Here is a 44,954-nt window from a genome sequence, read left to right on the forward strand (position 1 = left end):
CCTTCTCTCCTTCCTCTTGAAACCTGTACCCTATTTTAAATTAACAGGCTGTAGTTGTTTGCTTTTTTAAGAAAGGTGTGGGTTGGTGTTGTATCGAGACCAAAATGCAGCGCTTAACATTCTGCGGGGGGCACTGGAGCTGTTGGGGATGGAGTGGAACTGCCCCGCAAGAGGGAACGACTGGGGAGACCAACACCTCTGCTGTGGAGGGGGAACCCAAAACAGTAAGTGGGGTCGTTGAACCAGTAATCCCAAAGGGCGACCTTGGGAGAATCCCCTAGCTTTAGCTATGGGGAGTATGTCAAAAAATCCCCAGTTGTTGTGCCTTGAGGAGGGCGGTGACGCGGTCGGTGGCGTCTAGCTTGCGGTAGGCGGCGCTGGCGTACTCTTTCACGGTCTCGACACTGATGCCGAGGCGGCGGGCGATCTGCTTGTTGGCCAAGCCTTGGCTCATCAGTTGCAGCACGCACAACTCGCGGGGGGTGAGCTTGGGCAACTCCTGCCGGGCAGGCAACCAGTCTCGGTCGGGGTTGGCCAAGATCTGCCGAATAACGCGGGCCAGCTCCGCCGGATCGGTTTCTTTGGAGAGGTAGCCTTTGGCCCCAGCCCGCCGCGCTGACTCGATCAAGGCCGGCTCCTGAAAAGTAGTCATCATCACCACCACCACCGGCAGGCCCAGCTCGGCAATCTGTTGGCAGGCGGCGATCCCGTCCCCATTGGGCATACGCACATCCAAAATGGCCACCTCGACGGGGCAACGGCGACAGTACTCAACGGCCTGGGATCCCGTCTCGGCTTCCGCCACCACCTCGAATCCTTGCGCTTGCAGGGCAAACTTCAGCCCCAGCCGAAACAGAGGATGGTCATCGGCGATGAGGACGCGGACAGGAGAACTCATGGCAGGGGATCCCAGCCTATGAGAGGGCTGAGTCCATTCTGCCCACAAGAGGGATCCCGGATAACGTGCCCTCACCCCCAACCCCTCTCCCAAAGGGAGAGGGGAGTTAGTTTTTCACAAAGACCATGCCCCAGGCACTGGGGTTGAAGGCGGGATCCAGCCGGGTTTGGGCATTGTACAGAGCGCCCGTCAGATCGGCTTCTTCCAAAAAAGCGCCGCGTAGATCGGCCCCACGCAGATCGGCCTGGCGCAAGGTGGCTCCTGTCAGGTCGGCGCCGGCGAGAATGGCCCCTCGCAAATCAGCGCCGCTGAGGTTGGCCACCTGAAGATTGGCTCCTGTGAAATTGGCCTGCTGCAGGTTGGCCTGGCTGAGATCGGCTTCCCACAAAAAAGCTCCGCCCTGCTCCGCACTGCTCAGGTTGGCGCCGCGCAAATCGGCCAAGTTGAGGATTGCCTGGGAGAGGTCGGCAGCTTGTAGGTTGGCCTGCCTGAGGATGGCTTCTTTCAGGTTGGCCCCCTGCAAATCAACTCCCGGCAGCTCGGCTCCTGTCAGGTCGCAGGCGGGGCAATCTTTGCCGGGAAAAACGACTTGAGAGCGGCCCAGTTGGGCGTCCAACTCCAGTTGGGCAAAAACAGGAACCGCCGGCATCCCGACCACCCCGCCGAGGAGACCGACCCAGAACTGGGGCCATGCCATTTTTTTCACTGGGATCCCTCCCTCACCCCCAGCCCCTCTCCCAGAGGTGCCCAAGCGCTCCGCGCCGCTCACGCGACCACCCCCAGCCCCTCTCCCTCTGGGAGAGGGGAGCTGGGGATCAACCTAGAACTATAGCTGCTTACGGGGGATACGCCATCAAGTCTCAACCTGGCCTGGAAGTGGCTGGCAGTGGGGGCAAAAGTGGGCTGAGCGGCCCGCCAGCTTGATCCGCTGAATGGGGGTGCCACAGAGGCGACAGGGATCCCCTTCTCGACCGTACACCCATGCCTGCCCTTGGTAGTTGCCGTTAAGCCCACGCAGATCCCGGTAATCCCGCAAGGTGGTGCCCCGCTGCTCCAGCCCGACCCGCAACACCTGGATCAAAGCTTCCCGCAGGCGTGCCTTGGCAGAGTCGGAGAGCTGCAAGGCGGGCGTCAAGGGGTGAATGCCGCTCAGAAACAGGGCCTCGTCGGCGTAGATGTTGCCCACCCCCGCCACCAGCGACTGATCCAGCAGGGCGGTTTTGATGGGGCGCCGGCTCTTCCGCAAGGACGCCTGGAAATAGGCTTCTGAAAAGGCCGGCGACAGCGGCTCCGGCCCCAAGCTCTGCAGAGCGGCGATCACCGTCTCCGGCTCCACCCCGGCGGGCACCAGCCACATCTGGCCAAAGGTACGCAGATCTACAAAGCGCAGCTCCCACCCCCGCTCCAGGCGCAGCCGGACGCGGGTATGGGCCGGCGAAGGCTCGGATCCCTGAACCCAGAGCAATTGCCCGGTCATGCGCAAATGCACACCCAGAACCGCTCCGGAATCTAGGGATCCCAAAAGATATTTGCCTCGCCGCTGCCACTGGGTAAAACAGGCGCCGATCAAGCTTTGCCCAAAAATCTCCTTTGCCGGATAGGCAATGGTGCGCGTCAGGAGCACCTCCACTGCCAGTATCCGCGGCCCCAGGGTGAGGCGCTGCAAATCTTGCCGAACCGTCTCAACTTCTGGCAGTTCCGGCACAGAACGCCTCACTCAAGCAACACAGCTCCCGGCGATGCCCTGGTTTAGCTAGCCGGGGTGGCTTTGGCCTTGGCTTTGGGAGCTTCCAGCACCTCCAGCTCATCTTCGCGGAAGTTGTTGGTGTTGATGTTGTAGTAGTTGATCTTGTCGAAGCGGACGATCACCGGATAAAGAATGCCGCTGGTATCCACCGCCGCAACCGTTCCTACATCCCGATACCAGTAGGATTCTTTCCGCAACACACGGACTTTGGCACCACGCTGAATCGCCATGAGGGTTCTCTCCATTGACCTGCACTTCAGATTACCCTAGTCCGTGAGAAGGCTGCGATTTCCGAATTTTTGTAACAGGGATCCCTGTTGTTCTTGGCTGGGGAGGGGGAGCCGATGAAACGCCGCACCTGTGGGGCCTGGCTCTTGGGTTCTGCTGTGGCCTGGGGTTTGCAAGGGCTGCCCCATCCGCGCGATTTTGCTATTGTCCTCAACCTGAACACCGGTCGTCTGACGAGGGTTTGGCAGCCGGAGCAGGCTGCGCAGATCAGGGCCAGCCCTGGCTCAACGGTCAAGTGCGCCGTGGCCGCCGCTGCCTTGCAGACCGGGATCAGCTCCGGCGAGCGGGCCATCCACTGCCCCGGCTGGTGGGATCCGCCACCGCAATTGGGGTTGGGCCGGCTCACTTGCTGGGATCCGCGCGGACATGGGGAGCTCAACTTGCGCCAAGCTTTGGCTCGGTCTTGCAACGTGCATTTTTACCAGTTGGGCTGGGAGCTGGGGGCCAAGACCCTGGTGGAGTGGCTGCGCCGCTTTGGTTTGACCCAGACAGAAAACACGGCCCCGGCACCGCTGTTGGCGACCGGTCTGGCCGGCTCGGCGGATCCCTGGGAGCTGTTGGTGTATGCGGGGGTGATCGCCCGCCGCGGCGTTCCCCTTTCTGGGGAGATATCCCTGCCTGCTCTCTCTTTGCCGGATCGCATCTGGGATGCTCTCCATGCCGGCATGCGTTTGGCAGCAACGGCGGGCACCTGCCGCGGCATCGCCCCAGACGGGATCCCGGTGGCCGCTAAGTCTGGAACCATCCTTAATCCTCACCGACGCGGACAACCCGTTCTCTGGGCCGAAGATTTCCAAGCCTGGTTGCTGGCTTTTTGGCCTCTGCCGGATCCCCGCTGGGCGCTGGTGCTGCACCTGCATCAGGGCAAAGCCTACGAGGCGGCCATTCCCCTGGCGCGGCAGATCATCGCCGCCATCGGAACCAGATGATCACCTTCCTTGCAATCATGAAGAAATGCAAACTATACTGAAGGTTAGCTGCTGTTCCTGTAATCGTTCTTTGCGGATCCCTGCTCACCCTCGTTCCAATTCCATTGGAGGTTCTTATGTCCAACCCCAACCTGTCTGAGCCCAAGTTTGGATTTAACGAATATGCCGAGCGTCTCAACGGTCGCGCGGCCATGATCGGCTTTGTATTAGCCATTGTCATTGAAGCGGTGACGGGCCAAGGCGTCGCCTCCTGGCTGGGCCTGATCTAGAAAACTCGGCTTGCTGCGCTGCGGGCCCTAGAGTTAGTCTTGAAGCGACAAACGGGAGACTCTTGGATCCTGGTGAGTGGAGAGGCAAGCTTAGAGGCCCTGCTTGCCTTACTCTTTGTTGAGTCGAAGAAAAGTTTTGCTCTGGGGTCTGCCGGCTGGCAGGCCCTTATTGACAGAAAAAACGTCCGCGCCCCCACCCGAATCCTTGTAGGAAAAGCGAAACCGGTTGTGCTCTTCCAACCCCCCTCTCCCCCTGGGAGAGGGGCTGGGGGTGGTCGCGTGAGCGGCGCGGAGCGCTTGGGCATCTCCGGGAGAGGGGCTGGGGGTGGTCCCGTGAGCGGCGCGGAGCGCTTGGGCATCTCCGGGAGAGGGGCTGGGGGTGGTCCCGTGAGCGGCGCGGAGCGCTTGGGCACCTCTGGGAGAGGGCAAAATCTCAACTGATCCCTTCCTGGCATTTGGCGATGGGCATGCGCCAGCCGGTGCCAAAGGCGCGATCGGTAACCCGCAGGCCGGGGGGAGCCTGGCGGCGCTTGAACTCGGCCTTTTGAACCAGGCGCAGCACCTGTTGTACGGTGTCGGGATCAAACCCTTGGGCCACCAGCTCGGCAGCCGACTGGTGCTGTTCGATGTGCCGCTGCAGGATGGTGTCCAGCAGGTCATAGGGGGGCAGGCTGTCGCTATCTTGTTGGCCGGGCCGCAGCTCCGCCGAGGGAGGCTTGGTAAGGATGGGGAGTGGGATCCGCTCCCCCTGGCGGTTGATCCAGCGGGCCAGGCGGTAGACCCAAGTTTTGGGCACATCGGAGATCACCGCCAGGCCGCCGGACATATCCCCGTAAAGGGTGCAGTAGCCCACCGCCAGCTCCGACTTGTTGCCTGTGGTCAAGAGCAGCCGGCCAAACTTATTGGAAAGGGCCATGAGCAGGGTGCCGCGAATGCGCGATTGCAGGTTTTCTTCCGTCGTGTCGGGGGGCAGGCCGGCGAAAGCTTCTGCCAGCAGGTGCTGGTAGCTCTCCATAATCGAGTGAATGGGCAGCTTCAGGGTAGGGATCCCCAGGTTTTGCGCCAGTTGGTAGGCATCGGTCAGGCTGCCCGGGCTGGAATAGGGAGAGGGCATGAGCACCCCCAGCACTCGCTCCGGGCCCAGGGCATCGGCGGCAATGACAGCAGTAACAGCCGAGTCGATCCCCCCCGAGAGGCCCAGCAAGACTTCGCGAAAGCCACATTTGCTGACGTAGTCGCGGGCGCCCAGAACCAGCGCCTCGTAGAGCTCTGCTTCCGGCTCCGTTGGCCAGCGGGATCCCGGCGGGCTCTGTTCCTCGTCGGGGGGATGGGTCAGCGCCTCCACATCCACAATCAGCCGATCCGGCGCGAAGGCAGCGGCTTGGGCCACCAGCCGGCCCCGGCCATCTAGGGCGCAACTGGCCCCGTCGAAAATGAGGTCGTCATTGCCCCCCACCTGGTTGACGTAGAGGATGGGCAGGGCATGCTTGCGGGCCAGGGATCCCAGCATCTCCACCCGCAATTTTTGCTTGCCCAGGCTAAAAGGAGAAGCCGACAGATTGATGAGTAAATCGGCGCCACAGCGGGCCATCTCTTCCACCGGATCGCGGTGGTAGCGGCGGTGGCGCCAAAAGTCGCGGTCGTTCCAGATATCTTCGCAGATGGTGAAGCCCAGCCGGCGACCACGGTACTCGATGGGCCGGGGCGGGGATCCCGGCTCGAAGTAGCGATCCTCGTCGAAGACATCGTAGGTGGGCAGGAGCGACTTTTGAAACCAGTGGCGGATCTGACCCCCTTCCAGCCAGGCCGCGGCGTTGTAGAGGGGCCGCCCCTCCGGCAGAGGGTTGGGCTGCACGGATCCCACCACCACCGGAATGCTATCCCGCAGCCGGGCGGCCAACTGCTGCAAAACTTGGCCTGCCCTCTCGACCAGGGCCGGGTAGAGCAACAGGTCGCGAGGCGGGTACCCCAACAGGGCCAGCTCAGAGGCGATGGCCAGCTCCGCTCCTGCCGCTGACGCTGCTTCCACCGCCAGACGGATGCGCTCGGCATTGCCGCTGAGATCGCCAACGGTGTAGTTCAGTTGCAGCAGCGCTATCTTCACCCTGGCCCCCTTGGCCGAGAACGGCTGTCCTAGCAAGTGGTGGATTTCACGATAATAGGCCAGCTCCAAGGGGAGATTTGGCTCCCCGTCAGCGTCTCTCCGGCTCCGCCAACGCAGTTGCCGGCAAATCGGCCTCCGGGTGGAAGTAGCGGTAGATCTGGCGCGCCAGCTTGGGGCCAATGCCGGGCACCCGGGCCAGCTGGTCTTCTGAGGCCACCTGGATGCGAGCAATCGACCGAAACTCTTCCATCAGCAGCTTTTGCCGGTACTTGCCCAGGCCGGGGATCTCGTCAAGCGTAGAGGCCTGTTGGCGCAGCTTCCGTTGCTGGCGATGGTAGGCAAGGGCAAAGCGGTGGGCCTCATCTCGCAGGCGTTGCAACAGCAGGCGAGCCGGATCTTGCGCAGCCAACCGCAGCGGCACGGGATCCCCCGGCAGGAAGATCTCTTCTTCTCGCTTGGCCAGGGCAATCACCGGCAGGTGATCCAAACCCAAATCCGCCAAGACGGCCATGACTGCCGACAGTTGCCCCTTGCCCCCGTCGATGAGCACCAAATCCGGCTGATCCTCGGGAGTCATCTTGCTGAAGCGACGCCGTGCCACCTCGGTATGGCTGGCAAAATCATCAGAATGGCCGGGGCGTACCTCAGGGTTGCGAATCTTATAGCGGCGGTAGTGTTGCTTGGCCGGCAAGCCATCGATAAACACCACCTGACTGCCCACAGCATCGGATCCCTGAATGTGGGAAATATCGTAAGCTTCCAGACGGCGGGGCGGCTCCGGCAGATCCAAGACTTCCGCCAAGCGCTCCAAGGCAGCAGTGTTCTGATCGGCCAGGCGCTGGCTGCGGGCTAGCTCCAGCTCGGCGTTTCGCTCCACCAACTCGATCAGCTCTGCTTTGCTCTGCCGTTGGGGGGTGATAAGGCTTACCTTGCGGCCCTTTTTCTGGCTCAGCCAAGACTCCAGAAAATCGCGATCGGGCAATTCATACTGGGTCAAGATTTCCGAGGGAATTTCCACCGGATCACAGTATTGGTAATGTTCTTGTAAAACTCGCTGCAAAATCAACGCCGGATCATCGCCCCGATTTTCGGCAACAAACCCCAGCCGTCCCACCAACTTGCCGGCCCGCACCTGAAACAATTGAATGCAGGCTCGCGAATCGTTCATGGCCAGGGCCAGAGCATCACGGCTGGCGGTAGAGTTGGGCAAAGAGACCTTCTGGGATTCGCCCAGTTGCTCTAGGCCGCGGATTTGATCCCGATATCGCGCAGCTGCCTCGTAATTTTCTTGTTCGGCAGCCTGGATCATTTTCTCTTGCAGTTGTCTGATCAGCTCATCCGTCTGGCCTTGGAAGATCATGGCTACTTGAGCTAGCGTTTTGCGGTAGTCTTCTGGGCTGATCAAGCCTTGACATACTCCGGGACAACGTCCAATGTCATAGTTCAAACAGGTGCGATCTTTGTACAGAGGCTTAGATCGTTGACGCAAGGGGAAAATTCGCTTGACCAATCCAAGGGTGTAGCGCAACAAACCGACATCAGTATAAGGGCCGTAGTATTTGTCTTGATTCTGATTGAGACGACGGTGACGAGTGATATAAAGCTGTGGATAAAGCTCTGACCAGGTGATACACAAGTAAGGATACTTTTTATCATCCTTAAGGAGGACGTTATAGGAGGGTTGGTGAGTCTTAATTAGATTGTCTTCTAGAGCCAAAGCTTCACTTTCATTATCGGTAACGATAAACTCAATTTCACAAACCTGAGCTACCATGCGCTGAATGCGAGGAGACAGATCATCAGCAAAACGGAAATAAGAACGCACGCGAGAGCGCAATTTCTTAGATTTGCCTACATAGAGAATTTGATCTGTGGCATCTCGCATTAGATATACGCCAGGCTCGGTGGGAATCTCTCTAAGACGGCTTTCCAAAGCGTCACGATTTTGAATCAGGGGAACAGTCATAGAGTTTGGTTCTACCAGGCAGAGTCAGGGATCCCATGGCTTCAATCTAGCAATGATACGACTTTTTCCGGCAACGCCGACTTCAACCGATGCAAAGGTACAGGTAGGTATGCGCTGAGAAGGGAACTTCAGGCTCCTCTACCCCAAGGTCGGGGTTATCCCAGGTGCTTATGGATCTGCCGAAACTTTAACCTACAGAAAAGGCTCAGCCACAAGGGCCGAGCTAGAGGGGTTCAAAACAGGCTGCTAGGGCTAGAGCCGCACCTGCGCGCCCTCAAAGAAGCCACGGATGATTAGGATAGCTCCTTGCTGGGTAGCAGGGCTTCCCGGTTCGTTTGCTGTCTCAGTCTCAACGTTGCCGGTAGGAAACTCCTGTTCCAGGAACCACTGGCCGGAGATCCGGTCGGCAGAAGTCGTTGATTCGAAAACCAAATTCAAGTTGCCTCGCAGCAGAGAACCGCCAATATCTGCCCTGTTGAATGGGCCAGCCAATTGTGCCCCGGCCAGGGTGCGGAAGACAAAATCGCCAGTGGCGGGCACAATGCCCTGAAGAATAACCGGCTCAGGGGTATTTCCTTCCACAGGTGAGCCAGGTAAGGTACCCGTAGAGCGCTCGGTGCGCAAGGAGAAGAAGTAATCGAAGACTGTGGGAGCACCCGGACGCTCAGGGACGGGCAACTGCGGGATCGGAGTGGGGAAAGGTCGTGGCGGCGGGCTGACCTGGACAAAGTTGAGGACTGTGCTGACATTGGCCGGGTCAAACTCCGCTTGTACCCGGCCGTTCAGCAGACGCCGGATGCGCACCAACTGGTTGGGCAAGATGTTCGGACGAGTGGGATCCGGAGCAAATAGCACCGACTGCGTACCCACCTGGGTGGGACGATAGACGATTTCCGCCTGGTTGGGCCGGAAGTTCAGGCGGGCAAAGAGAGCCAGGGCATCTTCAGGAGTGCCATCGCCGGCCACGCCCCGCTGCCGCACCACAAAGCTGGCGGAGAAGCTGCCGGTTTGCAGAATGGCAGTGACAGGCCCTTGAGGTGGGGGAGGATTGACAAAGGATCCTGCCGGTGGGTTGCCATTAGGGCCGGGATCTTCATAGAGTACTCCCACGGTAGGGACAATAAGAGAAGAATCTCCCTCTAAGACGACTTGGTTGCCATTGCGGCTAACCAAGATGCGGCGCACGGTTAAAGTTAAAACAGTTTCCGTATCCGGATCGGCAGCTCTAAAGGTTGTGTTGACTCGAATGCGCTGGTCGTTGGGGTTTGTCGAAAGGGCAACCAACCCGGCGATGCTGAATTGCGTAGATAGCCTGCCGTCGTTGGGGCCGAAGGCGATGAGATTTACCAGCGGCGTGGATCGGGCAATCTGGATGGCCAGTGTGCTGGAGCGAAGGGTTGAGTCAATTGTCAGTTCATTGGCTGGGATCTCATTGACCGGCAGAATGCGGGCCTCTACGTTGGTAATGCGGGCTTCTCCACTGCCTTGAAAGCCGCTGTTCCGCACAGGGATCCCGTTGTCAAATTTTGGGTTGACGAAATCTAACCGCAGGCTAGTGGTCTCCAGCACTGAGCCGGGGGTAAAGCGGTACTCCTGCGCCGAGACAAACGCCGTGGGATCCACCTGGACAGGCCCCGGCAAGGCGGGGGATTCGTCAATTTGACCGCAGCCGCCTAGAAGTAAGACTCCACACAAAACTGCCAATGAGCGACCTTTGAAGTTCATACGGCACTGCCTCACACACCCTAATCTGGGGAAATCCACACACAAAATGGAGGAAAAGGCACCCAACCCCCAACGCTACAGGTAAGCTGGCCGCCCCTGTTCGAGGCTATGATACCCCATATCTAGGGGATGGGCCATTTCCAAAAAAATTTCTTGGATTTGCTCTGCCGCTTGCTTGACAACGCCCCAAGATGCAGTAGAACTAACAGCAGGCATCCGCCTTTGAAACGGGATCCCTCATAATCTTGCCCATGCACAGGGGCAAATTCAGTGGATCCCGGCTGGACATTGGCGGAAGGATTTGCTGTGGTGTGAGTGAGTGGAGAATTCCCCGATGAAACGACGTTCTGGCTCAGGCCCTGGCCGTGGCGGCCTTTCTCTTCTGGCAACTTGGGCTTCGCTGGCGCTAGCCACTGCCTGCAGCAGCGAGACTACGGGCGGCTTGCCACCCCTCTTGACCGCCAATGGATCCACGCCTCCTCCCGTAGCCGTGGCTCCCACCATCTCGCCCAACCTCACGCCCATCACCTTCCGCCCTGGGCCGGACTTCGCCCCCATCACGCCGCCGCCCATTCAGCCCGACCTGCCGGATCCGCCGCAATTTGGGACAGGGGGCGGCTTCGATGTCGACCAGCCGTTTGCCTCGCTCTCTTACAGGGTGGAATTGACCAACCTGATTGTCCGAGGGGTGATTGCGAGTGTAGACATTCAGGTCTTGAATATCACTTGCGGAACGGATGTTACTGGCGTAATCCGGCCCGAGGCCCTGAGCCAGTTTAGGAACCTGCTGATTGGAAGAGGCAACACGTTCACCGATGCTAACGGATTCAACTTTAGCTATACATTTCCAACAGACCCTAGGTTTTTCGAGGACTTGAGGATTTTTTCAAAGGGAATTAGGAGTATCGGAGGCCGAGACATACTGACAGGGGACGACATTGTTTTTGTTCTAACTATCCGAGATAGCTTTGGTCAAGTTTTACGGGTTGACGACTCGATTTTCAGTCCAGAGGAAACTCGAAACGAAGTTCGTGGCTTTGCAATTCCAGCCTGTAGCAATCTCCCTCAGCCAACGCCTACCCCGACGCCGACACCCCTGCCGCCTGTACCTACGCCGACTTCAGGCCCTACCCCTGTTCCGACGCCGGTTCCTGTAGGGCCGTCGCCTTTGTTTACCCGCTTCTTACTGCCCAATCCAGCGCCGGTCAACACGCCTGTTACTCTCACTTTTGTGGTCGATAACCGAGTGGCTGGGGCCATTCCCTTGAGTGGTCTGAACTTCCAGGCGATCTTGCCTGAGGGAGTGGCTGTTGCTAATCCTTCCACACCTGCCGGCCTTGCTAATCCAAATACCTGCGGAGGAGTTCTTGGTGCCATACCTGGGACGAGGATCATCAGTCTTTCGGGCGGAGTCTTAGCCGCAGGTGCCACTTGCGCGGTCAATGTTTCTATTCAGGCAACAGCTGCTGGGATCTACACCTTGCCACTGCTATTTGTGTCGAACAATCAGACTCTACCCAGTGCAGCTCCTCCCATCAATCTGGTGGCTAATCCCTGATGACGACTTTGGCCCGGTCTGTGATATCCATTTTGGTACGTGAGGGTAGCACGAAATGAGCGCAAAGAAGATCAAGTTCAGAAGAAATTGGTTGCGGGCTTTAGGAAGTGTTGGGACTGTTTTCTTCACCACAGCCAGCTTGGTTGGCTGCCAGCAAGCCAAGGACAAGAACGCCACCAGCTTTGTCCCTGGGCCGATCATTCCCCCTCAGACTCCTAGCGTGCCCACTGGTGGTACCGAGGTGGGCCTACCTCCCATAGCACCACCAGGGATCCCTTTGCCGGCTCCTACGATTGTCATCCAAACTCCCGTTGCAGCCCCAACCATTCCTCCAATCCCCTCTCCTGCTCCTCTCCCGACCATCAAAGCAGAAACTCCTGCTCCTTTTACCCCTTTCCCTCCTCCCCCTACTCCCTTTCCTGTTGAAACAGTTAGCGTTGATCCAGCAGAAGTTACGTTTGACTCAAAGACGACTGTTGGCTCTATAAAAACTCTCACGCTTAAGCCGTCTGCTCCTCCGGCCAACGGCAGCTTGGTGTTGAAGGTAGAAAGCAGCAACCCGCAGGTGGTGGGCGTTTCCACAACAGCCGCCTCGTTCGTAACAGTTGTCGTTCCACCGGGATCCACAGATACACCTAAGGTTGTGCTGACGCGTTTGATCCCGGCTACACAGCAGGGCAATGCCACCATCACAGTTACCCGCGACCCGGCCACAACCGCTGCCAATTATCCGGTGGGCAGCGTGAATGTTGCCGTGCCGGTGACCTTAAAGCAGCAAGAGCCGCCTAGCATTACCGTTGATCCCAAGTCCATCACCTTTGATGATAAGCAGCCAGTTGGCACTTCTGCTAAAGTAGCGGTCAGCCTTAATCCAGTTGCTCCGATTGGTGGGCAGGTTGTGTTGGATGTGAGTGGAACTCCCAATCCTTTTGTTCCAGGGGCGTCGTTTGCTATTTCGACCAGCACGCTGGTCTTCAAGGAAGGCAACAAGGGACCTCAGGAATTCGAGGTTGTTCGCCTGACGCCTGGCGAAGCTGCCGGATCGGTGACCATCAAGCTCAATCCCGCGCTGACGACGGCTACCAACTTCTTGACTGCCGACCTCAGTGCCGTGATCCCTGTTTCAATCAAAGCTCTTCTTGCAATTGAGTATAAGGATACTTCCTTGAAGTGTAGCACTAACCTTAACTTGAAGCTCACTGCGCCTCCAACTGTTACCATTACCGGCGCTGTTAAAAGCCCACTCACTTTCAAAGCCGAGCCAGCACCTAATCCTCCCTTCTTTTTTGACACATCCACAGGGGTCATTTCCGTTCAATGTCCAGCGGCAGCAAACCAGCCTCCGATTGGCCTTTCTTTCTCTGCATTGATAACGGTTACGGATTCTTCGATTCCGCCAATTTCGGCTCAGAAGTTTGTATCGATTAAAGTCGAGTAGTCAGCACTGCAGCAACCCTAAGGCATAGGGGGTTCCAAAAGTTATCTGGGGTGGGAAGCTGCTGTGTTGACCAAGCCGGCTGCCCAATCCAGCAGATGATTGACTGCTTCTAAGGTTTTGGCTTCGGAGTAAAGCCGCAGCAGAGGTTCAGTGCCGCTGCCGCGGATCATCACCCAACTGCCGTCGGCAAGGGTAAACTTGTGGCCGTCTTTGTCGAAATGCTTAATCACCTTCTGCCCCAAAATCTCAGAGGGGGGATCCGCCTGCAACTGTTGAAATAGCCTGACTTGTTGGTTTTGATCCGCCAGGTGCAGGTCGCGGCGCAGGTAAACCGAGCTAAATCCTTCCCGTTCCTGCAAAGCCCGGTAAAGGGCGCTCAGATCTTGCCCGGTTTCGGTGACGGCCTCAATCAAGTACAGAGCAGAAAGCAGGGCATCCCGTTCGGGGATGTGGCCCAGGTAGCCGATGCCGCCGGATTCTTCTCCCCCCAGCAACACCTGGGTGGTCAGCATGCGCTCGGCGATGTATTTGAAGCCCACGGGCATTTCGGTAACCGGCAGGCCATAGCGCTCCGCCACCTTGACAAACAGCTCCGAGCCGCTGATGGTTTTGACGATTTCGCCCCGCAGGCCGCGTCGCCCCGCCAAGTGGTCGATCAGGATGGGAATGAGGATCTGGGGGCTGAGAAAGCGGCCTTGTCCGTCGAGGGCGGCAATGCGGTCGGCGTCGCCATCGAAGACCAGACCCACTTTTAACGGGGCGGGATCCGCCGCGATGATCTGGGCAGAGGTCTGCAGGTTTTGCGGCAGCGGCTCCGGTGAGACGCCGCCAAATAGGGGATCCCGATGCGCCTGCAATTCAATTACCTTCTCTCCCAAGAGGCGCTTGAGGCCCCCAGCCCCGGAGCCAAACATGACATCCACCCAGATCTTGGCCGGGGAGCCTTTGAGCTTTTCCAGATCCACAAAGCGGCTGAGCTGAGCCAGGTAGCCAGGCCAGGGATCCCAGGTGTGGATGGGTGCGGAGTTGGATCCCAGCGGTTGCAGGTGGTGCAGCTCCTGCTCGATGGCAGCGGTGACCTCCGGGGGCACGGAGCCGCCAAAGCCGCCTTTGACTTTGAGGCCGGAATAGTGGGGCGGGTTGTGGCTGGCGGTGATCACCAAGGCTCCATGGCAGCCGCGCTCCTTGGCTGCCCAACTGAAGGCCGGCGTCGGGGCAGCACAGGCAGAGAGATAAACCGGGATCCCCAACCGCGCCACCACCTCGGCAGCGTGGGCAGCAAATTTTTCTGAGAGAAAGCGGTTGTCGTAGCCGATCAGGATCCCTGCGCCGGGATAGGTGCGGGCCAACACCTGGGCGCTGGCCTGGGCGGCAATAGCCAAGTTCTGAAAGGTAAAGCCGTCGGCGATCACGGCTCGCCAGCCGTCGGTACCAAAGCGAATAGAGTTGCCGGCCATAGTTCACCAAAATCGACCTCGACTACACATAGCACGGCAGAGCCAGATCCAGACCGCCCAGCCCTCACCCCCAGCCCCTCTCCCTGAGGGATGGCCCAAGCGCTCCGCGCCGCTCACGCGACCACCCCCAGCCCCTCTCCCTGAGGCCCTCACCCCCAGCCCCTCTCCCTGAGGGAGAGGGGGGTTAGAGCAGCGCGTTCACGACAGCGTTGCATAGCCATGAGGATGCAGAGAAACGTTTCATTGCTGCTTGAAATGACTGTGCCTCACCTTTGCAAGCCTACTTTTATGCACAAACCGCAATTGGAAAATGACAAAACGGCATAACTTGTTACAAAATGTAACGTCAAATACCAAAGTTAACGGTTGGCCATCGCTAAGGTAGCCGGTGTTACCCTACGGCAGCGACGATGGCGAACCAATTTGAGCGCCTCAAAAGCGAAAAGGACGGGCTGGCGGTCAAAGCCGAGCTGGAAGCGTTTGCCCGCATGGGCTGGGAGAACATCCCTGAAGACGACCGGGATCACCGCCTCAAGTGGCTGGGGATCTTCTTTCGCAAGCGCACGCCCGGCCAGTTTATGCTGCGGCTGCGCCTGCCCAATGGGATCCTGACCAGCGGCCAGATGCGGATGTTGGCGGCGATCATCCATCCCTATGGAAAAGATGGCGTAGCCGACATCACCACCCGGCAGAACTTGCAACTGCGCGGCATCCCCATCGAGGAGATGCCCCAGATCTTGGGCTACTTGAAGGAGGTGGGCCTAACCAGCATCCAGTCGGGCATGGACAATGTGCGCAACATTACGGGATCCCCCCTCGCGGGCATTGACCCAGATGAGCTGATCGACGTGCGCGGCCTCACCCGCAAGGTGCAGGACATGGTAACCAACAACGGCGAGGGCAACCCTTCCTTCACCAATCTGCCGCGTAAGTTTAACATCGCCATCTGCGGTTGTCGCGACAACTCCGTTCATGCGGAGATCAACGACCTGGCCTTTGTGCCGGCCTTCAAAGCGGGCAAGCTGGGCTTCAACGTCTTGGTGGGGGGCTTTTTTTCGGCCCGCCGCTGTGCCGAGGCCATCGGGCTGGATGTCTGGGTGGATCCGCGCGATGTGGTTCCTCTGTGCGAGGCGGTGCTGCTGGTCTACCGGGATCACGGCCTGCGGGCCAACCGGCAGAAGGCGCGGCTGATGTGGCTCATTGACGAGTGGGGCCTGGAGAAGTTTCGGGCGGCTGTGGAGCGGCAGATTGGCCATCCGCTCTCCAGAGCGGCGGAAAAAGATGAGGTGGTCTGGCAGAAGCGGGATCTCCTGGGGGTGCATGCCCAGAAGCAGCCGGGCTTGAACTTCGTTGGCCTGCACGTGCCGGTGGGACGGCTGAATGCCCTGGAGATGATGGAGCTGGCCCGCCTAGCGGAGGTATACGGCTCCGGGGAGCTGCGGCTGACGGTGGAGCAGAACGTGCTCATCCCCAATGTGCCCGATTCGCGGGTGGCGCCGCTGCTTAAAGAGCCGCTCTTGAAAAAGTTCTCCCCCAACCCAGGGCCCTTGCAGCGGGGGCTGGTGTCCTGCACGGGCAACCAGTTCTGCAACTTTGCCCTCATCGAGACCAAAAACCGCGCTGTGGCTCTAATGGAAGAGCTGGAAGCCGAGCTGGAGATCCCGCAGACGGTGCGCATCCACTGGACGGGCTGCCCCAACTCCTGCGGCCAGCCCCAGGTGGCCGATATCGGCCTCATGGGCACCACCGCCCGCAAGGACGGCAAGCCGGTGGAAGCGGTGGACATCTACATGGGGGGAGAAGTGGGCAAAGACGCCAAGCTGGGCGAATGTGTGCGTCGAGGGATCCCTTGCGAAGACCTCAAGCCCGTCTTGGTGGAGCTGCTGATTGAGCACTTCGGGGCCAGGCCGCGCCAGCGTCCATCGGCTGCTCAAACTGCTTCTTCCCCCGTGATGGCTTGCTAAGTAGGGGCCAAGTCTGGGGAAGGTTTTCTCTCTGCGTCGTTCAAAATCTTGGAGGTTCCGATGTCTAAACTGTTCTCCCGTCGCCAATTTTTGGCCGGGGCAGCCGCCCTGGCAGCAGGAGCAGCCGCGGCTGGGATCCCACGCGCCCAATCGCAATCTTTGGGTCAGGGCTACTGGGTGGCCCAGGCCGATACTCCCGAGACCCCGCGGGCCAAGCTGGGGTTCATTGCTCTCACCGACGCCGCCCCCCTGATCATCGCCAAAGAGAAGGGGTTTTTTGACAAGTACGGCATGAAGGACGTGGAGGTGGTCAAGCAGGCCTCTTGGGGCACCACCCGCGACAACTTGGTGCTGGGATCCGCTGCTGGCGGCATCGATGGGGCGCACATTCTCACCCCCATGCCCTATCTCATCACCACCGGCAAAGTTACCGATGGCAAGCCGGTACCGATGTACATTCTGGCCCGCCTGAACTTGGACGGTCAGTGCATCAGCATTGCCAACGAGTACCGGGATTTGCAAATTGGCCTGGATAGTTCCCCCCTCAAAGCCAAGTTTGCGGAAGCGCGAGCTGCCGGCAGGGATCCCAAATGCGCGGTAACCTTCCCCGGCGGCACCCACGACCTGTGGATGCGCTACTGGCTGGCCGCCGGCGGGATCGATCCCAATGGCGATGTCTCTGTCATTGTGGTGCCGCCGCCCCAGATGGTGGCCAACATGAAATCCAAAACGATGGAAGCCTTCTGTGTGGGCGAGCCTTGGAATGCTCAACTGGTGAACCAAAAAGAGGGCTATACCGCCCTCACCACCGGCGAGCTGTGGAATCGCCATCCTGAGAAAGCCTTTGCTCTGCGGGCTGACTGGGTGGATGCCCACCCGAAAGCCACCTTGGCGCTGTTGAAGGCGGTGCAAGAAGCCCAGATCTGGTGCGACCAAATGGAGAACAAAGAGGAAATGTGCCGGATCATCGGCGACCGCCGCTGGCTGGGGGTTCCTGTGGCCGATATCTTGGGTCGCGCCAAAGGCACCTTTGACTACGGCACCGGCAAAGTGGTGCAAAACAGCCCCCACCTGATGAAGTTCTGGCAAGACAATGCTTCCTACCCCTTCAAGAGCCACGACCTTTGGTTCCTGACCGAAGACATCCGCTGGGGCTATCTGCCCGCCGACACGGATACCAAAGCCCTGGTGGACAAGGTCAACCGAGAAGATCTCTGGCGCGAGGCCGCCAAAGCCATTGGCCAAGAGGCCGCCATTCCCCCCAGCACCTCTCGCGGCGTGGAAACCTTCTTCGATGGGGTGAAGTTCGACCCCGAAAATCCGGCTGCCTATCTGGAGAAATTGGCCATCAAGAAGCTGGCCTAGCCTGCTCCTTCCAGGGCTTGCAGAACACCTGCAAGCCCCCTGTCCGAGAGATTTCCCTAAGAGCCCCCAGACAGGTTCAAATTAAACCTCTTCTCTCTTGCACTTTCCCTACGCTGACTTTGACCATAGCCCTACTCTCAGCAAACTATGCATCTTCTCCACTTTGCCTTGAAGGTGGGCTGCCACCTCTTCCCTTTGCTCATCCGCTTAGGCCGTTGGCTGCTGAGCCAAGGTGCCTCTCTTCAGGCCCATGCCGGGATCCCTTCTGCCACGAGCTCTGGATCCGCTTGGAGGCAACGAGTCCGGATCCATCAAGCGCTGCGCCGCATTCTCTTGCCCGCTACGGCAATTTTCATCGTGCTCCTGCTCTGGCAAATCCTCTACAGCCGGCCCGGCGCCAACCTGCCCACCCCGCTCCAAGTTTGGCAGGACACCTGGGATCCCCTCATTAAAGATCCCTTTTTTGACTACGGCGGCAACGCCAAAGGACTGTTCTGGCAAATCTGGGCCAGCCTGCAGCGGGTGTTCATTGGGTTTTTCTTGGCCAGTCTGGTGGGGGTTTTGGGCGGCATGGTGATCGGGGTCAACCGCTGGCTGCATGAGGCTTTGGATCCCATTGTTCAGGTGTTGCGCACGGTGCCACCTCTGGCTTGGCTGCCGATTTCTTTGGCCGCCTTTCGCGATGCCAACCCCTCCGCCATTTTTGTTATCTTCATCACGGCCCTCTGGCCCATTTTGATCAACACCATTGCCGGTGTACAGCGGATCCCACAGGACTACCGCAATGTGGCCAGAATTGTACGCATGTCCGGCTGGAAGTATTTCTTTAAGATTGTCTTTCCGGCCACGGTGCCCTACATCTTTACCGGCCTGCGCATCGGGGTAGGCCTCTCTTGGCTGGCGATTGTGGCTGCAGAAATGTTGGTTGGCGGGGTGGGCATCGGCTTCTTCATTTGGGATGCCTGGAATAGCTCCCGCATCAGCGAAATTATTGTGGCTTTGATCTATGTCGGCCTGGTTGGCCTTTTGTTGGATCGGGTTACGGCTTGGATTGGCTCGCTGGTGGTTGCCGAGGATCACTAGGTTGGACTGAGCCCGGAGTTGGCTGCTGACAGTTTGCTCACTTTTCAAAAATGAATCTCAAGGGATCCCTTAGGTAGCATCATGAAGACTCAGCCCTACATCGAAGTTGACCATGTAGACAAAGACTTTTTCCTGGACAATGGGGAGGTTTATCCCGCTCTAAGAGACATCCATCTGGAGATCCAAAAAGGGGAATTTGTCTCGCTAATTGGCCACTCCGGCTGCGGCAAGTCCACCCTCCTCAACATCATCGCCGGCCTGGAAAAACCCTCCCGCGGCGGCGTGCTGCTGGAAGGCCGGCAGATGACGGAGCCCGGCCCGGAGCGCATGGTGGTGTTCCAGAACTATTCCCTGCTGCCCTGGCTGACGGTGCGGGAAAACATCGCCCTAGCCGTGGACGAGGTGCTGGGATCCCTTCCCCAAGCAGAGCGAGCCCGCATCGTGGAAGAGCACATCCGCCGCGTGGGTTTGCAGGGGGCAGCCGACAAGCGGCCCGCCCATCTGTCGGGGGGGATGAAACAGCGGGTGGCCATTGCCCGGGCTTTGGCCATTCGCCCGCGGGTGCTGCTGCTGGATGAGCCGTTTGGGGCGTTGGACGCCCTCACCCGCGGCAGCCTGCAGGAGCAACTGATGGAGATTGCCCAAGCGGAGCAGCTCACCTGTATTTTGGTTACCCACGATGTGGATGAGGCGCTTCTGCTTTCGGATCGGGTGGTGCTGCTGACCAATGGCCCGGAGGCCCGCATCGGCCAGATCTTGCGGATCCCGTTTCCGCGGCCGCGCCACCGGTTGGAAGTGGTGAATCACCCCGAGTACTACAGCCTGCGGGGGGAGATGATCTACTTTCTCAACCAGCAAAAGCGGGCCCGCCAGAAAACTCCTACCCGTGTGGCCATCGCCAAGGGGGGGCTGGAAAAAGTCAACTTGGCAATTGGCTTTGTGCCCCTCAACGACTGCGCCCCTCTGGTGGTGGCCCAAGAAAAGGGCCTGTTTCAGAAGTACGGCCTGGAACAGGTCACGCTGGTCAGGGAGCCGGGCTGGAAAACCATCTGGGAAGGGAGCCGCTCCGGTCGGCTGGATGCGGCCCTGGTGGTGGCCGGGATCCCTTTGGCCTCTACCCTGGGGGTGGGCGGGGTACCGGTGCCTTTGGTAACTGCGCTTACTGTTTCCCGCGGCGGCAACGCCATCACCTTTGGGCGCCGACTCCTGCTGCAGGCCTTCCAGAGCCCCTGGGATCTTCGCCAGTACCTCCGCCAAACTCCCGATACGGTTCATACGCTGGGGGTGGTGCACCCGGCCTCGATGCACAACTTCCTATTGCGCTATTGGCTGGCCAGCGGCGGCGTGGATCCGGATCGAGATGTGACGTTGACGGTGATCCCGCCGCCGCAGATGGTGGCCCACCTCAAGGCCGGCAACATCGACGGCTACTGCGTGGGCGAACCCTGGAACTCCCGCGCCGTGCGGGAACAGGTGGGGGTTATCGTTGCCACCACTCCCGAACTCTTGCCCAGCCACATCGAGAAAGTCCTGGCGGTGCGCCAAGACTGGGCCCAAAGCTACCCCCGCACCCACGTGGCTCTGGTCAAGGCGCTGCTGGAGGCCTGTCACTACTGCGATCAGCCGCAGCACCGTCCCCAGATCCTGGAGTGGCTGGCCCAGCCCCAGTATGTGGGCGTGGTCACAGCCGATCTGGAGCCGGGGTGGAGGGGCATCCTGCAGCGGGGCATTGCCGATGAATCGCAGGTGATTGTCGGTTTCCACCAGTTTGCCAACGGGCGCAACACCTGCCCCGAACGCTTGGAGCACCTCTGGATCCTGACGCAGATGGCTCGCTGGGGCATCTGCCCCTTCCCTCGCAATTGGGTTGCTGTCCTCGACCAAGTGCTGGATGACAAAACCTACGCCCTAGCTGCCAGAGAACTGGGGCTGCCGGATCGGGCCCACGATCGCGGGGCTTTGCTCTTTGCCGACGGATCCCGCTTTGATGGCGAGGATCCCTTGAACTACCTGGAGTCGGTGGCCATTCGCCAGGAGCTGAAGCTGCAGGAATACCCCCTCAGCAAGGTCTAGTTTTTGCCCTACTGAACTCAACTGGAAGGCTTTATGATGACCCACTCTCGCTTAACTTCTTTGTCCTTTTCTTCAGCCTCTTCCCTCTCAGGTCTGCCCCTTCTTTCCCTTCAGAATGTGGGCAAGACCTACTTTACGGCGGCAGGAGCCTTTGTGGCGCTAGAAAATGTCAACTTGGAAGTGGCCGCCGGCGAATTTGTCTGCATCATCGGCCACTCCGGCTGCGGCAAGTCCACCTTGATCAACATGGTGGCCGGGTTTTCTGCTCCTACTTCGGGATCCATCACCCTCAAGGGCCAGCCCATCACCGCCCCAGGGCCGGATCGGATGATGGTGTTCCAGAACTATTCCCTTCTGCCCTGGCTGACGGCTTTTGAAAATGTTTATTTGGTGGTGGACCAGGTCTATCCCGATAAATCCCCCAGAGAGAAAAGGGAAATCGTTCAAGAACACCTGGAACTCGTGGGTTTGGCCGAAGCAGCCCACAAGCGGCCCAAGCAGCTCTCCGGGGGTATGAAGCAGCGAGTGGCCATTGCCCGCGCGCTGGCGGTGCGCCCAGAAGTGCTGTTGCTGGATGAGCCCTTCGGGGCCTTGGATCCCATTACCAAGCAAGAGCTGCAGGATGAGCTGCTGGCCATTTGGCGAGATCACCGCTGCACGGTTTTGATGATTACCCACGACATCGACGAGGCTCTTTATCTGGCAGACCGGGTGGTGATGATGACCAATGGCCCTGCTGCCCATATTGGCGAGATTTTGACGATCCCCTTTGGGCGACCGCGCAGCCGCGCGCGCATCATGGAAATGCCGGAATTTTACGAATTGCGCAACTCTGCCCTCGACTTTCTCTACCGTCGCTTTGCCCATGAGGAGAACTAATCAGGGAGTTAACCCTCACCCCTGGCCCCTCTCCCTGAGGGATGGCCCAAGCGCTCCGCGCCGCTCACGCGACCACCCCTGGCCCCTCTCCCTGAGGGATGGCCCTCACCCCCAGCCCCTCTCCCTGAGGGAGAGGGGAGTTAGAGGGGCGCGTTCGCGGCAGCGTTCGTAGCAATCACGACAGTAACGAAGCATTTCATTGCTATTTGGAATGACCATACTGCAGAGACTCCGTCCTGCTTGGGCGATTGGATTTGCGATCCCAGTTGCCGCTCCCCTCAGCTTTTGTTCCACTTACGGTAGCAGCGGGCGGTGATGAGATAGGGATGAAACACTTCTAAGAAGTGGCTTTGCAACACCTGAAAGAATTGCTCGACTTTTTGCGGATCGTCCAGGTGAAAAGGAAATTCACCATTAAACCCCTTGAAAAAGTACCAGTTGATCAACAATTTGCCTTCCGGCTTAAGCCAAGCGTAAAACTGACGCAACTGCGCTGCCGGATCCGGCAAATGCTCTAGTACATCGAAGCAGATGACGGTGTCAAAGGGGATCCCTTGCGGGAAGGTTTCCGGGCAGTGGATCCGTTCGCCTAGGCCCAGCTTTTCCGCCCGCAGTTGCACAAACTGCCGATGGATGGGGTTGATATCCCAGAAAATCACCTGCTCCACCGCCGGGCAGAGAGCCGCCCCAATGGTGTGGGTGCCAATGCCACCGCCAAAATCCAGCACCAGACCGCGGGCATGGTCGGCCACCAGGCGCAGGGTATTGCCGATGTAGTCGGTGCTGCTCAGGTGCCAAGCGGCCAAGTCCAGCAAATAGGCGGATCCCACCCGATCCCGGTAAAAGGCGTCTGCCTGATCCCAGCCGAAGTCGCGCCGGCCCAGCTCTGCCAACTGTTGCTGCCCCAGCCGCAGCTTCTCCCGCAGCTCACCAGCCTCAAGGCCCAGGAAGGATCCCAGATGGGCTGCCAGGTCGAAGCCATTTTGCCAGTAGCCGCTCAGGGCAGGGGGCATGGGAGGCACAGGAACCCAAAACTCGGCAGGGGGCTGGGTTGAGAATCATTCACCCCATCAAGCGGCGGTGAAGTCGTCGTTCTCTCTGGGCGTCTCTTTCGAGGTTGCTCTCTGGGATCCGGCCAGGGCTACATTGTCGCCGAGGGTCGGCGGCCTCAAGAGAGCCGCTAGCGTCTCCGGGCTGAGGCGGTCGGTGCTCTCCACAATTGCCGTCACATTCGGGCCGAAGCCTATCTTATCCAAAAGCTCAAGGCGATGGGACAAAACCCGTTTCCCATTGACAAACAAACCATTGGTGCTGCGGCGGGATGCCGAGCTGCCGTCGAAGATCATGTAGCCGTATCCGGCCCGGTTCTCTTCCGGAATGCGGATAATCAGGGCGTGTTCTCGCGAAACACAAGGGTCGCAGAGGCGGATGTGGTTGCTGGCTGCCCGGCCCACCGAGTAGTAAATCTTGTCCAAGACAACGCCGCGCCGACCCATCTGATCGGTGAAGATCAAGACCCAGTGGACAGGGTTGGGTTGGGCAGCAGGAGCGCTCATGCTCATCTGTGGGTACGCCCGGCGCTGAGGCGGTCAGAAAGGGCAGCCCAGAGACAGCCAGGCAATCAAGCCGCAAAATGCGGATCCCTCTCTCTCCTCAGCCGCTACAGACTCCAATCATACACCACCATTCTGGGTCAACAGCGCCGTCTTGCCACTCTCCTTTTCTTGAGGGCCAACAGGCTGGAAAGATGGGTTCGTTGCAAAAATAACAACTGACCCAGAACAACTCGGTCTGACTTCTAACCTGGTTGGGGAACTCTTCAGAAGCGAGAATGAGCAGGACAATGGCCAGCGCCTGCCAGATGTCCTTATCCAAGCCTTCGGCCAGAGCAAGGGTCAGAAGGTCTTGCTCCCTCAAGCACAGGAGGGATCCGGTTGCAGGTTTGGCTCGAACAGGAGATCATAGAGTTTCGTTGAAACCAAAAGCTCCCCTTGACAGCGTGACGGTGGAATCTAAACAGACTCAGCTAGACCCTCAGCCCGCCGGCCTTACCACAGCTACCGGTACCATCAAAGCCCAGTTGGATTTGTTGCTACTGGGGCTGGAATCCCTGAGCGGAGAAAGTTCTGAGGCGGTTCTGGCTGCAGCCAAAGCTCTAGACTTGGAAGATCAGATTGGCGATCGGGTAGCCCTCTGGCGCCTGCGCAACGCTAACCCTCTGCGCCGCAGCAGCGGTGGGCGCAAGAGAGTCGATATCGAAGAGGCCCGCGCCCTGGTGATGGTGATTGCCCATCTGGCTGCTCAGCAACAGGCCCGTATCCGCAGCACCTTGGAACAACTGGAAGCTGCTGTCGAGCAGGAGCTCAGCCCTTTCCGTCAGCCGCTGGTGGGAGACTACCTAGATGAATTTCTCTCTCACTATCGCAGCCGCATGGTGGATGGGGATGTGCGCGACGAGAACAGCCTTGCCGAGCTGGCCCTGCGCATCTTGATCGAGCTGATGTTCTACAGCAGCCCCAGAGGGGCACAGCGCCTGTGGAAAGCCTTGCTCAGCCGTCCTGCGATGGAGTTGCCCGCCGGCAGTGACCTAGAAGAAGGGGAGGTAGCCCATAGCTCCGGATCGGATGCTTTGCCCTCTTCCTGAAATAGACTCCTTCTCCTGGGATCCTTAGTCTGTGTTGTTTCGGTTGCCATGCCCAGTCTCACCCTTCTCAGCCATACCTATCAACAGCCCACCTCGACCCTCACGGTGCGGGGAGAAGCGCCCGGCCTGCCCGAAGCTGCGGGGGGTTCCTCAACGCCGCTCCTGCGAGCCATCCAGCAGAACTTCGAGTGTCAGTTGGAAATTCGCCAGGGGGAGACCAGCAAAACTCTGCAGGGGGACAGTGTTTGGCTCAACGATTTGATCACGGTGATCGACCGCTACGTCGGATCCCATCTGAGCGGAGAACCCAAGGGAACCTTCAGCGGTACTGTGGCCATCCGTCCGCTGGATTTTATTTTTCATCGCCTCACGGTGCGCCAAGGGGAGGATCGCATCGCTCAGGTGGATCTGTCGATGACCCAGTTGTACGACCTGCTGGAGAACCTTTCCCAAGTGGCCGATGACATTCCCCAACTGGCCAGTCTGAGAACTCCGGTGAGGCGGGCTTGGTATCGACAGCCCACCGGGATCGCCGCCCTGCTGGTGGGAGGGATCGCTCTCGTGGCCGGTGTCGGGATCTGGGCCAGCCGCCCACCCAGGGATCCTACGGCTGCCAACTCGGTGCAGGAGCAGCTCACCACCCCTGCGGTGTCGGGTCAACCGCAGCCTTTGGCCACAACTGCCCCAGAACTTGACTCAACAGGGCCGGCTCCCCTTCTCCGTCTGCGAGACACTCTGGCAGAGCAATGGCAGTCTCCCCCTGATTTGCAGGAGAGCCTGGTCTATTGGATAACCGTGGATGGGACGGGATCCCTGTTGGCTGCCGAGCCGGAGAATGAGCTGGCCCGGCAGCGCCGCGCCGCAACTCCTTTTGCCGACCTGCCGGAGTTGCCGCGGGATCCCTTGCCGACAGGCGCGCGACAGTTCCGCGTCAGCCTGGAGCCGGGCAACCGAGTGGAAATCGCCCAGGACAGATAGCCATCTCGACAAGCCAAGCTGAGGGGGGCACCCGGTCTCACGGGACGAGGGCAATGAGGATAGAGTGGAAGAGTTCCCTTTATCTAGATCGCTGCCCCTCTATGACCGCAACCATCGAAGTGCCCAAGCGAGGCTTACCTGTCACCATCATCACGGGTTTTTTGGGCAGTGGGAAAACCACCCTGCTCAACCACATTCTCAGCAACCAAAAAGGGATGCGCACGGCGGTGCTGGTCAACGAATTCGGCGAGATCGGCATCGACGGCGAGCTGATCGTCTCCAGCGAAGAAGACCTGGTGGAGCTGAACAACGGCTGCATCTGCTGCACCATCCGGGATGACATCGCCGAGAGCGTGCTGCGCCTGATGGAACGCTCCGCCAAAATCGACTACCTGGTGGTGGAGACCACAGGATTGGCGGATCCCTTGCCGGTTGCCCTCACCTTTTTGGGGCCAGAGTTGCGGGATCTGACGCGGCTGGACTCGATCATCACCTTGGTAGACGCCACCAACTTCGCCCCCGACCTGTTCAACAGCGACGTGGCCTACAGCCAAATTGCCTATGGGGATGTGATTCTCCTCAACAAAACGGACTTGGTCGAGCCGACGGAAATCGAGCGCCTGGAAAAACGCATCCGCGAGATCAAGGAAGATGCCCGCATTTTGCGCACGGTCAACAGCGCAGTACCCCTGGAGCTGATCCTGGATACAGATCTGTTTCAGTCCAGCTCTCTGCCCCAGGAGGAGGCTCACGACACTGAGCATGGGCACGAGCATGACCATGAGCACGACCACGAACACAGCCACGAGCATGGCCACTCGCACCGCAGCCACATCGAGGTTGATGGTTTTAACTCCCTAGCTTTTGAGAGCGATCAGCCTTTTTCTCTAGACGCCTTCCAGAACTTTCTCAATGAGTTGCCCGAGGCAGTCTTTCGGGCCAAAGGGATCCTGTGGTTTGAAGAAAGCCCAGAGCGACATATCTTCCACCTCAGCGGTCGGCGCTACACCCTCAGTAGCGATGCATGGCCTCGCCAGCCCAAAAACCAGTTGGTGCTCATCGGCCAGCACCTCGATACGGCCAAGCTGCGGCAAAAGTTGGAAGCCTGTCTTGTCCCTGCACCCGTCCAGGGCTAAGAACTGGGTGGCAGCTTAGAAGCGTCGGGCCCCGTTCCCCCAGCCTCGCGAGGGGAGCCTTGAGAGAGGGCATCCCAGCCATGTCCGACATTTTTGTGATGATCCGCAACCAGGCCAACAACGCCCTCACTTCCATCGACGGGATCCCTTTTCTCAGTTTCTTGGAGCGAGAGGGGCAGTTGATCGCAGAAGAAACCATCGAGCTGATTTATGCGGATGCTGGATTTGATGACCTGCCGGTTGGAGAATACACTGTGGGGGTAAGGCATGAACGGGTGGAGCCCCCCAAAGCTACCTGCCCAGTAAGTATCGCCTCTGAGGATGAGGTTGTTTTGGTAACATTTGTTTACCTTGAGCCCGAGCGGGTTCTGCTGACGATTCATGTCTCTGTGGAGAAGAGGTTGTAGCTATGACGGTCAAAGTCATCCCATCGCACTCGATCAAAGCCTTTCGCTATCGGGTGTTTTGTTTGGGACACGATCTCTGGAATGCCCGGGATCCGATTAGCCGTGCCAACCTGGCCCTACAACTGGCCGACGCGGCCACAACCCTGGCTCGCATGGAAGTCCAAGCCGCTCAGCCCTTCAGCTCAAGCCCTTCCTATTCCCTGCCAGAAGCAGGCCATCGGTGATTGATCCAGGCCGGCCTTGAGGCCAGAGGCAAGGGATCCCGCCTGACCCGCATCACTCCCACTCGATGGTGCCGGGTGGCTTGGAAGTGATGTCATAAACGACGCGGTTAATGCCCGGCACCTCGTTGACGATGCGGTTGGAGATGGTGGCCAAGAGGTCGTAGGGCACCCTGGCCCAATCCGCCGTCATACCATCTTCGCTGGTAACCAGTCGTACCACCACTGGGCAGGCATAGGTGCGCTTATCCCCCATCACCCCCACCGAGCGCACTTCCGGCAGCAGCACGGCAAAGGCTTGCCACAACTTGGGGTAGTAGCCGGAGCGGTTGATCTCCTGGCGGACAATCATGTCCGCCTCGCGCAGGGTTTCCAGCCGCTCTTTGGTGACTTCGCCCACAATGCGGATGGCCAGTCCCGGCCCCGGGAAAGGATGGCGGCCAACAATTTCTTCCGGCAAACCCAACGAGCGGGCCAGTTGCCGCACCTCATCTTTGAAGAGCTTGCGCAGAGGTTCTACCAGCTTAAAGCGCAGATTTTCCGGCAGCCCGCCGACATTGTGGTGGCTTTTGATCTTGACGGCAATGCGCTCTCCGGTCACCGGATCCACATTGGTATTGGCCGACTCGATCACATCGGGGTAAAGAGTACCCTGGGCCAGGTACTCGAAGGGGCCCAGCCGCTGGGATTCTTCCTCAAAGACGCGAATAAACTCTGCCCCAATCCGTTTGCGCTTCTCCTCGGGATCGGTGACCCCCTGCAACTGCCGGAGAAACCGCTCTTGTCCGTCCACGTAGTGGACAGGGATGTGAAATTGCTCTTGGAAAAGGCGCAGCAGCCGCTGCGGCTCATCCTTGCGCATGAACCCCTGATCGATGAAGACGCAGGTGAGCTGGTCGCCGATGGCCTTGTGCAGCAAAAAAGCCAAAGTAGAGCTGTCCACCCCCCCCGAAAGGGCCAACAACACCTTCTTGTCGCCCACGCGGGCCCGGACTTCCCGAATCGCCTCCTCCAGAAAAGCTTCCGTTGTCCAGGTGGGCTCGCAGCCGCAGATGTGATAGACAAAATTGCGAATGAGAAAGGCACCGGCCTGCGAGTGGGCCACCTCTGGGTGAAATTGCACCCCGTAAAGACGGCGAGTGGGATCGGCAATGGCGGCACAGGGGGTGTTGTCCGTGGCAGCCAGGGCGTGAAAACCTGGCGGCAACTCGGTCACCGCATCCCCATGGCTCATCCACATAATGCTGTTTTCCGGCAAGTTGGTGAGCAGGTCGGTGGGATCCAAAATGTGCAGGGCGGCACGGCCGTATTCCCCCTTCTGGGCTGGCTCCACCTTGCCCCCCAACTGCTGCACCATGAGCTGCATGCCATAGCATACGCCCAGGATGGGGATCCCCAAGTTCCAGATCTCCGGGTCACAAGCAGGAGCGCCCGGCTCATAGACCGAGTTGGGGCCGCCGGAGAGGATGATGCCCTGGGGCCGCATTTGCCGCAGGTGTTCAGCAGTGGTGCGGTAGGAAAGGATTTCCGAATAGACGTGGGTTTCGCGAATACGACGGGCAATGAGCTCCGAGTACTGGGATCCAAAGTCGAGAATAACGATCATCTGGCGCTGCACCTTGAGGGGGGAGAGAGATAGGTCAGAGCTAAGGAGAGATGCAGAAGCGCTCACAAAACCTCGCACAGTGCAGAAGAGAAAACCCGAACCAAGAAACCAACTTGGCTGTGGATAAGAAACGTTAAGGACCTTTCCATCGTAGCAGGGATGGGGGATTTTCTTGCAGCCGCCTGTCCTGGACAGCTTCTCCCAGGCCCGCTTTGAGAACAGAACTTCTCTGAAAAACTGTCTGATGAGCCCTGCCCCGCCAGCCAAGCGATGGCTCCCAGTAATAATCGCAATAGTGAACCCAGAGACGCCAGGGCCGAGTCAAGACTTATGATCGTAAGGAGGCGATCCAGACCGGTGGGGATATTGGCAGGGATCTGCGATCCATCGTTTTATGTCCATTGTGGCTGAATCCTTTCAAACCTATCTTCGTCGTCGCCGCCGCCTGCTGGCCCGCCGCCTCCAACGGCAGCAGGGGTGGGGTGTGGTTTTGGCTTTGTTGGCTTTGTATTTGCTCAGTTGGGATGCGCCGGGCCAGGCTGGGCTATTGCCGCACCTGTGGAGGGGGCAACCCCTGTGGTTGGTGGTGATCCCGCTGTTGGGGGGAGGGCTGTACAGCTTGGGTGCAGGGCTCATCTGGATGCTGCGGCAGCGCCGACTTCCCCAGGGATCCGCAGGTTCTGCTCAGCTTCTGGCCCAGATGATCAGCTTGCCCCACTTGGCTTTGGCCGCTCTGCTCTGGCTGGGGTTGGCCATTTGGGGAGAGCATCTTCTGCCTTTTCTGGCCCAGCAAAAGCCGCAGTTGTTGGCAGGCCTGGTGATCAGTTGGCTGCTGGCCCAGGGGTGGAGTTTTCTGCAAACGGGTTGGGTGGTAGAGGCTGGACAACTGTGGGCCGATTATCTGCAGGAGTTGCGCGGCTCTGTATTGCAGCCCTGCTACCAGCGCCTGGAAACCTGTCGTCGCTCGCTCCATTTTTACCATGCCATTTGGCAAGATCTGCAACTGGAAGAACTGGAGGCCCAGCACCTGATTCAACTGTTGTCTGAGTCGCTGCTGCCGCTGACGCTGCCGCTCAAGGTTTATGCTCAGCGGGTTCACCATTGCTGCCAGCAGTTGGCGGCCTTATTGGCCCAGATGCAAGAGCGGGTAGAACGGCTGGAGCAGGTGCTTTTGGATATAGAGCTGGAGTTGGCTGCCCAGCAGCCGTTGCAAGCTCAGCCCCAACCGATCAACTTGCTGGCAGAAGATTGGGCCAACTGCCAGGAGCTGGATTTGCAGGAGCTGGTGTGCTTGAACCAGGAGCTGCTGGGCGCCGACCGATCTTTGCAGGGCTTGACCCAAGAGCTGAAAGGCTGGGCCGACCGAGCCATTCCTGCCGGATTGCAACTGGGATCGCGATGGCTGGGATCCCTGGGATGAAGAAGGCTGCCCCGCCTGCCTCTGAGCCCCCCGAACTGGAGGCCCTCTGGGAGAGCTGGCTGGCGGAGCTGGGCTGGCAGCCTTCTGAGCCGCAGCGGCAGCAACTGCAACAGCTCTATCCCCTGGTGATGGCCGGAAACCGCACCCAGAACCTGACCCGCATCACCGCTCCCATCGATTTTTGGGAGAAACACCTGTGGGACTCGCTGCGGGGCCTGCGCTTGCTGGGATCCTGGGCGGCGATTCAAGCTCGGCCCTGGCGGGGCATCGACATCGGCACCGGGGCAGGGTTTCCAGGGATCCCGGCCCAAATTGCCCTGCCCCAGGCCAGCTTCACCCTATTGGACAGCAGCCAACGCAAGATTGCCTTTGTGCAAGAGGCCCTGCAGCAGCTCTCCCTGACCCAGGCGCGGGCGGTGGCCCAGCGAGCCGAAATCTGGGGGCAAGACCCGCAGGAACGCGGCAGCTACGATCTGGCCCTGGCCAGAGCCCTGGCAGCGGCAGAGGTTTGCGCCGAGTATTGTCTGCCCCTGCTCAAGGTGGGGGGACGCGCCATCCTCTACCGTGGCCATTGGATCGAGGCAGAAGCCCAAACTCTGGAGCGAGCCCTTTCTCTCCTGGGGGGGAAGCTGATCCACGTCGAAGCCTTCACTACCCCCCGCAGCCACGGGATACGGCATTGCCTGCTGGTGGAGAAAGTTGCCCCCACACCAGCTTGCTATCCCCGCTCTCCCGGCATTCCCAAACGCCAGCCGCTGGGCCAAGGCAAGCGCTGCTAACAGTTGGGATCCTTAATTTCCTAGTTCAAAAAAGCTTCTGCAAATTCTTGGAGAAAGATCTTGGACAGGTAGTTTGCAAATGCCGTTGGGGAGACTAAGATGTGGTTGGCATCAGATTCGGATTGAGCCAATGGTCTAACCAGGTGAGCTTCCGAACTGAGCGCTAAAGGTTAAGGTTCGGAGTTCGCTACGTTATGACCATTTTTGTGGGCAATCTGTCCTTCAAGGCCAGTGAAGAAGATCTGCGGCTTGTGTTTGCCGAGTACGGCACCGTCAAGCAAATTAAGCTGCCGGTAGATCGGGAAACGGGCCGCAAGCGCGGCTTTGCTTTTGTGGAGCTGGAAAACGAGGCCGACGAGCAAAAAGCCATCGACGAGCTGGATGGCGCCACCTGGATGGGCCGGGATCTGAGGGTCAACAAGGCAATGCCACGTCAGGCCAGCGCAGGCGGCAGTCGAGATGGTCGCTCTTCCCGCTTCTAATCGGATAGGCTCTGGGCCGGGGATCCCTCTCTTCTCTCCCCGGCCTTTAGCTTTGGCCGAAGATGACTCTGGCCAGAAAGGCTAAGCCAAACCAAACGGAGGCCACCAAGACAATGGCCGGGCCGGAGGCGACGTTGAGGTAGTAGCTAGCGTACATCCCCAGCAGGCTAGCGCTGACGCCAAAGAGGGATCCCAGCAGCATTACCTGGTGCAGGCGAGGCGCCAGCAGGTAAGCTGTTGCTGCTGGCGTGATGAGCATGGCCAGCACCAGCAGCACCCCCACCGCCTTCATGCTGGCCACCAGAGTGAGGGAGGTGAGCGCCATCAGCCCCCATCCCAACCCTGCAGTAGGCAGGCCGGCTGCCTTGGCCCCCAGGGGATCGAAACTGTAGAAGGTCAGCTCCTTAAAAAAGAGGGCCACCAATCCCAGCACCAGGACGGTGATGCCCACCACTGTCAACACATCAGCGGCGCTCACCCCCAGGAGGTTGCCGAAGAGGAAGTGGTTGAGATCGATGCGGGCCCGCCGTTGGATTAACGTGATTAAGAGGATCCCTAGGGCAAAAAAAGCAGAAAAGACGATCCCCATGGCCGCATCGGGCTTGAGGGGGGTGGCGGAGCGGATCCACTGGATGAGCAGAGCGCTCAGTAACCCCGCCACGAAGGCACCGACAAAGAGGTTGAGATCCAGCAGGTAGGCAATGGCCAGGCCCGGCAGCAGCGAATGGCTGAGGGCATCCCCCAGGAGGGCCAAGCTTTGCACCAGCAAATAGCTGCCCACCACCGCGCAGAGAACGCCGATGGCCACCGCCACCAGCAGAGCCCGCTGCATAAAGGCAAACCGCAAGGGATCCGCCAGGGTGTGCCAGAGCCCTTCCATACCACCCCTCACCCCCTAGGCAGCTGAGTCCAAGGGCAGGATGCGGCCATAGGCCCGCTGCAACACCTGCGGCTGCAGCACCTGCTGCGGGGATCCCTGGGCAATCAGGACGCGGTTGAGGAGAAGCACCTCATCAAAGTGGGCCAGCGCCTGCCCCAGCTCGTGGTGCACCACCATCACGATATGGCCGGCGTCGGCCAACTCCCGCAAAACCTGAAACACAATGGCCTCGCTGGGCTGGTCGATCCCGGCCAGCGGCTCGTCCAGGGCGTAGATCTCGGCTGCCTGCGCTAGAGCCCGCGCCAAAAACACCCGCTGCTGCTGTCCCCCTGATAGCCGACCGATGGGCCGATCCCGATAGGCCCCCATCCCCACCCGCTCCAGAGCTTGCGCTGCCCGCTCCCGACCTTGCGGACCGATGCGGCGCAACCAGCCGGCAGCTCTCACCTGTCCCATCAGCACCACATCCCACACCGTGGCCGGAAAGCTCCAGTCGATGGCCGACCGCTGCGGCACATAGGCCACCTGCTCCCCCCGCAGCGCCTGGCCGCCGTAGCGCACCTCGCCCCCCTCTTTTGGCACCAACCCCAGCAGCGCCTTGAGAAAGCTGCTTTTGCCAGCCCCGTTGGGGCCCAGGATGCCCGTGATGCACCCTGGCCGGATCTCGGCGCTGATCCGCTCCAACGCCAGCAACTTGCCATAGCGCACCGTCAGATCCCGCACCACCAGAGAGGCCGGACGAAGAGGGAGAGCAATCGCTGGCTTTTTCATTTTCCTTTCATTTTCGCCAAGACCAGTGTACCCTAAGGGGAAACTCAAATAGTGAAACAATTATGAAAACCAAGATCTTTTCTTTGCGCCGCTTGGTGGTGGGGCTTGGCCTGCTGATGGGCGGTTGGACATCTCTGGCCAGCTTGGCTGTGGCACGTCCCCGCGTTGTGGCTACCACCACTCTGATTGCCGATTGGGTAGAGCAGGTGGGTCAAGATCGCATCCAGCTCAGCAGCCTGCTGCAGCCGGGACAGGATCCCCACGTCTATGAGCCGACACCGGCAGATGCCGCAGCTCTCGAGCAGGCGGATCTGGTGTTTTACAACGGCTACAACTTGGAGGCGGGGTTGATTCGTCTCGTCAACGCTGCTGCTCAACGGGCGCGGCGGGTTGCCCTGGCCGAGATCCTCGACCCCATCGTCAGGATCCCGACGCCGGATCCCCATGTATGGGGCAATGTGGAAAACGTCATCCTCATGGTGGAGCCCATTGCCCAGGAGCTGGCGGAACAGGTGCCCGGCGAAGCGGCTTTTTTTCAGGCCAATGCCGCCGCCTATCGGGCGGAGCTGGAAGAGCTCCACGCCTGGATCGCGGAGCAGATTCAGACCATTCCCCCTGCCAACCGGGTTTTGGTGACCACCCACGCTGCCTTTGCCTACTACACCCAAGCCTACGGCCTGAAGATGGGGGGATCCCTCTTGGGGATCAGCACCGAGGAACAGCCCAGCGCCCAGACGGTGGCTCGGTTGGTGGAGGAGATCCGCGCCCTGGGGGTGCCGGCGGTTTTTGCCGAGACCACCCTTAACCCCGCTCTCATCCAAACGGTGGCCGCCGAAGCGGGAGTCCAGGTGGCCGAACAGGAACTGTACTCGGACTCCCTAGGGGAGCCAGGCAGCGGTGCCGAAACCTACATCGCTATGATGCGCCACAACACCTGCACGATTGTGGGGGCCTTGGGCGGATCCCCTGATTGTCCTTGAGGGGCAGAATCGAGGCAGGGGGGCTGAGTTTTGTATGATAGGGGCTCAGACCCTTGTTTTCTTACCGCGTCCATGCCTGCTGCTATCCGTCGCCCGCCCCGTTCCCTCTATTGTGGCCAAGTGCGCCCAGCTCACATCGGCCAGAGTGTCACCCTCTACGGCTGGATCGACCGCCGCCGCGACCACGGGGGCGTGATCTTTCTCGATCTGCGGGATCGCTCCGGCATTGTGCAACTGGTGGCCGATCCCCAGAAGACCCCCCTCTCCTACGAGCTGGCGGGGCAGGTGCGCAACGAATATGTGGTACGGGCAACGGGAACGGTTCAGCGGCGGCCTGAAGACTCCTTTAACCCCCGCCTGGCCACCGGCGAAGTGGAGGTCTACGCAGAAGAGCTGGAAATTCTCAGCCGCGTGGGCAAGCAGCTTCCCTTCAGTGTCTCGGGGGAGGAAGGGGAAGAGGTGCGGGAGGAGATTCGCCTGCGCTACCGCTACTTGGACTTAAGGCGGGAGCGCTTGTCCCGCAACCTGCAACTGCGCCACCAGGTGATCAAGGCCATTCGCCGCTTTCTGGAGGACGAAGAAGGCTTTATCGAGGTGGAGACCCCCATCCTCACCCGCTCCACCCCCGAAGGTGCCAGAGATTACTTGGTGCCCAGCCGCGTCAACCCCGGCGAGTGGTTTGCCCTGCCGCAGTCGCCCCAGCTTTTTAAGCAGTTGCTGATGGTGGCTGGCGTGGATCGCTACTACCAAATTGCCCGCTGTTTTCGGGATGAAGATCTGCGGGCAGACCGCCAGCCGGAGTTTACCCAGTTGGACATGGAGATGAGCTTCCTGGATCAGGAGGCAATCTTGGAGCTCAACGAGCGGCTCATCGGCCACATCTTCAAAACCGTCAAAGGGATCGACCTGCCCCGTCCCTTCCCGCGGCTGACCTACGCCGAGGCTATGGCCCGCTACGGCTCCGACAAACCCGACACCCGCTTTGGGCTGGAGTTGGTGGATGTTTCGGGGGTGTTTCAGGGATCCCGCTTTCAAGTCTTCGCCAAAGCCCTGCAGCAGGGGGGAGTGATCAAGGCTCTGCCGGTGCCCGGCGGCGACGAGAGGATCTCCAACACCCGCATCAAGCCCGGCGGCGATCTGTTCAAGCTGGTTACCCAGTACGGGGCGGGCGGCCTGGCCTTCATTCGGGTGCGCGCCGGCAGCCTCGATACCATTGGTGCCCTCAAGGAAAGCCTTAGCCCTGAGCAGGAGAAGCAGTTGCTGCAGATGACCAACGCCAAGCCAGGGGATCTGCTGCTGTTTGGGGCAGGGCCGGCTGCCGTGGTCAACGAGTCGCTGGGCCGCCTGCGGCTGCACCTGGGGCAGGAGCTGGGCTTGATCCCGGAGAACGCCTTGAATCTTCTCTGGATCACCGATTTCCCCATGTTTGAGTTCAACGCCGAGGAAAACCGCCTAGAAGCCCTGCACCACCCCTTTACCGCTCCCCACCCCGACGACTTGGCCGACCTAAAAACGGCGCGGGCCCAGGCCTACGACCTGGTCTGGAACGGCGTGGAAGTGGGCGGGGGATCCCTGCGCATCTACCAGCGGGAGATCCAGGAGCAGGTTTTCCAGGCCATCGGCCTTACCCCTGAGCAGGCGCGGGACAAGTTTGGCTTTTTGCTAGAAGCCTTTGAGTACGGCACGCCGCCCCACGGGGGCATCGCCTACGGCCTAGACCGGCTGGTGATGCTGCTGGCGGGGGAAGATTCCATCCGCGATGTCATCGCCTTTCCCAAAACCCAGCAGGCCAGGTGCTTGCTCACCGGCGCCCCTGCCGGCGTCGAGGCCAAGCAGCTCAAAGAACTGCACGTGGCTTCCACCTATCAGCCCAGCTAAGGGATCCCTCCACCTGTGTGGGAGGATGGATAAGCATGTACCCCTACTCTTGGGTCTCCTTATGCTAGATCTGACCGGAAAGAAAGCCTTGGTAACTGGCATTGCCAACGAGCGCTCCATCGCCTGGGGCATTGCCCAGCAACTGCACAAAGCGGGAGCTACGTTGGGGGTTACCTACTTGCCAGACGAGCGGGATCGCTTCAAAACCAAAGTCCAGCAATTGACGGAGCCCCTGCAGCCGGATTTTCTCCTTCCCTGCGATGTGCAAAGCGACCAGCAGATCAACGATCTGTTTCAAGGGGTGGCCCCAAAATGGGGTCAGGTCGATATCTTGGTTCACTGCCTGGCTTTTGTCAAAAAAGAAGAGCTGAGCGGCAACTTTAGCGATATCTCGCGGGAGGGGTTTGCCCTGGCCATGGATGTGAGCACCTACTCCCTGATTGCCCTCTGCCGGGCCGCCAAGCCCCTGCTGAGAGCCGGCAGCAGCATCCTCACCCTCACCTATCTGGGGGGAGTGCGGGTGGTGCCCAACTACAACATGGCGGCGGTGACCAAAGCGGGCCTGGAAACCTGCGTTCGCTACCTGGCGGCCGAGCTGGGCCCCGCCGGGATCCGGGTCAACGCCATCTCTGCCGGGCCCATTCGCACCCTGGCTTCTTCGGCGATTTCGGATTTTCATGCCATGCTGCACGCGGTGGAGGAGAAGGCTCCGCTGCGGCGCAATATCACCCAGCTCGAGGTGGGCAATGTGGCCGCTTTTTTGGCCAGCGACCTGGCCAGCGGCATTACCGGCCAGGTGATCTACGTGGATAGTGGATATAGCATCCTGGGTTTTTAGGCTCTTGGGGATCCCCCTGGCATGAATCGCTTCTCGCCCTTGCAGCGGCTGCTGCTCACCTGGATTTTGATCGTCATTAGCGGCTGGCTGGCCCTACAGGTGGGCCGGCTGTTTGGCCATCTGCTCACCACCATCCTGACGGCGGCGGTGCTGGCCTTTTTGCTCAACTATCCGGTACAGGTGCTGCGGCGCTATCGGGTCAGTCGGGGTTTGGCGGTCACCCTGGTTTTTGCCCTGTCGGTGGTGCTGCTGGCCTTGGTAGGGATCGCCATCGTGCCCATCCTGGCCAAGCAGGTGGTGCAGTTGGGGGCGCGGATCCCGGAGTGGGTGGATACCTTACAAAGCTGGCTGGATCAAATCAGCCTGTGGGCGGCAGAGCGCAACATCAACCTCGGCCAGACAGAGCTGGTGAACACCCTCCTCAACCGCCTGCAGGCCAGCGCCGAAAAAATTGCCGGCCAATCCCTGGACATCCTCCTGGGCACCTTTAACCAGGTGATCGATTTGGTGTTGGTACTGGTGTTGGCCCTCTACATGCTGCTCTACGGCGGCCAGTTTTGGCAGGGGTTGCTCAGCCTCTTTCCCAAGCCCTGGGGGCCGCGCATCGGCGAAGCCCTGGCTCTGAGTTTCCAGAACTTTCTCATCAGCCAGTTGGTGTTGGGGTTCATCATGGCCCTGATGCTGGTGCCAATTTTTGGTTTTTTGCGCGTGCCCTTCGGGCTTTTGTTTGGCCTGTTGATCGGCCTGCTGGAGGTGATCCCGCTGGTGGGAGGCTTTATCGGCATCGGCGCGGCAGCGGTGCTGCTGGCCTTTCAGGATATCTGGCTCAGCCTCAAGGTGGTGCTGGTCTCCCTAATTGTGCAGCAGGTTAAGGATCGGGTCATCGCCCCCCGCCTGATGGGGGAGCTGATTGGCCTCAACCCGGTGTGGATCTTGATCGCCCTGTTGGTGGGGGCGCAACTGGGGGGCATCTTGGGCGTGATCATCGCCATTCCCCTCTCTAGCGTGGTCAAAAGCCTCTACGAGATCGCCCGTTCTGCTGACTTGGCCGCCGAAGAGGGTGGCAAGCTGACCTCTCTTGGCGAAAGCCTTAGGGAAACTCGCCGGGATCCCGCCTTGCCCAAGCCAGAGACCTAGCAGGTCTAGCCCCTTTCTCGCAGACGACTCTTCCAGGCAGCAACCTAGCCCCGATCCCCATCTCCCCTCTCCCTCTGGGAGAGGGGCCGGGGGTGGTCGCGTGGGCGGCGCGGAGCGCTTGGGTCTCTGGGAGAGGGGCCGGGGGTGGTCGCGTGAGCGGCGCGGAGCGCTTGGGTCTCTGGGAGAGGGGCTGGGTGTTGTCCTAGCGAATTTTTCCCTCAATAAAAGGCACCTCTAGCACCTTTTCGTGGTGGATGGGGCCATGGCCGAAATAGCCCCCTTCCCCGAACAATTCGCCGTGGTCGGCGGTAACCGTGATGTAAGTGTTTTTGGGAACTAGGTCAAACAGTTGCTCAAAGACCCCGTCCAGGTAGCGCACCGCCTCGATCTGCCGTTGGCGCAGCTCCTCCAACTGGGCAGCGCTGAAAAAGGGGATCCCGGTCTCTTCCCCTTCATCCAGGCGCTTTAACACGCCATTGACCCCAGAGATGCGGGGCCACAGGCCGGGATCCTCATCCGGCAACGCGTAGGGATAGTGGGTTTCGCCCACATTTAACAAGTAAAAGCTGGGGCGATCCGGCTCAAAGCGCAACTGCTCCACCATGGCCGCCATATCGTTGTGCTGGGGCATGAGGCGGTAGGAATCGAAGTCGCGATTGAGCAGGGTGCTGGGGTTGAGCACCGGCAGGGAGACCATGGCGTGGGTGGTATAGCCCAGTTGGTGCTTCAGTAGCGTCGGCAAATAGAGGTGGGGCAGCAGATGCTTGAACTCAATCGGTTGGCGGGTGCCGAGGCGCTCGTTGTAGCGCAAGTAATCCTGCTTGTAGTGTTCGGAAGCAAAGACCTGGGTGGGGCTGGTGTGGGGCAGCAGGCCCATGAGCAGATTGTAATGGGCGGGAGCCGTCCAGGAAGCGTAGCTCCAGCGCTTTTCCAGGGATCCCAACTTGAGCAGATGCTTGGGGTTGGCAGCCAGCAGGCTGTCGAAGCGGCAACTGTCGAGAACGATCAGCAGATAGTTATTCTGTCCCTGGGGTTCCGGTCGAGGGTCGGACTCAGACAAGGGAGCCGCAGAAGATCGCCACCAGTTTAGGAGTCCCATTCCTCTTCCTCCTCGACAGGATAGGGCCGTCGGACGATCCGCCAGTTGGGGGCTGTGGCCGCGTCGCCTTCCTCCTCAGGTTCACCGGGTTCGCGAATGCGTTCCGGCGGGATATTGGAATAGGAATAGCGGCCTGCCTGGGGATCCGGCAGATCCTGAGGCAAATAGTGGTCAGGGGGGATGATCTGCGCTTCCAAGAAGCGCACTCGCTCGATGAGCTGGTTTAACTTGCGGATTGCCTGTCGCTGGAACACCCGGTCATGCAGCCGCCAAGCGCCCACATACAGAAACCCCAAGCCCACTCCTACCCCATAGGCAGTCAACAGCGTCAGCGACAAAGGAATCGCAGCGCCGGCTTGACCGGCCACAACGACCGCTGCTGTGGATCCCCAGTTTTGGACGAGGAAGACGAGCAGGATCAGTATCCACAAGCCCAGGAGTATGGAGCGGATGCTTCTGCTCGCGTCGGCGGAACGGAGTCCTTGCATGGCCTCAACCCTTTCATTACGCTATCCTGCTTCCTCTTCTCCACCGGTCCGGCAGCGGAGAGCTTGGCCGCGCCCCAATCCAGAGGGATGAACCCCCTGGCTTTTCAGAGCAACTGAAGAGATGGGCGGTACAAGATTCGAACTTGTGACCCCTTCCGTGTGAAGGAAGTGCGCTACCACTGTGCTAACCGCCCGTAGGTACTACTTTAGCAGCTATCCGACTAGAGCAGGATTCTATATTATGCGATGATCGCTTGACAACTCCCCGACCTGCTGGCTTGCTTCCGCATAGCGATAGGCAGGAGGATTCTGGGATGATCGAGTGCCCCGCCCCTTACCAAGGCCTGCGGCGGACGGGGCTTGTACCCCAGAGCCAAGGGTCAGCCGTTGAGCCGAAAAGCCGGACGGCCATAGAGATGCGGAGATGTCAGAGATAGCCGGGATCCGGCCTGAGGGCTACAGTAAGGAGCAGGGAGCTGTAGGGTGCTATGGCCTACTCACCGACCGAAGAGGCAATTGCCCTGCTCATCGATCTGGCAGAACGCGGCGAGATCGACCCCTGGGATGTCCAGGTTATCGAGGTTATCGACCGCTTTCTGAGCCGCATAGCCTCCACCAGCAGCAGCCATGACCTGTCTGAGTCGGGACAAGCCCTGCTCCATGCTGCCATGTTGGTCTATCTCAAGGCGATGGCTTTGGCAGAACCGGAAGTAGACGAGGGTGAGCCCAGTCCGGCGGATGTGGAAGCGGATCCCTTGCCAAGCTGGTCTTTGGCGGACTTGGATGGCGTGTTGCAACCCAGGGCGGTGCCGCGTCTTCAACGTAGCCGGCCTGTCACCCTCAAAGAACTCATCGTCCACCTGCAAGAGCTGGAAACCCTGCTGGAGCACCGGCCCGAAGCTGCCCCAAGGCCCCTATCCCAACGGGTTTCTCGCCAGCAAGCGCTGTCAGCCATCACCCAGCTAGCCCACCCGGAGAATCTTTTGGAAACCACCGCCGAGCTAGAGTCGCTGCTGGCTCAACTTTGGCAGCAGGGCCTGACCCAGGTCAGCTTTGCGGCTCTCCAGCAGCACTTTTGCCAAAACGGCAGCAGCGGTGCCATTCACCCCATCCAAGTCTTCTGGTCATTGCTGCTGATGGCTGCCCGCTCCCAGGTAGAGCTGTGCCAAGAGGAGTTCTACGGCCCATTGACCATCCGCCCCCGCCCAATGGGATCCCTCCTCCCCACAGCTCTACAAGCTGAACTCTAGAGAACCACTCTAGTCGTGGTTGCTCTCCCGCTGCCCCTCGACATCCTGCCGGGCACGATCCACCCGTTTGAGATCTTCCCCAGTTGAGCGCACCGGCAGCTCGGCAGGAGTCTCCCGATCCAGGTAGTAGTCCTCGACGAGGCGCTCGCCGCTGGGATGATCTTCCCCTTCCGCGGGCAACAGTGGCGAATGCAGCAATTCAGCAGGGGGACAATCTTCCGAGATGAGCAAATCCGACGTGCTAAGCATTCCCTTGGGAATGGTGGAAAGGCGCTGGGCAACAGCCCCAATGCTTTCCAGACGAATCATCTCCTCCCAAGAGCAGATCTCCTCCTCGTCTTCCGTTTCGTAGCGAACCAGGATGGTATCCCCTTCGATATCGAGGATCTTGGCTCGTTCCAGCCAGCGTCCCTGATCGCGCAGGTAGATCCACACATCCTTGCCTTCGCGGCTGAGTTGATAGATCCTACGATGAAGCACGGTCCCCTCCTGAAGTGAAAGATCCGGGTGAGTTGTGGGGGCTACCCAGCTCATCCCTCCATCTTAGCGGCTGCATACCGAGGCTGTATGCTTTTCCACAGGGCAGCCAGAGCCTTTGCTTCTGAGGTGTTGGTTCTTCAGGAGGAGGAAGGGCGCCACCAAAGCACCTGTTGACTTAGCGTGACTGGGGATCGCCAGCCTATCGAGATATGGTTATTTCAAATAGCAATGCAACGGTTTGTTACGTCGTTATTGCGACGCAACGCTGTCGCGAAGGTGCCGCCCTAACTCCCCTCTCCCTGAGGGAGAGGGGCTGGGGGTGAGGGATGTCCCTGAGGGAGAGGGGTTGGGGGTGAGGGTGGGAGTGAGGAACACTTGGGGAGTGTCTTGATCTGGTTTGAAGTGGCCATACCATGCGCATTGCCATTGTCGGGTTGGGGTTGATCGGCGGATCCCTGGCCCTCAAGCTAACCGAAAAGGGATATCCCGTGTGGGGGATGAGCCGCACCCCGGCCACCTGCCAACAGGCTCTGCAACGGGGCGCTGTTCAAGGCTGTGGAACCGAGTTGGCCCAGTTGGCCCGCTTTGACCCTCAAGTGGTGCTGATCTGCACCCCTTTGGATCAGGTGTTGGCCACCCTAGCCGCCTTGGTGCCTTATCTATCGGCAGAGACCGTGGTGAGCGATGTCGGCTCGGTTAAGCAGCCCATTGTTGCTCCGGCAACCGAACTGTGGCCTTTGTTCGTGGGAGGGCACCCCATGGCCGGCAAAAGCCTACAAGGGATCCAAGCGGCAGAAGCCGGCTTGTTTCGGGGGCGGCCTTACGTGCTCACTCCCATCGCCAAGACCCAACCGCAAGCTCTTGCTGCCATGAAAAAACTGGTGGCTGCTGTTGATGCAGAAGCCGTTTGCACCGATCCCGCGCGACATGACCAAGCGGTGGCCTGGATCAGCCACTTGCCGGTGATGGTCAGCGCCGGTTTGATCGCAGCCGTCAGCCAAGAGGCGGATCCCGCCATTCTGCATTTGGCTCGCACCCTAGCCAGCAGCGGATTCCGCGATACCAGCCGTGTTGGCGGAGGGATCCCGCAATTGGGTTTGGAGATGGCCCGCCACAATCGGCAGGCGCTGCTGACTACCCTGTGCAGCTACCGAGCGCAGTTGGGACAGATAGAACGGTTGATCGAGGGTGAAAGGTGGGACGAATTGCTGCTGGTGCTGCAACGAACTCAGCAGGAATGGCAGCAGTTCCCGGTTAACCAGCCCCGCAGAGTTCCTCAAGACCTGGGCAATGAGGAAGGGTAGCGGGCGCAGCTCCGGTGGGGTTGGGGACGTTCGTGCTACCTTGGGCTTGTGTTGGACGGATTGAGCTTATGTCGAGTATGGCCCAGCTTTGGCTCTACCACCTGGAACAATGGGCAACCCAGCTTGTCCAGAGTCAACTGCAGCACCTCTCTCCCGTCAGCCTGCTGGCGGTGGGCCTGGCCGGCTTGCTCACCAGTCTTTCCCCCTGCACGCTATCGATGCTGCCGGTGACCATCGGCTATATCGGCGGCTACACCCCCAACCCTGATGAAGGGGCCGGAAAAGTGCGTCGGCACATCTGGGCCCAATCTTTGGGTTTTGCGGCTGGGGTGGCTTTTACCCTGACCCTGCTGGGTTTGGGGGCAGCTTTGCTGGGCCGCGTTTACGGACAGACGGGATCCTTTTGGCCTACTGTGGTGGGGGGAGTTGCTATTTTGATGGGGCTCAACCTGCTGGAGGTGATTCCCCTGCGCTTTCCCGCTTGGTTCAACCGGTTGGAGATCCCCGGCGAATGGCCCAGGTTAGGCCGGGCAGTGTTGCTGGGATCCACCTTTGGCCTGGTGGCCTCTCCCTGCAGCACGCCGGTTTTGGTGGCTTTGCTGGCTTGGGTTTCCACCACGGGGCAGCCCTGGGTGGGGGGCGGGTTGCTGCTGGCCTATGCGCTGGGGCTGGTCTTGCCGCTGCTGTTGGCAGGGGTGTTTGCCGGCTCGCTCAAGCAACTGCTGGCCCTGCGGCGCTGGTCGGGCTGGTTCACCTATGCCAGTGGCGTGGTGTTGGTGGGCTTTGGTACCGTGACGATCCTCTCCGCTTGGGCCTGAGGGATCCCTGCCGCTACAGGCTAAGATGGGGCTGCCCTCCAGTTGGGAGCGGCATCCAAGTCTTGAGCTAACAACTTCCCATGGTTATCCACCCTCTTCCGCTGTTGCGGCGGTATTGTCGCCATGAGCTGCTGCCGCTGCTGGCGGATCTGCGCCTAGCCATCGGCCTTCTCTTGGCGATTGCCCTTTTGAGCGCCCTGGGCACGGTGATCGAGCAAGAGGAAACGGTGGCCTTCTACCAGGCTCACTATCCTGAGCATCCGGCCCTGTTTGGCTTTCTCACCTGGCGGCTGATCCTCAAGCTGGGGTTGGATCACGTCTATCGCACCCCTTGGTTTCTGGCCCTGTTGATCCTCTTTGGCAGCAGCCTGGCCGCCTGTTCTTTCACGCGCCAGTGGCCGATGCTCAAGGTGGCCCGTCGCTGGAGCTACCTCACCCGTCCTTCCTCCTTCCAGCGGCTGCCCTTTTGGATCTATCTGCCCCAACACTCCCTAGAGGGGCTGCCGCAGCGGCTGCGACAACGGGGTTATGCGGTGTTTGAGGAGGGATCCCGGCTCTACGCCCGCAAGGGGCTGATCGGACGGTTCGGCCCCATCTTGGTGCACGTCAGCCTGCTGCTGATCCTGTTGGGGGCCATCTGGGGCAGCATCGGGGGCTTTAAGGCCCAGGAGCTGATCCCCAGCGGTGGGGTTGCCGCCATTGAACATGTAACCGGGGCAGGGGATCTGGCTCATCTGCCCACCTGGCAAATTCGGGTTAACCGCTTCTGGATCGACTATGCTCCCGACGGACGGGTAAAGCAGTTTTACTCAGATCTCTCGATTCTGGATGGGGGACAGGAGGTCAAGCGCCAGACCATCTCTGTCAACCATCCCCTCTCCTACCGCGGCGTGACCCTCTACCAAGCCGACTGGGGCATCGACAGCATCCGCATCCGCCTCAACAACAGCCCCTCCTTCCAAATTCCAGTGGTGCCGGTGCCCACCCAGGCGGGCAGCAAGCTCTGGGGCGCTTTTGTGCCCACCCGACCGGATCTCAGCGAGGGCTTGACGCTGTTGTTGCCAGATTTGCAGGGGACGGCCCTGCTCTACGACACCCAGGGCCAATGGGTAGGATCCCTGCGCCAGGGCATGAGCCTGGCCCTCGACGAAGTGGCTCCGCAGCGCTTTCCCAACCCCCTTACCCTGCACCTAGATGAGGTTATCGGCGCCACCGGCCTGCAAATGAAATCGGATCCAGGGATCCCTCTTGTCTATCTTGGCTTTGGGCTGTTGATGCTGGGGGTGGTGATGAGCTATTTCAGCTACAGCCAAGTTTGGGCTCTGGAGACGGAAGCAGGGCTTTACCTGGGGGGCAAAACCAACCGCGCCCTGGTGACCTTCGAGCGGGAGTTTGCCCACCTGGTGGAGCAGCAACTGCTCTCCTCTCCCCCTTCTCCGGCAAAAGAACTCAATCCCGCCGCTCGCGTCAGCGGGACGGAGTCCTTAGCCAACGGCTAGCCTACCCAAGTGGCGTCTGTTTGACCAACAACACTGCCCAGGGTTATCTAGCTCCCCTCTCCCTCAGGGAGAGGGGCTGGGGGTGAGGGTGTTCCTCAGGGAGAGGGGCTGGGGGT

The 44,954-nt window shown here is 59.8% G+C and carries 41 protein-coding genes, 1 tRNA gene and 1 pseudogene; 25 read left to right on the plus strand and 18 right to left on the minus strand.

The window, feature by feature from the left end:
• Positions 1–301: 301 nt before the first annotated feature.
• The 4 genes from NW826_RS05505 to NW826_RS05520 all read right to left on the minus strand — a co-directional run bounded on the left by NW826_RS05505 (position 302) and on the right by NW826_RS05520 (position 2,875).
• Positions 302–898: a response regulator transcription factor gene (locus NW826_RS05505; RefSeq protein ID WP_414336152.1), complete on the minus strand. Its 597-nt coding sequence runs from the start codon at positions 896–898 to the stop codon at positions 302–304.
• Positions 899–1,004: 106 nt separating this feature from the next.
• Complete coding sequence (locus tag NW826_RS05510; RefSeq protein ID WP_414509639.1) at positions 1,005–1,595, minus strand: pentapeptide repeat-containing protein; 591 nt, start codon at positions 1,593–1,595, stop codon at positions 1,005–1,007.
• 156 nt (positions 1,596–1,751) lie between these two features.
• A complete protein-coding gene (locus NW826_RS05515) occupies positions 1,752–2,603 on the minus strand; it encodes a DNA-formamidopyrimidine glycosylase (protein ID WP_414509656.1) in 852 nt (283 codons plus the stop codon).
• 44 nt (positions 2,604–2,647) lie between these two features.
• Positions 2,648–2,875: a photosystem I reaction center subunit IV gene (locus tag NW826_RS05520; protein ID WP_414336138.1), complete on the minus strand. Its 228-nt coding sequence runs from the start codon at positions 2,873–2,875 to the stop codon at positions 2,648–2,650.
• Positions 2,876–2,989: 114 nt separating this feature from the next.
• On the opposite strand from NW826_RS05520, the gene NW826_RS05525 reads away from it, so the two are divergent.
• Complete coding sequence (locus NW826_RS05525) at positions 2,990–3,862, plus strand: penicillin-binding transpeptidase domain-containing protein (protein WP_414336139.1); 873 nt, start codon at positions 2,990–2,992, stop codon at positions 3,860–3,862.
• Positions 3,863–3,978: 116 nt separating this feature from the next.
• Positions 3,979–4,131 (plus strand): chlorophyll a/b-binding protein, encoded by a 153-nt coding sequence (locus NW826_RS05530; RefSeq protein WP_011429120.1) that lies wholly within the window; start codon positions 3,979–3,981, stop codon positions 4,129–4,131.
• Positions 4,132–4,564: 433 nt separating this feature from the next.
• Here the strand turns inward: NW826_RS05530 and NW826_RS05535 are convergent, their stop codons facing one another.
• The 4 genes from NW826_RS05535 to NW826_RS05550 form a co-directional block, all read right to left on the minus strand.
• On the minus strand, positions 4,565–6,235 hold the full coding sequence (locus NW826_RS05535; RefSeq protein ID WP_414336069.1) for an NAD+ synthase: 1,671 nt from the start codon (positions 6,233–6,235) through the stop codon (positions 4,565–4,567).
• Positions 6,236–6,323: 88 nt separating this feature from the next.
• Positions 6,324–8,201: an excinuclease ABC subunit UvrC gene (gene uvrC, locus NW826_RS05540; RefSeq protein ID WP_414509640.1), complete on the minus strand. Its 1,878-nt coding sequence runs from the start codon at positions 8,199–8,201 to the stop codon at positions 6,324–6,326.
• A 252-nt stretch (positions 8,202–8,453) separates the two neighbouring features.
• Positions 8,454–9,926: a hypothetical protein gene (locus NW826_RS05545; protein ID WP_414509641.1), complete on the minus strand. Its 1,473-nt coding sequence runs from the start codon at positions 9,924–9,926 to the stop codon at positions 8,454–8,456.
• Between the two features lie 267 nt (positions 9,927–10,193).
• A complete protein-coding gene (locus NW826_RS05550; RefSeq protein ID WP_414509642.1) occupies positions 10,194–10,451 on the minus strand; it encodes a hypothetical protein in 258 nt (85 codons plus the stop codon).
• A 1,088-nt stretch (positions 10,452–11,539) separates the two neighbouring features.
• Here NW826_RS05550 and NW826_RS05555 point away from each other — a divergent pair.
• On the plus strand, positions 11,540–12,922 hold the full coding sequence (locus NW826_RS05555; protein WP_414509643.1) for a hypothetical protein: 1,383 nt from the start codon (positions 11,540–11,542) through the stop codon (positions 12,920–12,922).
• Positions 12,923–12,963: 41 nt separating this feature from the next.
• On the opposite strand, the gene NW826_RS05560 is transcribed toward NW826_RS05555, so the two are convergent.
• Positions 12,964–14,379, minus strand: coding sequence for a phosphoglucomutase/phosphomannomutase family protein (locus NW826_RS05560; protein ID WP_414509644.1), 1,416 nt, complete (start codon positions 14,377–14,379; stop codon positions 12,964–12,966).
• 410 nt (positions 14,380–14,789) lie between these two features.
• On the opposite strand from NW826_RS05560, the gene NW826_RS05565 reads away from it, so the two are divergent.
• From NW826_RS05565 to NW826_RS05585, 5 genes are all read left to right on the plus strand, one after another.
• The gene (locus tag NW826_RS05565) at positions 14,790–16,343 is read left to right on the plus strand and encodes a ferredoxin--nitrite reductase (protein ID WP_414335834.1); all 1,554 of its coding nucleotides are present in this window, start codon (positions 14,790–14,792) and stop codon (positions 16,341–16,343) included.
• Positions 16,344–16,403: 60 nt separating this feature from the next.
• Positions 16,404–17,708, plus strand: coding sequence for a CmpA/NrtA family ABC transporter substrate-binding protein (locus tag NW826_RS05570; protein ID WP_414335836.1), 1,305 nt, complete (start codon positions 16,404–16,406; stop codon positions 17,706–17,708).
• Between the two features lie 147 nt (positions 17,709–17,855).
• A complete protein-coding gene (ntrB, locus tag NW826_RS05575) occupies positions 17,856–18,791 on the plus strand; it encodes a nitrate ABC transporter permease (RefSeq protein WP_414335837.1) in 936 nt (311 codons plus the stop codon).
• A gap of 81 nt (positions 18,792–18,872) precedes the next feature.
• A complete protein-coding gene (locus NW826_RS05580; RefSeq protein WP_414335839.1) occupies positions 18,873–20,864 on the plus strand; it encodes a nitrate ABC transporter ATP-binding protein in 1,992 nt (663 codons plus the stop codon).
• 36 nt (positions 20,865–20,900) lie between these two features.
• On the plus strand, positions 20,901–21,743 hold the full coding sequence (locus tag NW826_RS05585) for an ABC transporter ATP-binding protein (protein WP_414335841.1): 843 nt from the start codon (positions 20,901–20,903) through the stop codon (positions 21,741–21,743).
• Positions 21,744–22,021: 278 nt separating this feature from the next.
• On the opposite strand, the gene NW826_RS05590 is transcribed toward NW826_RS05585, so the two are convergent.
• Together NW826_RS05590 and NW826_RS05595 are read right to left on the minus strand one after the other, a co-directional pair.
• On the minus strand, positions 22,022–22,765 hold the full coding sequence (locus NW826_RS05590) for a class I SAM-dependent methyltransferase (RefSeq protein WP_414337188.1): 744 nt from the start codon (positions 22,763–22,765) through the stop codon (positions 22,022–22,024).
• A 48-nt stretch (positions 22,766–22,813) separates the two neighbouring features.
• Positions 22,814–23,305: an FHA domain-containing protein gene (locus NW826_RS05595; protein WP_414334197.1), complete on the minus strand. Its 492-nt coding sequence runs from the start codon at positions 23,303–23,305 to the stop codon at positions 22,814–22,816.
• Between the two features lie 443 nt (positions 23,306–23,748).
• Between NW826_RS05595 and NW826_RS05600 the strand changes: the two genes are divergently transcribed.
• The 5 genes from NW826_RS05600 (at position 23,749) to NW826_RS05620 (ending at position 27,132) form a co-directional block, all read left to right on the plus strand.
• Positions 23,749–24,387: a DUF3038 domain-containing protein gene (locus NW826_RS05600; protein WP_414509645.1), complete on the plus strand. Its 639-nt coding sequence runs from the start codon at positions 23,749–23,751 to the stop codon at positions 24,385–24,387.
• Between the two features lie 48 nt (positions 24,388–24,435).
• On the plus strand, positions 24,436–25,365 hold the full coding sequence (locus tag NW826_RS05605; RefSeq protein ID WP_414509646.1) for a DUF4335 domain-containing protein: 930 nt from the start codon (positions 24,436–24,438) through the stop codon (positions 25,363–25,365).
• 101 nt (positions 25,366–25,466) lie between these two features.
• Positions 25,467–26,501 (plus strand): CobW family GTP-binding protein, encoded by a 1,035-nt coding sequence (locus tag NW826_RS05610; RefSeq protein ID WP_414509647.1) that lies wholly within the window; start codon positions 25,467–25,469, stop codon positions 26,499–26,501.
• 80 nt (positions 26,502–26,581) lie between these two features.
• Positions 26,582–26,908 carry a hypothetical protein gene (locus NW826_RS05615; RefSeq protein ID WP_414334206.1) on the plus strand — a complete coding sequence of 109 codons (327 nt, stop codon included), beginning with the start codon at positions 26,582–26,584 and terminating at the stop codon, positions 26,906–26,908.
• 2 nt (positions 26,909–26,910) lie between these two features.
• Positions 26,911–27,132, plus strand: coding sequence for a hypothetical protein (locus NW826_RS05620; protein ID WP_414334207.1), 222 nt, complete (start codon positions 26,911–26,913; stop codon positions 27,130–27,132).
• A 52-nt stretch (positions 27,133–27,184) separates the two neighbouring features.
• Here NW826_RS05620 and guaA read toward each other — a convergent pair whose 3' ends face one another.
• Positions 27,185–28,735, minus strand: coding sequence for a glutamine-hydrolyzing GMP synthase (gene guaA / locus NW826_RS05625; RefSeq protein WP_414509657.1), 1,551 nt, complete (start codon positions 28,733–28,735; stop codon positions 27,185–27,187).
• Between the two features lie 394 nt (positions 28,736–29,129).
• Here guaA and NW826_RS05630 point away from each other — a divergent pair, with 394 nt between their 5' ends.
• From NW826_RS05630 to NW826_RS05640, 3 genes are all read left to right on the plus strand, one after another.
• Positions 29,130–30,155 (plus strand): hypothetical protein, encoded by a 1,026-nt coding sequence (locus tag NW826_RS05630; protein WP_414334209.1) that lies wholly within the window; start codon positions 29,130–29,132, stop codon positions 30,153–30,155.
• Complete coding sequence (gene rsmG / locus NW826_RS05635) at positions 30,152–30,934, plus strand: 16S rRNA (guanine(527)-N(7))-methyltransferase RsmG (RefSeq protein ID WP_414509648.1); 783 nt, start codon at positions 30,152–30,154, stop codon at positions 30,932–30,934. Before NW826_RS05630 ends, rsmG begins: the two co-directional genes overlap by 4 nt.
• Before the next feature lie 194 nt (positions 30,935–31,128).
• Positions 31,129–31,416 carry an RNA recognition motif domain-containing protein gene (locus NW826_RS05640; protein ID WP_414337193.1) on the plus strand — a complete coding sequence of 96 codons (288 nt, stop codon included), beginning with the start codon at positions 31,129–31,131 and terminating at the stop codon, positions 31,414–31,416.
• Positions 31,417–31,462: 46 nt separating this feature from the next.
• Here the strand turns inward: NW826_RS05640 and NW826_RS05645 are convergent, their stop codons facing one another.
• Positions 31,463–32,296, minus strand: a complete 834-nt coding sequence (locus NW826_RS05645; protein WP_414337194.1) for a metal ABC transporter permease — start codon at positions 32,294–32,296, stop codon at positions 31,463–31,465.
• A gap of 15 nt (positions 32,297–32,311) precedes the next feature.
• Positions 32,312–33,067: a metal ABC transporter ATP-binding protein gene (locus NW826_RS05650; RefSeq protein WP_414509649.1), complete on the minus strand. Its 756-nt coding sequence runs from the start codon at positions 33,065–33,067 to the stop codon at positions 32,312–32,314.
• Positions 33,068–33,129: 62 nt separating this feature from the next.
• Here NW826_RS05650 and NW826_RS05655 point away from each other — a divergent pair, with 62 nt between their 5' ends.
• The 4 genes from NW826_RS05655 (at position 33,130) to NW826_RS05670 (ending at position 37,900) form a co-directional block, all read left to right on the plus strand.
• The gene (locus NW826_RS05655) at positions 33,130–34,047 is read left to right on the plus strand and encodes a metal ABC transporter solute-binding protein, Zn/Mn family (RefSeq protein WP_414509650.1); all 918 of its coding nucleotides are present in this window, start codon (positions 33,130–33,132) and stop codon (positions 34,045–34,047) included.
• 72 nt (positions 34,048–34,119) lie between these two features.
• The gene (gene aspS, locus NW826_RS05660; protein WP_414509651.1) at positions 34,120–35,925 is read left to right on the plus strand and encodes an aspartate--tRNA ligase; all 1,806 of its coding nucleotides are present in this window, start codon (positions 34,120–34,122) and stop codon (positions 35,923–35,925) included.
• A gap of 61 nt (positions 35,926–35,986) precedes the next feature.
• Positions 35,987–36,763, plus strand: coding sequence for an enoyl-ACP reductase FabI (gene fabI, locus NW826_RS05665; RefSeq protein ID WP_414509652.1), 777 nt, complete (start codon positions 35,987–35,989; stop codon positions 36,761–36,763).
• 21 nt (positions 36,764–36,784) lie between these two features.
• Positions 36,785–37,900: an AI-2E family transporter gene (locus NW826_RS05670; protein ID WP_414334225.1), complete on the plus strand. Its 1,116-nt coding sequence runs from the start codon at positions 36,785–36,787 to the stop codon at positions 37,898–37,900.
• A 202-nt stretch (positions 37,901–38,102) separates the two neighbouring features.
• Here the strand turns inward: NW826_RS05670 and NW826_RS05675 are convergent, their stop codons facing one another.
• On the minus strand, positions 38,103–38,999 hold the full coding sequence (locus NW826_RS05675) for a sulfatase-like hydrolase/transferase (protein ID WP_414337198.1): 897 nt from the start codon (positions 38,997–38,999) through the stop codon (positions 38,103–38,105).
• The gene (locus NW826_RS05680) at positions 38,987–39,367 is read right to left on the minus strand and encodes a LapA family protein (protein ID WP_414509653.1); all 381 of its coding nucleotides are present in this window, start codon (positions 39,365–39,367) and stop codon (positions 38,987–38,989) included. The genes NW826_RS05675 and NW826_RS05680 overlap by 13 nt, the downstream gene beginning before the upstream one ends.
• Here NW826_RS05680 and NW826_RS05685 point away from each other — a divergent pair.
• On the plus strand, positions 39,356–39,604 hold the full coding sequence (locus NW826_RS05685; RefSeq protein WP_414334230.1) for a hypothetical protein: 249 nt from the start codon (positions 39,356–39,358) through the stop codon (positions 39,602–39,604). The genes NW826_RS05680 and NW826_RS05685 overlap by 12 nt on opposite strands.
• Positions 39,605–39,609: 5 nt before the next feature.
• On the opposite strand, the gene NW826_RS05690 is transcribed toward NW826_RS05685, so the two are convergent.
• Positions 39,610–39,681 (minus strand) — tRNA-Val (locus tag NW826_RS05690).
• A 294-nt stretch (positions 39,682–39,975) separates the two neighbouring features.
• Here NW826_RS05690 and NW826_RS05695 point away from each other — a divergent pair.
• Positions 39,976–40,737: a segregation/condensation protein A gene (locus tag NW826_RS05695; RefSeq protein ID WP_414509654.1), complete on the plus strand. Its 762-nt coding sequence runs from the start codon at positions 39,976–39,978 to the stop codon at positions 40,735–40,737.
• A gap of 186 nt (positions 40,738–40,923) precedes the next feature.
• On the opposite strand, the pseudogene NW826_RS05700 reads toward NW826_RS05695, so the two are convergent.
• Positions 40,924–41,217 (minus strand): annotated as a pseudogene (locus NW826_RS05700) (DUF6679 family protein); the annotation flags it as partial.
• 413 nt (positions 41,218–41,630) lie between these two features.
• On the opposite strand from NW826_RS05700, the gene NW826_RS05705 reads away from it, so the two are divergent.
• The 3 genes from NW826_RS05705 (at position 41,631) to NW826_RS05715 (ending at position 44,838) form a co-directional block, all read left to right on the plus strand.
• Positions 41,631–42,521, plus strand: a complete 891-nt coding sequence (locus NW826_RS05705) for a prephenate/arogenate dehydrogenase (protein ID WP_414334234.1) — start codon at positions 41,631–41,633, stop codon at positions 42,519–42,521.
• Positions 42,522–42,589: 68 nt separating this feature from the next.
• Positions 42,590–43,339, plus strand: coding sequence for a cytochrome c biogenesis protein CcdA (locus NW826_RS05710; RefSeq protein ID WP_414337200.1), 750 nt, complete (start codon positions 42,590–42,592; stop codon positions 43,337–43,339).
• Positions 43,340–43,419: 80 nt separating this feature from the next.
• Positions 43,420–44,838 carry a cytochrome c biogenesis protein gene (locus NW826_RS05715; protein WP_414509655.1) on the plus strand — a complete coding sequence of 473 codons (1,419 nt, stop codon included), beginning with the start codon at positions 43,420–43,422 and terminating at the stop codon, positions 44,836–44,838.
• The last annotated feature ends 116 nt before the right edge of the window (positions 44,839–44,954 follow it).

Source organism: Synechococcus sp. OH20 (genome assembly GCF_047502685.1).
Lineage (GTDB): Bacteria > Cyanobacteriota > Cyanobacteriia > Thermostichales > Thermostichaceae > Thermostichus.

Excerpts from the sequence above, each read along its gene's own strand:
- NW826_RS05505 (WP_414336152.1), bottom strand. The coding sequence starts at position 898 with ATGAGTTCTCCTGTCCGCGTCCTCATCGCCGATGACCATCCTCTGTTT.
- NW826_RS05510 (WP_414509639.1), bottom strand. The coding sequence starts at position 1,595 with ATGGCATGGCCCCAGTTCTGGGTCGGTCTCCTCGGCGGGGTGGTCGGG.
- NW826_RS05520 (WP_414336138.1), bottom strand. The coding sequence starts at position 2,875 with ATGGCGATTCAGCGTGGTGCCAAAGTCCGTGTGTTGCGGAAAGAATCC.
- NW826_RS05525 (WP_414336139.1), top strand. The coding sequence starts at position 2,990 with ATGAAACGCCGCACCTGTGGGGCCTGGCTCTTGGGTTCTGCTGTGGCC.
- NW826_RS05530 (WP_011429120.1), top strand. The coding sequence starts at position 3,979 with ATGTCCAACCCCAACCTGTCTGAGCCCAAGTTTGGATTTAACGAATAT.
- uvrC (WP_414509640.1), bottom strand. The coding sequence starts at position 8,201 with ATGACTGTTCCCCTGATTCAAAATCGTGACGCTTTGGAAAGCCGTCTT.
- NW826_RS05545 (WP_414509641.1), bottom strand. The coding sequence starts at position 9,926 with ATGAACTTCAAAGGTCGCTCATTGGCAGTTTTGTGTGGAGTCTTACTT.
- NW826_RS05550 (WP_414509642.1), bottom strand. The coding sequence starts at position 10,451 with ATGGGCGTGAGGTTGGGCGAGATGGTGGGAGCCACGGCTACGGGAGGA.
- NW826_RS05555 (WP_414509643.1), top strand. The coding sequence starts at position 11,540 with ATGAGCGCAAAGAAGATCAAGTTCAGAAGAAATTGGTTGCGGGCTTTA.
- NW826_RS05560 (WP_414509644.1), bottom strand. The coding sequence starts at position 14,379 with ATGGCCGGCAACTCTATTCGCTTTGGTACCGACGGCTGGCGAGCCGTG.
- NW826_RS05565 (WP_414335834.1), top strand. The coding sequence starts at position 14,790 with ATGGCGAACCAATTTGAGCGCCTCAAAAGCGAAAAGGACGGGCTGGCG.
- NW826_RS05570 (WP_414335836.1), top strand. The coding sequence starts at position 16,404 with ATGTCTAAACTGTTCTCCCGTCGCCAATTTTTGGCCGGGGCAGCCGCC.
- ntrB (WP_414335837.1), top strand. The coding sequence starts at position 17,856 with ATGCATCTTCTCCACTTTGCCTTGAAGGTGGGCTGCCACCTCTTCCCT.
- NW826_RS05580 (WP_414335839.1), top strand. The coding sequence starts at position 18,873 with ATGAAGACTCAGCCCTACATCGAAGTTGACCATGTAGACAAAGACTTT.
- NW826_RS05585 (WP_414335841.1), top strand. The coding sequence starts at position 20,901 with ATGACCCACTCTCGCTTAACTTCTTTGTCCTTTTCTTCAGCCTCTTCC.
- NW826_RS05595 (WP_414334197.1), bottom strand. The coding sequence starts at position 23,305 with ATGAGCATGAGCGCTCCTGCTGCCCAACCCAACCCTGTCCACTGGGTC.
- NW826_RS05605 (WP_414509646.1), top strand. The coding sequence starts at position 24,436 with ATGCCCAGTCTCACCCTTCTCAGCCATACCTATCAACAGCCCACCTCG.
- NW826_RS05610 (WP_414509647.1), top strand. The coding sequence starts at position 25,467 with ATGACCGCAACCATCGAAGTGCCCAAGCGAGGCTTACCTGTCACCATC.
- NW826_RS05615 (WP_414334206.1), top strand. The coding sequence starts at position 26,582 with ATGTCCGACATTTTTGTGATGATCCGCAACCAGGCCAACAACGCCCTC.
- NW826_RS05620 (WP_414334207.1), top strand. The coding sequence starts at position 26,911 with ATGACGGTCAAAGTCATCCCATCGCACTCGATCAAAGCCTTTCGCTAT.
- guaA (WP_414509657.1), bottom strand. The coding sequence starts at position 28,735 with ATGATCGTTATTCTCGACTTTGGATCCCAGTACTCGGAGCTCATTGCC.
- NW826_RS05630 (WP_414334209.1), top strand. The coding sequence starts at position 29,130 with ATGTCCATTGTGGCTGAATCCTTTCAAACCTATCTTCGTCGTCGCCGC.
- rsmG (WP_414509648.1), top strand. The coding sequence starts at position 30,152 with ATGAAGAAGGCTGCCCCGCCTGCCTCTGAGCCCCCCGAACTGGAGGCC.
- NW826_RS05640 (WP_414337193.1), top strand. The coding sequence starts at position 31,129 with ATGACCATTTTTGTGGGCAATCTGTCCTTCAAGGCCAGTGAAGAAGAT.
- NW826_RS05645 (WP_414337194.1), bottom strand. The coding sequence starts at position 32,296 with ATGGAAGGGCTCTGGCACACCCTGGCGGATCCCTTGCGGTTTGCCTTT.
- NW826_RS05650 (WP_414509649.1), bottom strand. The coding sequence starts at position 33,067 with ATGAAAAAGCCAGCGATTGCTCTCCCTCTTCGTCCGGCCTCTCTGGTG.
- NW826_RS05655 (WP_414509650.1), top strand. The coding sequence starts at position 33,130 with ATGAAAACCAAGATCTTTTCTTTGCGCCGCTTGGTGGTGGGGCTTGGC.
- aspS (WP_414509651.1), top strand. The coding sequence starts at position 34,120 with ATGCCTGCTGCTATCCGTCGCCCGCCCCGTTCCCTCTATTGTGGCCAA.
- fabI (WP_414509652.1), top strand. The coding sequence starts at position 35,987 with ATGCTAGATCTGACCGGAAAGAAAGCCTTGGTAACTGGCATTGCCAAC.
- NW826_RS05670 (WP_414334225.1), top strand. The coding sequence starts at position 36,785 with ATGAATCGCTTCTCGCCCTTGCAGCGGCTGCTGCTCACCTGGATTTTG.
- NW826_RS05675 (WP_414337198.1), bottom strand. The coding sequence starts at position 38,999 with ATGGGACTCCTAAACTGGTGGCGATCTTCTGCGGCTCCCTTGTCTGAG.
- NW826_RS05695 (WP_414509654.1), top strand. The coding sequence starts at position 39,976 with ATGGCCTACTCACCGACCGAAGAGGCAATTGCCCTGCTCATCGATCTG.
- NW826_RS05705 (WP_414334234.1), top strand. The coding sequence starts at position 41,631 with ATGCGCATTGCCATTGTCGGGTTGGGGTTGATCGGCGGATCCCTGGCC.
- NW826_RS05710 (WP_414337200.1), top strand. The coding sequence starts at position 42,590 with ATGTCGAGTATGGCCCAGCTTTGGCTCTACCACCTGGAACAATGGGCA.
- NW826_RS05715 (WP_414509655.1), top strand. The coding sequence starts at position 43,420 with ATGGTTATCCACCCTCTTCCGCTGTTGCGGCGGTATTGTCGCCATGAG.